Genomic DNA, 54,304 nt, shown 5'->3' on the forward strand with positions numbered 1-54,304 from the left:
CGATGAACGACGACAGCGCGTTGAGCGTCGTCGTCTTGCCCGAGCCCGTACCGCCCGAGACGATCACGTTCAGCCGGCAGGCGACGGCCGCCTGCAGGTAGACGGCCATTTCCTCGGTGAACGCGCCGAAGCGCACCAGGTCGTCGATGCCGAGCTTGTCCTTCTTGAACTTCCGGATCGACACGAGCGAGCCGTCGACGGCGATCGGCGGCACCATCGCGTTGAAGCGCGAGCCGTCCTGCAGGCGTGCGTCGACGTAGGGGTTCGATTCATCGACCCGCCGGCCGACCGCCGACACGATCTTGTCGATGATCCGCAGAAGGTGTCGCTCGTCCTTGAACGTCACGTCCGACAGCTTCAGCTTGCCGTTCTGTTCGATGAAGATCTGCTGAGGACCGTTCACGAGGATATCCGACACGGACTCGTCCTTGAGAAGCGGCTCGAGCGGACCAAGCCCCTTCACCTCGTCGTAGAGTTCCTGGTTGAGGGTCTGGCGTTCCTCGCGGTTGAGGACGATCGACTTCTCCTGCAGCGTCTCCTGCGCGATGGCCTGGATCTCGGTCTTGAGATCCGCTTCGGACGCCTGATCGAGCGCCGCGAGGTTCAGGTTGTCGAGCAGTGCGCGGTGCAGTTCCAGCTTGATGTCCTGCAGGCGCTCACGGCGCTTCTTGTCGCGATCCTGCGCGGCGGAGCGGGCCTCCACGATGGGGCCGGGCTTGCGCATCGCGACGGGTTTCGGCGGCTCGGCCACCCTGGTCTCGCCGGCCGGCGCCGGCTTCGTCGCGGTCTTTGCGGCAGCGGCAGCTGCGACAGGCTGCGGGCTGGCGTCCTTGGTCTTCTTGTAGCGCGAAAACATGGGTCAGCGTCTCCGTCAGGCGGCGTCGGCATCGGCGTCGGACTGGCCGACGGCGTAGAGCGACTGCGCGAGCTTGGCGATCTCGCGCCGGAGGGGGTTCTTTGCGGCCTGGCTGGCCAATGGCAGGCCGTGATCGCAGGCCTGCCCGACCACGCGACCGCCATCGGGCAGGTGCAGGTCGAGCGCGATGCCGAGGCTCTCGGCCATCCGCTTGGCGCGGCTCTTGCCCTGCAGGTCGGTGAACTTTGGTGCGCGGTTCAGCACGAAGCGCAGCTTCTCGAACGGCAAATCCTCGGATTGCAGCGCCCGCTTCAGCCGCAGCGTGTTCTGGGCGGAGCGCATGTCGAGCTCGACAAGTGCGAAGAACACCTGCGCCGCGTTCAACACGGTTTCGGACCATTGCAGCACGGCGCTCGGCAGGTCGATGACCACGAAGTCGAAGTGATTGCAGGCGATGTCGATCAGCTTTTGCACCTCGGCCGGCCCGATCATGTCGAGCGGCAGAAGATCCGGCGGTGCGGTGAAGACCTGCAGCCTGTCATCGAAGTTCACCAGCGCCTGCGCAAAGCTCTCGGCATCGAGCGAATCGATATCCGACAGGATTTCGAGCACCGGCTCCTTGCGCGGCAGGTCGAGGTAGGTGGCGACGGATCCGAACTGGAGGCCGAAATCGATCAGGCAGACACGCGGCGCGCGATCCTTGTCCTTCACGACCGTTGCGAGCTCCCATGCGAGGTTCACCGCGAAGGTCGTGGTGCCCACGCCGCCGGAGAGCCCATGCGCGGCGATCACGACGCCGTCGCCGCCCTCGGTCAGCTGAACTTTCTCGCCCTCCTGCGGCGCGGCCAGGACCGACGGCTCGGGGCGGTTCAGTCGCTCGACTGCGGCGGCAAGCTCGCCCTCGGGCAGGGGATAGGGCACGAACTCGTCGGCGCCATTCTTGAGGAGCCGGTGAAGGGCGGCCGGGGTCACGTCCTCCGCGATCAGCACGACCTTCACACCGCGCGCCTTGGCCGCAGCGATCAGGTGATCGAGGCGGTCGATATTCTCTTCGTCGGTGTCGTCGATGGCGAGCGCGATGAACTCGAGCGACGCAGCGTCCGGCTGACCGAGAAAGGTCATCGCTTCGGAAAATCCGAGGTCTCCCCAGGACTCGCCCAACAACTGCTCCATATCTTCGATCAGCAGGTCGAACAGCTGAACGTCGCGGCTCACCGTGCAGGCGCGCACGGGACCGATTTCGGCAGTCTGGGCTGTGGCAAGCGTCATGGGCCTCACATCCTTTGCAAATCGCGCCGATGCGCCCGGAACGGGGCACGGCTCCGGTGGCAAATCCGCCGGACCCGGGACGCAGGCGCATCGGTCCCTCGGGACGACGCGGCACGCACCGGTGCTATGCGAGGACCCTCGCAATCAATGGCGGCAACATTTGGACGAAATTATCGTGATTGTACGATGATCGGCCACGGTCGGACCCGGGCAGGCAGCATCGTTGCGCAGCGGAACGGTGCCGCGCGTTCTCGTGATATATCATACGGTTGGACTGTCGGAGCGCGCTGTTCCCGGCGCCCCGACGGGGCAGATCAGCCGTCGCCGCCGCCTCCGCCGCCGATCTGGCCGACGCCGCCGCCCGAAAGGGTCGAGGTGGGCTGCGCGCTCTGCACGTAATCGCGGTAGATGATCTCGGCATATTTGCCGTCGAGCACACTCGGATGGCCTTTGACGAAGCCCGATACCTCGGTCACCGTCCGGCGATTGCGGCGTTCGCGACCCTCCGTGACGACGAGCGGCTGCGTTTCGCCATAGGACACGACCGCTTCGAGCCGCGACAGGCTGATCCCCTGCTGTCCGAGGAAGGCCACGACAGCCTGCGCGCGGCGCAGGCCGAGCGCCTTGTTGTAAGCGTCGGAGCCCACAAGATCGGTGTGACCGTAGACCCGGAAATGAATCTCGGGAAACTGCCGGATGAAGTTCGCCTGCTGGAGCAGGGCAGAGCGTGCCGCGGCGCCGAGCGACGCGGAGTTGAACGCGAAGTTCACCGTCGTCGGGACCTCGGCGGCGAAGCGCTGTTGCAGATCGTAGGCGTAGTCAGACTGCCCCTTCATCCGGGCCAGGTTCGACTTGGTCGCGGTGCCGAACGCCCCGGTGTCGATCACGGCGCCACTTTCGCGGTGAAACTGGGTGAAGACGGGGTCGCGCCCGGCATCGCCGCAGGCCGACAGTGCCAGAAGACCGGCGGTGCTCAGGAGAAATGCGCGCATCGTGCGACCCCTCGTCATTCTCAGTCCATTACGTAGCCGTAGGACCCGTTGAAATCCTGCCGGGCGACCTCGCCGGCGGCGCCGGCCTTGGGACGACGGGTGCCGTCGCTCACCCGGCCGTACAGGAAGAGATCCTTTTCGGAGGGCGGGCGCACGCGATCGGTCGGCAGCGCCAGGGCTTCGCCCTTGGTGGGCGTCACGAGATGCGGCGTGATGATGATGACGAGCTCGGTCTGGCTGCGCTGGTATTCCGCGCTGCGAAAGAGCGCGCCGAGGACCGGCACGTCACCAAGCCACGGCACCTGCCCGTTGATGTCGCTGAAATCGTCCTGCAGAAGGCCGGCGATGGCGAAGCTCTCGCCGTCACGCAGTTCGACCGTGGTCGAGGCCTCGCGCCGGGTGAAGGCGTCGATCTGGAAGGCGTCGATCTGGACGCCGTTCGCGGGGTCGATGGCAGACACGGCGGTCTGCAGCTCGAGATTGATGAGATCGCCGTCGACGACGCGCGGCACGAAGTCGAGTTCGATACCGAACGGCTTGAACTCGACGCTGATCGAGCCTTCGTCCTGCGCGATCGGGATCGGGTATTCGCCACCGGCGAGGAAGCGCGCCTCCTGGCCCGAGAGGGCGGTGAGGTTCGGCTCGGCCAGCGTGCGCACGACACCCTTGGATTCGAGAGCTTCGAGCAGAATGCCGACCTCGAGCCCGCCGACATCGAAGCCGAGCAGCGCTGCTCCGGTCGATCCGGCCTGTGGCGAGACCGCGCCCACCGCGCCGGCGCCCACACCGGCACCCGCGCCGGCGCGCACGCCGAGATCGCCGCCGAATCCGTCGCCGATCACCGACAGCGAAGAGCGCAGGGCCTTGGAGACCGAGCGCTGCATTTCCGCGAAGCGGACCTTGAGCATGACCTGCTGGACGCCGCCGACCGTCATCAGGTTCGAGACCCGGTCGGGTGCGTAGCGCTGCGCCAGTTCCAGCGCGCGGTCGAGCTTCTGGACCGATGAGACCTGTCCCGACAGCACGATGCCGTCGTTGGCGGTGCGGACCTCGATGTCCTCGCCGGGCAGGATCTGCTGCAGCCGCTCCTTGAACTCCGAGACGTCGGCCGAAACGCGCACGTCGACGTTGGAGATCAGCCGGCCGTTCTCGTCGAGGATGGTCAGCGTGGTGGTGCCGGGCGCCTTGCCGAGGACGTAGATCGTGCTGTCCGACAGCGACGAGATGTCCGCGATGGCGGGGTTGGCGATGGAGAGCTCCGCGAAGGGCATCTCGCTTTCGACGACCACGGCGCGATTCATGGGCACGCTGAGCGTGCGTCCGACCGCGCCCTGAACGACGCGCAGCGTCTGTGCCTCGGGGGCGGGGACCGCCAGCGGTGCAGCGGCACAGGCCAGCCCAAGCGTGGCCGCCTTCAGGATCCTGTCGATGTGCATGTGACCTGCCTTTCCGATCACGCCTCAGGTGCAGGTCTTTTCCGCCCGCATTTTCGGCAAAGGTGCGGGACACTCGGAATTATTGCAAGAATCAAATGGTTCGCCGGCACAATGTATGTGGACAACTGGCAACAGGCACACATGCGAACGGGCGCCCTCACCGGGGCGCCCGCATCCCAAGCCGTTGATCCTGTTGTCAGTTCGTGCAGGGAATCGGGATCTCGACCACCTCGGCGCCGCGGCGGGTGCGGATGGTGCAGACCTCCTTGGTCTCCTGCTGGACCTGCTCGCGGCGCTCTTCGAGCCCGAGCAGCGACCTCTGATCGACCTCGATTGCCTCGGCGATGGTGTCGTCGTCGGGCGACATCAGCGACAGGGACAGGTTTCCGGTCGACTGCGCCTGGGCGAGTGCCGCGACCTGCTGGGGGCTCGCCGCCACGGTGACCGTACGGGCGATGATGGCGCTCGCCGCCGAATCCTCGACCGTCGAGGTCTGGTCGATGGCAATGAGTTCGATGCCGGTCTGGATCAGCTTGGTGACCTCGCCCGCCGATCCGCCGTTGCCGGCGCGGCCGGTCCAGTAGATGTCGACCCGGTCGCCCGGACGCAGGAAGCCCGACACGCCGGAGGCCACGTCAACCTTGATCGCGAAGGCGCGCTGGCCGCGCTCGAGCCGGTTGGTCAGGCTCGCCTCGCCACCGGGCTCGGAAACCTTGACCTCCATGAACGCCTCGTTCTTCTCGATCGGGCGCAGCGCGACGCGCGGACGCGACGGATCCACGTTGACCGGGTTGTCGGGACCGAAATGGCCTTCGGGCAGCGACTCGACCGGCCACAGGCTGAGGCGCACGTCCTCTTCGGTGATCGGCTCGCCGTAGCGGATCGACCGGTTGGCGACCCAGACCTTCGTGGTCGGCAGGGCCGATGCCTCGGCACTCTTGCGCCGCTCCTCGGCCAGCGCCGCCTCGTAGGCGCCGATATAGTTCTGAGCCATGTAGACCGCGAAGCCGGCGAGGCCGAGCCCGGCGATCAGGACAAGTCCGAAAATCATTCTCATGGGACAACCTCCTCAGGGGCGTGTCGGGCCGGAGCGGCCAATCGGGCAGACGCTGACACCGAAAGGCGCCGAAAGAATGGCGCCGTCGCGGAAATGGGGAATTCGTCTGGTCGCAGATGTGGCGCGAATGCGCGGAGCCGAGCTGTGTCGCAACCGCGGCCGGGCCGGTTCTCCGGCCCGGTGCGTGGTCCGCGTCACTTTAGTCGGGCTTATTGGCCCAAGCGTTGGAGATGGCGACGTCGCCAGCTCCAACCGCACTGGTCTGGATGCCCGTCGCGGCCATGTAGGCCAGCGTAACCACGGCAGCGGTCAGCACGACCCACTCGACGGTGACAGCGCCGGATTCATCTGAGGCAAAGCGCGAAAGAAAACGTGTCATCCGTACAGACTCACCCAAACAGAAACCCGCGCCATCCGTCTTGCCATGTCCAACCGGGCCTCTCGGAGGATCGACCGGCCGGAGTGGCTTGGGCTGACGCGGGTTTTATCGTGACCATCCGGAAGACGCAGGGGGCCGCGCCTTCCGGTCTGATCAGGCGTATCAGTCGTAGGAAACGCCCGAGCCGGTCAGCATGCCGGTGCCGGCGCGGCCGACGAGGTCGGTGGCGTTGGACTGGATGGTCGAGTAGGCTGCGATGGCGAGGCCAACGACTGCTGCGGTCAGCACGACCCAGTCAACGGTCACGGCGCCGGCTTCGTCCTTGCGGAAGTTCTTCAGAAACTTGATCATGATCTTACTCCGTAGATAAGGTTTGCTCTTGCTTTCCAACCGGTCCGGGGGTTCGTCGGGAGCTCTCTCATTCATCCCGTTCCCTTGCGGTATGGTGCTAAATAGCCGGGAGATTGGGGCACGAGTTTGGCTTGAACGGGCCCATTTTGTAGTTAACCACTTTTTTTGACGGGGCCTTTCGGCGGCGCTTTCAGGCATGCCCGGCGTGTGAAAAGACCAATATCTGTTGCGCCTGCGCCGCCATCCCACGCCGATCCGCCGGGGTCGCCTTGGGCCCGGACGGTCGCTCTGGCATTCTCGGCTCAACGCGGCAGAGACCGCCGATGCCCCGGAGGCGCAGCAGTACATGGCTTCTTTCGCGAAGTTCGCGGCGGTCGCGGCCGCCCTCGCCATCGCGACGCCGGCGATGGCGGAGTTCACCTTCAAGCGTGTCACGCCCCCCGCGGCCGGCACCAAGAAACGGATCACGGTCCAGGTCGCGCCGCGGGCCAACCCCGCGGTTCTGCCGCCGCCCGAACGGCGCGCGCCGGACGAATCCGACAAGACCACCGTGAGCACGGCAGCTGTCGCCCCGTCGCGGCCGGGTGCCGTCGGACGCTACGGCTGGTTCTGGGACGCGGTCGGCGCCGGGCTCGACGGGGCGGGACCGGGACGGCTCGAACCCGCGCTCTCGCAGCTCGCGCGTGCGCCGTCCGGAGAAACGGTCGCCACGCCTCGGCTGCAGGCGCTTCAGGACATGGCCCGCCGGCACGGACGCGACATCCTTGCCGCGACGATCGGCACGGAGGTGTCGCCGGCGCTCGCTCTGGCGGTCATGGCGGTCGAGTCGGGCGGACGCTCCGACGCGGTCAGCGGTGCGGGCGCACAGGGCCTCATGCAGCTGATGCCGGCGACCGCCGAGCGTTTCGGCGTGAAGAACAGCTTCGATCCCGCGCAGAACATTCGCGGCGGGATCACGTTCCTCGACTTCCTGATGAAGAAGTTCGACGGAGACCCGATGCTGGTCCTCGCGGGCTACAACGCCGGCGAGAACTCGATCGCGCCGCATGATGGCGTGCCGCCCTATGCCGAGACGCGGGACTACGTGCCCAAGGTCCTCGCCGCGTTCGAGACGGCGCGCGGGCTGTGCCTGACGCCGCCGATGTTCCTGTCGGACGGTTGCGTCTTTCACGGCATGTAGGGCCGCGCCCGCAGTCAGCCGGCAGAGCGGAGCACCGCGCCGGGATTCATGATGCCCTCCGGATCCAGCGCCGACTTGATCGCGCGCATGGCGGCGAGCTTGGCCGGATCCTGGTACCGCTCGAGATCCGCGACCTTGGCACGCCCGATTCCGTGTTCGGCACTGATCGAGCCGCCCATTTCGTGCACGAGGTCGTGGATCACGCGGGACACCTCATCGCGCTGGTGCGCGTGATCGGCCGCCTTGCGACCGTCGGCCGGGAACACGTTGTAGTGCAGGTTGCCGTCGCCCACATGGCCGAAGCAGTTGATCCGGAACGTGTCGATCTGCGCCAGGCGGGCCGCGCCTGCGCCGATCACTTCCGGCAGAGCGCCGAGCGGGACCGAGATGTCGTGCGAGGCGACCGCGCCCACGGCCCGGTTCGCGTCCGGAATCCGTTCTCTGACCTGCCAGAACTCCCGCGCCTGCGTCTCGGAGCGGGCGATCAGGCCGTCGCTCACCAGCCCGGCCTCGTGCGCTTCGGCAAAGATCGATTCGAGCGTGTCGGCGGGATCGAGGCCGGCCGGAAGCCCCAGTTCGACGAGGACGCTCCACTCGGGCGGGGTGTCGAAGGGCTGTCGCAGGTCCGGCGCGGTCTCGGCGAGGAAGTCGTAGCCGGTCCGCGACATGATCTCGAACGCGCTGACCGCCTCTCCCACGCGCGCGCGGGCGCGCGACAGCAGATCGAGCGCGGCGGCGGGGCCGTCGACGACCATGAGCGCGGTGCCCGTCGCGGCGGGGATCGGGAAAAGCCGCAGGCTCGCGGCGGTGATGAGCCCGAGCGTGCCCTCGGCGCCCACGAGCAGGTTGCGAAGGTCGTAGCCGGTGTTGTCCTTCCGCAGCCGCCGCAGGCCGTGCCAGACCTCGCCCGACGGCAGCACGGCCTCGAGCCCGAGGCAGAGCTCTCGCGCGTTGCCGTAGCGCAGCACGTTCACGCCGCCGGCATTCGTCGCCAGGAGACCGCCGATCCGCGCCGAGCCCTCGGAGGCGAGCGACAGCGCAAACAGCCGGTCGGCCTCTCGCGCGGCGCGCTGCACGTCGGCGAGAATCGCGCCGGCCTCCGCGACGATGACGTTCTCGTCGGAATAGGTGGCGCGGATCGCGGTCATCCGCTCCATCGACACGAGCAGCGGCGCCGGCGCGTCTCCGGGCATCACCTGTCCGCCGACGAGGCCGGTGCCACCACCATAGGGAACGAGCGCGACACGCGCCCGGGCCGCCGCGCGCACGATGATCGCGGCCTCCTCCGCGGTCCGGGGCAGCGCCACGCGCGCCGCGGCGCCGGGCCAGCGCCCGCGCGGCTCCTCGAGATAGCGCGGCGCGACCGGGCGGAGCGTGTCCGGCGGCAGCGCGTGCGACAACGCGTCGAGGAAGGCGGGATCGGCGGGCGCGAGGGTCATGCGGGCTCCGGTGCGGCTCGGAGGCAGGTCTAACCGTCCGTCGCCACGATGCCAAACCCGTCGCGCGGGCGGCCGCCCGTGCCGGGGGCTCTGCCCCCGTCGCGCCCGTGGCGCGACTCCCCCGGGGTTTTCGGCAAGATGAAGGATCGGCGCGGCACGCGGGGACCGGCGCCGGCGCTCACTCGTCGGTCAGCCATTGCGGGTCGAGCACCATGACCGTGCGCCGCGAGGGCAGGGTGCGCAGCGACAGGTCGACCGTGGAGCGGCCGGTCCGGTCGATCGCCCAGATCTCGGACACGCCGTCGAGAAAATCCTCGAGCGCGTAGGGAGTGAACCAGTGCATCGGGATCACAACCGAGCTCTTGAGCCGTTCGACGACCCGGATCATCGCCTCGCGCGACATCGTGTAGCCGCCATCGACCGGGACCATCAGGACATCGGCGCGCCCGAGCGCGGCGTATTGTGCGTCGTTGGGTTCGTGGTGCAGGTGACCCAGATGCGCGATACACAGGCCCCCGGTCTCGAACACGAAGATCGAGTTTCCGTCCTCCTCGCGCCCGCCGTACGAGGAACGGATGTCGGTCGAGACGTTGCGCACGAGCATCTCGCCCAGTTCGAGGTAATGATCGACGCCGGCGCCGTGCTCCTCGCCCCAGCCGCGCAGGACATGCGGGATCGCCGGGTCGGGGTTCGGTGTCCAGTGCGAGGAATGCGCATGGTTCATGGTGACGACGTCGGGGATCATCGTCGTGTTGCCGATGAAGCCGGTATAGTCCGTGACCGCGTTCACCCCGTCGGCCGTGCGGATCAGGAAGGAGGCGTGTGCGATGTAGCGGATGCGCACGCCGTAATCCTCGATCGGCGCCTGCCAGCTCGCCCTGTGCACGTGGTCGATCCCGGGATCTGCCTCGGCGATGGCGATGCAGTGGCTGGGTCGCCGCGCCTCCTGCGCCGCCGTCGGCGGCGGCGCGAAAAGGGCGAGCGCGAGAACGAGGATCAGGGATCGGATCATGCGGGCCTCCGGCTATGCCCGGACGCTAGCAACCGTGTGACGCGTGGGCCTCATCACAAGCGCGTGCGCGCAGCGGCGCCACAGGCCCGATCAGCCGACCTGCGTGCGGCCGCGCCGGTCCATCCGGAGCGCGGCGTAGAGAACATGCGTGCGCCAGCGGCCGTTGATCTGCAGGTAGCTCTGCGCGACGCCTTCGTACTTGAACCCCGAGCGTTCGAGCAGACCGCGCGAGGCCACGTTCTCGGGCAGGCAGGCGGCCTCCACGCGGGAGATGTCCATCCGTTCGAAGGCCTGGTGGACCATCGCGCCGATCGCCTCGCGCATGTAGCCCTGGCGTGCGAAGGGCTGGCCGATCCAGTAGCCGAGCGTCGCCGACTGCGCCGGGCCGCGGCGGATGTTGTCGAGAGTGATGGCGCCGAGCAGGCAGTCGTCGGCGCGGCGGATCAGGAAGACGGGCACGGCGGTGCCGCCGGCGATCGAGCGCCCGGCCCAGTAGACGCGGTTGGTGAAGGCCTTGCGGCTGAGGTGATCGCCGGCCCAAGTGGGCTCCCACGGCTTGAGGAACTCCGCGCTCTCGGCGCGCAGCCGCGACCACGGCGTGAAATCGGCATGCGCCGGCGGACGCAGGGTGAGACGCTCGGTCTCGATCCGGAACCGCCGTCGCAATCCGATCATCAAGCGGCCCGACGCGCGGTGAGGCTGGCGAAATCGGGCGCGCCCGAGACCGGGCCGTAAAGCGCCATCGCCGCCGGGGCGGCGCTTGCCTGCGCCTCGGCGAAGGCGCGCACGTCGGCATCGGTCACGGCATCGAGCCGCGCGACCGTGTCCTCGATCGAGGGCACCTTGCCCCAGATCTGGATCATCCGCGCGGCGCGCTCGGCCCGGGCCGAGGGGCTTTCGAGCCCCATCAAGAGGCCGGCCTTCATCTGCGCGCGGGCGCGCGCGATCTCGTCGGCGCCGAGGTCGTCGGCGGCGCGCTTCATCTCGTCGATGGTGATCGACGTCAACTCGCCGATCTCCTCGGCGGAGGTGCCGGCATAGATCGTGGTGGTGCCGGTATCGGCATAGGCGCCGGACTGGGCGAAGATCGTGTAGCACAGGCCGCGGGTCTCGCGGATTTCCTGGAACAGGCGCGACGACATGCCACCGCCGAGCGCCGTCGAGTAGATCTGCGCGGTGTAGAAATCCGGCGCGCGGTAGCCCGGCGCTTCGAAGGCAAGCGCGAGATGCGCCTGTTCGAGCCGCTTCTCGCGGCGGACCTCGCCGCCGCGGAAGGTCGCGGGCAGCGCCTCGGCATGGCCGCGCGGGCGCATGTCGCCGAAGAGCGCCTCGGCCTGCGCGACGAGGCGGTCGTAATCGACCGCTCCGGCCGCCGACAGGATCAGCTGGTCCGGGCCGTAATGCTCCTCGACAAACGCGGCGAGATCGGTGCGGCCGAAGCCCCCGACGCGGCCCGCCTCGCCGAGGATGGCGCGGCCGATCGGCTGCTCGGGATAGCAGGTCTCCTGCAGCCAGTCGAAGATGATGTCGTCGGGCGTGTCGAGCGCCTGGCCGATCTCCTGCAGGATCACGTGGCGCTCGGTCTCGATCTCCCGCTCGTCGAAGAGCGGGTTGCGCAGGATGTCGGCGATGACCTCGAGCGCGAGGCCGGTATCGGCCTCCAGCACGCGCGCGTAGTAGGCGGTGACTTCTCGGCTCGTGTAGGCGTTGATGTAGCCGCCCACATCCTCGATCTCTTCGGCGATGCGGAGCGCCGAGCGGGTCGCCGTGCCCTTGAAGGCCATGTGCTCCAGGAAATGCGCCACGCCGTTCTGCTCGGGGCGCTCGTGGCGGCCGCCGGCGGACACCCAGATGCCGAGTGCCGCGGATTTCAGGCCGGGCATGTGTTCGGTGACGACGCGGAAGCCGTTCGGAAGGGTCGCGGTCTGTACGGTCAAGTGCGGATACGCTCCTGAATCAGTGTCTCGAGGGCGGCGAGGTCGTTGGGTGCGCGGGTGATGCGCTCCTCGCGGTCGAACAGGTCGGCCATGCGCTCTGGCAGGGCCGGGCGAACGCCGGTCGCGGCCTCGACCGCGTCCGGGAACTTCGCCGGATGGGCTGTGGCCAGCGTGACCATCGGCACGGCGGGATCGCGGATGTCCTCGGCGACCTTCACGCCGACGGCGGAATGAGGGCAGAGAAGCTCGCCCATCGTGGCGTGGGCGCGGGCGATCCACTCGGAGGTCTCCGCCTCGGAGGCGCGGCCCGAGTCGAAATGCTCGCGCAGCGCCTGCAATGCGCCCTGGCTCACGTGGAAGCCGCCGCCGGACTTCAGCTCGTCCATCAGCTGGCCCACCGCCGCGCCGTCACGGTCGTAGGCATCGAAGAGCGCGCGCTCGAAGTTGGAGCTGACCTGAATGTCCATGGACGGCGAGATCGACGGTGCCACGGCATCGGTGCGGTAGTCACCCGAGGACATCGCGCGGTGAAGGATGTCGTTCTGGTTCGTGGCGATCACCAGCCGGTCGATCGGCAGGCCCATGCGCTTGGCGATGTAGCCGGCGAAGATGTCGCCGAAATTGCCCGTGGGCACGGTGAAGCTGACGGCCCGGTCGGGCGCGCCGAGCGATACCGCGGCGGAGAAATAGTAGACCACCTGCGCCAGCACGCGCGCCCAGTTGATCGAGTTCACGCCGGCGAGGCGCACGCCGTCGCGGAACGCGAAATCGTTGAACATGTCCTTCAGACGCGCCTGCGCGTCGTCGAAATGCCCGTCGATGGCCACCGCGTGCACGTTCGCCTCGGCCGGCGTGGTCATCTGACGGCGCTGGACCTCGGAGACGCGGCCATGCGGGTAGAGGATGAAGACGTCCGCTGCATCGAGACCGCGGAACGCCTCGATCGCCGCGCTTCCGGTGTCGCCCGAGGTTGCTCCGACGATGGTCACGCGCTCGCCGCGCCGGGTCAGCGCCTCCTCGAAGAGCTGTCCGATCAGCTGCATCGCGAAGTCCTTGAACGCGAGCGTCGGCCCGTGGAACAGCTCGAGCAGGAAGTGCCCGGGCGCGAGCTGGACGAGCGGCGCGCGCGCGCCGTGGCCGAACCCGGCATAGGCCTTCTCGATCAACTCGCCGAACGTGTCGTCGGAGAACGTGTCGCCGACGAAGGGCCGCATCACCCGAAAGGCAGTGTCCTCATAGCTCGCGCCGTGCAGGGCGCGAATGTCGGCGGCGGACATCTGAGGCACCGTTTCGGGGACATAGAGCCCGCCGTCGCGCGCGAGCCCGGAGAGCATCGCCGCCTCGAAATCCAGCACCGGGGCCGTGCCGCGGGTCGAGACATAGTTCATCGCAGAGGTTCCTCGGACTGCCGGGCGAAGGTATCGCGGCGGATCCAGATCACGGTCATGCCGATCCAGATTGCGGCCAGCGAAAACCAGGTGATGGCGTATTGCAGGTGGTCGTTCGGGATACCGGCGGTCGACACCGGCAGCGGCTGGATGCCGGGCGTCGCCGGCGTTTCGGACCGTACCACCACGAGCACCGGATCGGTATCGAGCGTGTCGGCCAGGGCCGCGATGTCCCGCGCGAACCAGGTGTTGCCGCCCATGTCGTTCTCTGGCGTCGACGGATTGCGGTCATCGGGCCAGTGCAGGTTGCCGCGGAGCGCGGTCTCTCCGATCCGGCGCGGCGCGTCCTTCTCGGTCACCGGCACGAAGCCGCGATCGACGAGGACGCGGCGGCCGTCCTCCGTCGCGAATGGCGCGATGACGCGGTAGCCGGCCCCCTGCCGTTTCTGGCTGACCAGCACGTGCACCTCGCCGGGGCCGATCGAGCCGTCGAGAGTCACCGGTGCGTACAGATGGGCCTCCGGGTCGGGATCGGCCGGCAACGCGATCGGATCGCCGCCGATCGTGCTCTCGATCTCGCGCAGGATGCCCTGCTTCCACTCGAGCCGCTGCACCTGCCACACCCCGAGCGCAACGAGGATGGCGGCGCCGACGAGGCCGATCAGAATAGGAGCAGCTAGGCGTTTCACGGGGCAGTCGCGTCCGGTCCGTGGCAAGTCGCCCCGTGCCGGGGGCAGCCCGGACTTACTCCCCGCGCAGGGGAAGGTTCAACCGCAATCGCGCGCGCAACGACGCCCGGGGCGATCCGTCGCTCCGGTGGTGGCCGCGGTCGCGTTTCCGAAGGACGAACAACCGGGTTCCAAAACCGGTCCAATGGTGGCCAAATTTGAACCACAAACGGGGGCTAGTCCGGACTGCAACGAAGACACGCCCGGAGTCCGGTCATGCACCTGTCCATCGTCGTTCCCTGCATGAACGAGGAAGCCTCGATTCCCGCGCTCGTCGAGCGGTTGTCGCAGGTCGTGGCGCCGTGGCGGACCCAGGCCGAAATCATCCTGGTCGATGACGGCTCAACCGATGCCACGTGGGAGGAGATCGAGCGCGCCCGCGCCACTTGTCCGAACCTCGTCGGACTGCGCCTGTCGGCCAATCGCGGGCACCAGGTCGCGCTGACGGCCGGGCTGGAGGCGGCCCGGGGCGAGCGGATCTTCATGCTCGACGCCGATCTTCAGGACCCGCCCGAGCTCTTGCCCGACATGATGTCGATGATGGATCGCGGCTATGACGTAGTCTATGGCCAGCGTGCCCGCCGCGAGGGCGAGACCGCGTTCAAGCGAGCGACGGCCCACGTGTTCTACCGTGCGCTGAATGCCATGTCGGACGTCGACATCCCGCGCGACACCGGCGATTTCCGCCTTGTCAGCCGCCGGGCCCTCGACGCGGTGCTGGCGATGCCCGAGCGCGCCCGCTTCGTGCGCGGGATGTTCGCCTGGGCCGGCTTCCGGCAGATCGGCCTCGCCTACACCCGTTCCGCGCGCGAAGCCGGCGAGACCAAGTACCCCCTGCGCAAGATGGTGCGGCTCGCGACCGACGCGATGACCGCCTTCTCGACCAAGCCCCTGCGGCTCGCCACCCGGCTGTCGTTTCTCAGCCTCGCGGTCGCGGGGCTGATGATGGTCTACGTCCTCTATTCGCTGGTCGTCTACCAGACCGCGCCGGGCTGGGCCTCGATCGTGCTGGCGATCGCCGCGTTCTCGGGGGTGCAGCTTCTGACCCTCGGCATTCTCGGGGAGTATGTCGGGCGCCTCTACCTCGAGGCCAAGGGCCGCCCGCTGTACTTCGTCGACGAGGACACGCGCGCCGGTGCGGAGCGCGCCGCGGCCGATCTCGTTCCGTTGCGCCAGCGGGCCTGATCCGATGCCGCGAACGGCTCGCCTCCTGCGCTTCGGGATCGTCGGCGCCGGCGTCGCGGCGCTCTACGTACTGCTCTACGTCGCGTTCCTCCGCGCCGGCATTCCGCAGGGCGTCGCCAACGTCGCGGCGTTCCTGATCGCCGTCGCGGTGCAATATGCCGGCCAGGGGGCCTTCACCTTCGGGCGTCCGCTCGCCGATCCCGCGCAGGCGCTGCGCTTTGCGGTGATGATCGGGCTCGGCCTTTTGACGTCCGCCGTCGTCACCGGCGCGATCGGCCCCGCCGCGGGCCTGCCGGATTGGGCGTCTGCCGCCCTCGTCGCAGTCGTGCTGCCGCTGCAGAACTTCGTCCTCATGTCGCTCTGGGTCTTCACCGGGGGCGCGCAGCTCAGGGATCACACGCAATGAGCCATCTCTACTCCGATACGTTCTTCGACTACATCGAGCGCGGCGCCCGGAGCTCCGCCCGGACGCTCGTCGGGCTTCTGAACCCCTGCCTGGCGCCGCGAAGCGTGCTCGACCTCGGCAGTGGCCGCGGAGTTTGGCTCGACGCCTGGAAACATGCCGGCGCGACGGACATCCTCGGTGTGGACGGCGACTACGTGGAGCGTGACCGGCTCGCGATCCCGGCGGAGAGCTTTCTCGCGGCGGATCTCACGCAGCCTGTGGAAACCGGCCGCCGGTTCGACCTCGCCCAGAGCCTCGAGGTGGGAGAGCACCTGCCGACCGAAGCGTCCGAGACGCTGGTCGACAGCCTGACCCGGGCGTCCGATCGCGTGCTCTTCTCGGCCGCAGTGACGGGGCAGGGTGGCGAGTTCCACGTCAACGAGCAGCCGCTGGCATTCTGGCAGGAGCTCTTCGCCGCGCGCGGCTACCGCGCCTACGACTGCCTGCGTCCACACCTGACCCGCGCGCGCGAGGTCGAGCCGTGGTATCGCTACAATGCCGTGCTTTACGTCAACGAAGCCGGAGCCGAAGGACTGCCCGACGCCGTGCGTGCCCACGCCGTGCCGGACGGAAAGGCGGTGCCGAACGGGGGCGACGCGCTCTGGCGCCTGCGCCGCGGCATCGTCTCGCACCTGCCGCGCGGTGCCGTCACCGGCATCGCGCAAGGCCGCGCCCGCCTGATCGCGGCGCGCGCCCGGCGCGAGGCCCAGACGGCATGACCTATACCGCAACGGATGCATCGATGATGCCGCGACACGTCGCGGTCGCGACGCTGGGCGACCGACTGGTTCCGGTTTTCGCGGCGACGCTGCTCGGCGTATTCGCGATGTCGCTGCCGAACCTGGCCGACCCGATGATCCGGCACGACGACTACCCCGCCTTTTTCGGCGACGCCGACGCGTTCTGGAACAAGACCCTGCACGAGGGCCGCTGGCTCAGCTACGTCTGGCACTTGCGGGGCTTCGAGACGCCGGCGTGGCTGAATTTTTCGGTCTACCAAGGGTTCTGGGCGCTTTTCTGCGCGGGCCTGGCCACCGCCGCGATCGGCCGCGACGGTCCGCGCTGGCTCGCGATCCTCCTCGCGCTGTTCATCGCGGCGGCGCCGACGGCTCTGCGCATCTCGCTCTGGTTCAACACGCTGGTCCCAGGGGTCGCGCTGATCGGGGTCTATGCCTGGCTAGGGTGCCTGTTGCCGCAGCGCCAGCTAAGGCTCTGCCTGCCGGTGTTCACCGTGGTCGCGTTCATGTCGTACACGATGTACCCGGTCCTCTTGCTGGCGATTTGTCTCGTCCGGACCGCAAACCGGTCGATGCGCGACCTCGCCGGTTTGATGGCGCTGTTCGTGGTCAGTTTCGCCGCGGCCGTCTTCGTGACCTACGCGATCAACTGGCAGGTTCACGGCGTGTTCGGCGTGCCGCTCGCCGACTGGCGCGGCGCGACACCAGCCGGCGATCTTGCCGGGCTCGTGGCGAACCTCCCCGAGATCACCAAGTCGGTCATCAACTATGCCTACACGGTCGCCTACAAGTTCGAGCCTGCGATCGTCTTTCATGTCTTGCTGTTCGTGGCCGGTTTCGCCATTCTTCGGCGGCGCGCACCCGTCGAGGCGTTGTACCTGACCGCCGGTCTTCTCGTCGGGCTGGGTCTCGTGGCGCTTCAGGCCATGAAGCTCGGCGTTTTCGTTCCGGCGCGTGCCTACGCGTTCGCATGGACCTTTCACGGTCTGGTCCTGTGCCGTGCCCTGACGCTGATGGCCGGCGACAGTGCACTGCGGATCGCCGTCGCGCGCGTGTCGGTTCTGCTGGTCGTCGGCGGCTGCATGACGATGAACGCTGTGATCTACGGCATGTATCAGCCCTGGCGGACCGAGACGGTCGCGCTCGCGTCGGTCGTGGCGGAGGCCGAGGCGCCAATTTTCGTGCGCGGTGATGTCGTCGAGTGGCCCGCAGCGGTGGCCGCAGGCGTCCAGTTCGACACCGCGATGGAGCGGCGGATGCGTCAGCTGACGGGCCGCAATGTCGAGATCTGCGCGCATGCGCCGGACGAATGTGCCGCGGCGGAGGCGGGGCGCGGCACGGTCATCGATCTGCCCTGACCGGCGGCCGCGCCGCGCGCCTCAGGCGTTGCGGCGCGGATCCTCCCACCGGCCGGAGAACCCCTCGGGCACCAGCAGGATCTCACGGTCGATGTCGGTCACATGCCGACGCCCGCAGAGCGCCATCGAGATATCGAGCTCGTTGCGGATGATCTCCAGCGATTTCGTCACGCCCTGCTGTCCCATCGCGCCGAGGCCATAAATATAAGCGCGGCCGATATGGACGCCCTTCGCGCCCATGGCGAGCGCCTTCAACACGTCCTGACCCGAGCGGATGCCGGAATCGAGGTGCACCTCGATCTTGTCGCCCACGGCGTCGAGCACAGGGGTCAGCGCCCGGATCGAGGACAGCGCGCCGTCGAGCTGGCGGCCACCGTGGTTCGACACGATGATCGCGTCGGCACCGACATTGACGGCCTGCCGCGCGTCCTCGGGATCCATGATGCCCTTGATGATGAGTGGGCCGTTCCACATGTCGCGGAACTGCCGGATGCGATCCCAGTTCAGCGACTGATCGAATTTGGCAGCCGTCCACGCCATCAGCGAAGAGGGATCGTCGATCCCCTCGACATGCCCGACGATGTTCCCGAACTGCCGCCTCTTGGTCGACAGCATGCCCATGCCCCAAGACCATTTCGTCGACAGGTCGATCATGTTGCGCAGCGTCGGTTTCGGTGGCGCGGACAGCCCGTTCTTGTGGTCCTTGTGCCGCTGCCCGAGGAGTTGCAGATCGACGGTGATGACCGCGGCGGAGCATTTCGCCTCCTTCGCGCGATCGAACAGGCGCTGCATGTAGTCGTCGTCGGTCAAGGTGTAGACCTGCAGCCAGAACGGCTTGGACGTCGCAGCGGCCACATCCTCGATCGAGCAGATCGACATCGTGGAGAGCGTGTAGGGCACGCCGAACTTCTCGGCGGCCTTGGCGGCTTTGATCTCGCCGTCCCAGTGCTGCATCCCCGTCATGCCGACCGGCGCGAGGGCGACCGGCATTGATACGTCTTCGCCCAGCATTGTGGAGCTCGTCGTGCGGTTGGCCATGTCCACGGCGACGCGCTGACGCAGGTAGAGCTCGTCAAAGTCAGAGCTGTTCTCGCGGAAGGTCTGTTCCGTCCAGCTGCCCGACTCGCAGTAATCGTAAAACATCTTCGGGACGCGACGCTTGTAGATGCGCCTGAGGTCCTCGATCTCGGTAATCACGGGCATTCCGGTTCTCCTCCGCGGCAGTGCCCGGAGGAGTAGCAAGGCCGGCCGTCACCGGCAATGTCGGCTCTGTCGCAGTGCCTCGGTGACGAGGTGTACGCCGGTTGATCGCGATCAAGGCGGGCTGGTGGGCGGTGCCCCAAGATGCAGGCGATCGGTGGGCATGCGGCTGACGGGAGGCAGGGATGAAGATCTTGGTGGGATATGGAACGGGCGAGGGGCACACGCGGCGCATCGCGCGGCACGTGGCCGACCTGACCGTCGCCGAAGGTCATTCGGTCGAGCTTCTGAACCTCGCCGATGCGGAGGGCCTCGACCTGGCGCGGTTCGACCGGGCGCTTCTGGCCGCGTCCGTCCATGTGAACCACTACCAGCGCGCGCTCGGCACATTCGCGGCAAGGGAGGCGTCACGCCTCAACGCCATGCCGACGCTGTTTCTGTCGGTGTCGCTGGCCGCGGCCGGTCACGACGACGAGGACTGGAAGGGGCTTGAACGGATCCTCGCGGACCTCGAAGCGGCCACAGGCTGGACCCCGGGGCGCGTGTCGCAGATCGCCGGGGCGTTCCGGCCGGAGCGCTACGACGTGTTCCGACGCTTCGTGATGCGCCGGATCATCGCCGTGAAGGACCCGAAGGCGGACCTCGACGCGGGCAAGGACTACACCGACTGGCCCGCGCTCGACGCGCTGGTGCACGACTGGTTGCAAAGCTGAGGCGCGGCACCGGCCAGTCGAGCGGTCCGGGGGCAGGGGCCGGGCGAGTTCGTCGCCCGGCCGGGCGGATCAGGCGTTCCAGGGCCGGTCGTCGTTACCGATTTGGACCCGGGTCGGCAGACCGATGCGATCGAGAACGGTAAAGAACGGCTTGGGGTCGAGTTCCTCGACGTTCTTCATGGTCTTCGTGTCCCAGTCGCCCTGCGCGATCAGGATCGCGGCGGCCACCGGCGGCACGCCCGCCGTGTAGGAAATGCCCTGGCTGCCGACTTCCTCGTAGGCATCCTTGTGATCGGCGACGTTGTACACGAAGGCTTCGACATCCGAGCCGTTCTTGGTCCCTTTCACGAGATCGCCGATGCAGGTCTTGCCCGTGTAGTTCGGCGCGAGGCTCGACGGATCGGGAAGGCACGCCTTCACGACCTTGAGCGGCACGACCTCCTGCCCCTCGGCGAGGCGGACCGGGTGCTCGGACAGCAGGCCGATATTCTTCAGCACGGTAAACACGTTGATGTAGTGCTCGCCGAACCCCATCCAGAAGCGCACGTCGGCCTGCGGATAGTTGGTGGCGAGCGAGTGCACCTCGTCGTGCCCGGATTGGTAGGCCGTCTGCTTGCCCACGACCGGCAGATCCCACTCTCGGCCGGTTTCGAACATCGACTTTTCCTTCCACTTGCCGTCTTCCCAGTAGTAGACGACGCCGGTGAACTCGCGGAAGTTGATCTCGGGATCGAAATTGGTGGCGAAATACTTGCCGTGCGAGCCCGCGTTCACGTCGACGATGTCGATGCTCTTCACCTCGTCCATGAATTCGTCGATCGCGTAGCGCGCGTAGGCGTTCACCACGCCCGGGTCGAAGCCCGCGCCTAGGATCGCGGTCACGCCCTTCTCGGCGCAGGCGTCGCGCTTTTTCCACTCGTAGTTGGCGTACCACGGCGGGGTCTCGCAAATCTTGTCGGGCTCTTCGTGGATGGCCGTGTCGATATAGGCCGCGCCGGTGGCGAGGCAGCCGTCGAGGACGTGCATGTTCACGAAGGCGGTGCCGACGTTGATGACGATCTCTGCGCCGGTCTTGCGGATGAGGTCGGCGACCTGATCGGATTGGGTCGCGTCCACCTGGTGGGTCTCGAAAACGCCGTCCTGCTTCATCGCGCCCTTGGCGTGAACGCTCTCGACGATCGCGTCGCATTTCGCCTTGGTTCGCGAGGCGATGTGAAGGTCGCCGAGGATGTCGTTGTTCTGCGCGCACTTGTGCGCAACGACCTGGGCGACGCCGCCGGCGCCGATGATGAGAACGGTCTGCTTCATGGGTGCGAGACCCCCTTTTGTCTCCTGAGTGGGTTCCGGGGCGAAAGGGCCGGAGCTCAGCCGAGCGCCGCCTTGAAATCGTCGTAGCCGAAATCGCGCACGAGACGTTCCGTCCCGTCGGTCTCGCGGATGGCGATGGCCGGCATCTTGACGCCGTTGAACCAGTTCTTCTTGACCATCGTGTAACCGCCAGCGTCCTGAACGGACAGCCGGTCCCCGGCGGTCAAAGGCTGGGGAAAGCGGAACTCGCCGAAGATGTCCCCGGCAAGACAGGATTTGCCGCAGATCATCCATTCCTCCGGCCCGTCGTCGGGCGTCATCTTGCCGCTCTCGCGGTAGATCAGCAGGTCGAGCATGTGCGCCTCGACGGAGCTGTCGACGATGGCGAGGTTCTTGCCGTTGTGGAGGGTGTCGAGAACCGTGACCTCGAGCGTGGTCGAATTGGTGATCGCGGCCTCTCCGGGCTCGAGATAGACCTGCACCTCGTTCTGCCCGCCGAACCGCTTGAGACGCTCGGCAAGCTTGTCGAGAGGGTAGCCATCGCCGGTGAAGTGGATGCCGCCACCGAGGCTGATCCAGTCCATCCGGCGGATCAGGTGGCCGAAGCGCTGCTCGATCATGCCGAGCATGGCGTCGAAACGCTCGAAATCCGCATTCTCGCAGTTGTTGTGGAACATGAAGCCCGAAATCATGTCCGCCACCGGCTCGATGTCCTCGGGCGCGTGCTCGCCAAGACGCGAAAACGGGCGGGCCGGATCGGCGAGGTCGAAATCCGAGGTGGAGACGCCCGGATTGACACGCAGGCCGCGCGTGTGATCCCGGCTCGGCGCTTCGAACCGGCGCAACTGGTTGGCGGTGTTGAAGATGACCTTGTCCGAGACGCGGATCACCTCGTCGATCTCGTGATCGGCCCATGCGACGGAGTAGGCGTGTGTCTCGCCGCCGAACTCCTCCGCGCCGAGCTTGACCTCGAACAGCGACGAGGAAGTCGTGCCGTCCATGTATTGCCGCATCAGGTCGAACACGCCCCACGTGGCAAAGCACTTGAGCGCGAGAAGGGACTTCGCGCCGGATTCCTCGCGCAGCCAAGCGATCTTCTCGAGGTTCGGAAGAAGTCGCGACTTGTCGATGAGGTAATAGGGCGTGTCAGGCATGGCGCTGGACCTTTCCTCTCGCTGTCAGGCCTAGAGCAAGGCACGGGCACGCGGGATCACGCCCGCGGAGTGGGAGATAGAGGCTCTGCGCGGGTGGGACAAGGCGGGGGCCGTGTCACCTGCCTTCTGTCGCTCGCGCGAGAGCCGTGCGGGGGACGCCCGGAAGTCAGCACAAGAGGTCCCTCAGGGACGGGGCGCAAACGCGGCGGTCTAGGCGGAGTGCGCGCCGTCGGCGAGCGACTTGACGAAGGCCAGCACGTCCTCGGTCTTTCGCCCGGACGCCATCTCGCTGACGATGGCCGAACCGACGACGCAGCCATCGGCCGTGCCGGCGATCTCGCGCGCGGTGTCCGGCGTGCGGATGCCGAAGCCCACGATCACGGGCAGGTCTGTCTGCGCCTTGATCCGCGCGACCTCCGGTCCGACCTCGGCGGCCTGAGCGGCGGCCGCACCTGTGATGCCGGTGATCGAAACGTAGTAGACGAAGCCCGACGTGTTCTCGAGCACCTTCGGCAGCCGCTTGTCGTCGGTCGTGGGCGTGGCAAGGCGGATGAAGTTCAATCCTGCCTTTTGCGCGGGAATGCAGAGCTCGTCATCCTCCTCGGGCGGCAGGTCGACGATGATCAATCCGTCGATGCCGGCCTCCCGCGCCTGCGACAGGAACCGGTCCACGCCGCGCGAATAGATCGGGTTGTAGTAGCCCATCAGCACGATCGGCGTCTCGTCGTCGTCCTCGCGGAACGCGCGCACCATGCCGAGCGTCTGGTCGAGCGTCATGTGTCCGGCGAGCGCACGCTGCCCGGCCTCCTGGATCGTCGGGCCGTCGGCCATGGGGTCGGTGAAGGGCAGGCCGAGTTCGATCACGTCGACGCCGGCGCCGGGAAGACCCTTCATCAAGGCGAGCGACGTGTCGACGTTCGGATCGCCCGCCATGATGTAGGCGACGAACGCCTTGCGACCCTCGGCGCGCAGCGCGGCGAATGTGTTCTCGATCCGGGTCATGGTCTCTGTCCGTCCTCCGTCCACTCAGTGGGATCCCCTGCCAGCGCAGCCGTGGGAAATCAATGGCGTTCGGCGCCGAGGCCGTGTCACCCTGCGCGGGCGCGCCGCCGGATGCCCCCGGGAACCCCGGTCGGGACCCGGCGTTGACCGCCGATCAGAGGAGACAGACTTTCGATGCGACCCATAGCGTTCCTGGCCCTGCCGCTCGTCGTTGCCGCCTGCGCGGCGCCAATTGCCCCGTCCTCGGGGCCGATGGCACAAGGGGGCATGGCTGCCAACTGGACGCTTGGCCCGGACGGCCGCCGCGCCGTCCTGCCCGCCACCGGCGACAGCCCGCAGGTCAGCATAGCTTGTGAAACCTCGGCCACCGGCAGCCCGGCCCCGGTCTGGACCGTCGCGTCGCCGGCGCCGGACGGGGCCGGAGAGATCCTGCGCATCGCCTCGAGCGGGTTCAGTTCGGCGCTGGGCATGACCGGGGTCGGCGGCGTGTGGCGCGGCGCGGTTGCGCTCGACGATGCCAGCCGGCAGGTCCTGCGCGATGGCAGCGGGCCGGTAACATTCACCCTGCGCTCCGGCGTGTCGGCCACCGCCGCCAATGCCGGCCCGGCGCTCGACATCTACGCCAGCTGTTCCTGACGGGGTCTACATGCGCATTCTCTTCACCGGGGGCTCCGGCAAGGCCGGCCGCCACGTCGTGCCGTATCTTCGCGATCTGGGGCATACGATCGTCAATGCCGACCTGCAGCCGCTCGGGGCGAGCGGGGTCGACGACCTGCGGGTCGATCTGACCGACAGCGGGCAGGTCTGGGCTGCGCTCACGCAATTCGGCGATATCGGCGAGCTCGACGATCCCGCGGCGACAGACCGGTTCGACGCGGTGGTCCACTTCGCCGCGATCCCGCGGATCCTGATCGCCTCGGACGGCGAGACCTACCGCACCAATGTCATGGGCACCTACAACGTGATCGAGGCCGCGGTGAAGCTCGGCATCCGCAAGGTCGTCTTCGCCTCTAGCGAGACCACCTACGGCATCTGCTTTGCCCGCGGAGAGATGGTGCCGGACTACGTTCCCGTCGACGAGGCGCACCCGACGATCCCGCACGACAGCTATGCCATGTCGAAGGTCGCCAACGAGGTGACGGCGCGCAGCTTTCAGGCGCGCTCGGGCGTCGACATCTACGGCCTGCGGATAAACAACGTCATTGAACCTCATGAATACAAATCGGATTTTCCCGCCTACCTGCAGGATCCGGACCTGAGGCGGCGCAATATCTTCGCCTATATCGACGCACGCGACCTGGGGCACATGGTGGAATGCTGCCTGAACACCGACGGGCTCGGCTACGAGGTGTTCAACGTCGCCAACCCCGACACATCTGTCGGCATCCCCTCGGCGGAGGTCGCGCAACGGTTCTATCCGGGCGTGCCCGTGGCCCGCGAGATGGGCGAATGGGAGACGTTCTATTCGATCGAAAAGGCGCAGCGGCTTCTGGGCTACGCGCCGAAGCATTCGTGGCGCGACGCCCTCGGGATGGAACGGCCCTGACGCCCGGACGGTGATGCGGGTGGCCCCGGGCGCCGGACACCCCGGAAAAAATGCGCGGCGATCCGCGCGTCCCGCCGCGCACGCCTGCAATGCCCGCCGACGCCGCTTGCCGAGATGCCGTCCGGCACGTTATGCGACACGCATGTTGCGCACTGCTATAATTGCCGGCCTTGCCGCGTTGCCCACGACGCTGGGTGCTCATCCGCACGTCTTCGTGGACACGGTTTTGAACGTCGTCGTCGACGATCAGGGCCGGATCACCCAGACCGAGATGACGTGGAGCTACGACGAGCTCTTCACGCTGCTCATCCTCGAGGACGAGGGCCTCGATTCCGACGCGGACGGACAGCTGACGGACGCCGAGCGCAAAGAGCTTCTGGGTTTCGACTTCGAGGTCTGGCCCGAGGGTTTCGAGGGCGATCTGTACCTCGAGGCGCAAGGGGAGAAGGTCGAACTCGGGCACCCGGTCTCGACCGAGATCGACGTCATCGAGGGCCGGATCGTGGCGACACACACGCGCACGGTCCCCGACGTGCCCGCCGAGGGCGCCGTCTTTCGCCAGTACGACCCGACCTACTACGTCGCCTACACGCTCGACGAGGTGACGGTCAGCGGAGAGTGCAGCGCAGACGTCGCCGCGCCGGATCCCGACGCCGGTGAAGAGGCGCTCGCGCAGGCGCTCACAGAGGCGTCGGAGGACCAGTTCGAGGTGCTCGAGCTCGGGGTACATTACGCCGACACGATCATGGTGACATGCGCGCCATCCTCCTGAGCTTCGCCGCGCTGATCGCGGTCCTCGCGATCTGGCTATGGGGCTTCGGCGGTGCCGCGCACGTGGCGGCCTGGGCCGCCGCAGGGCAGGCCGAGGCGCAGCGGTCCATGGCGCTTGCGCTCCGCGCGCTGCGGGCCGGCGAGCCCGGCGCGCTCGCCACGCTTTGCGGGCTTGCCTTCACGTACGGGGTCTTTCACGCGGCTGGGCCCGGCCACGGCAAGGTGCTGATCGGCGGCTACGGGATAGGGCGCCGTGTCGCCGTGCTGAAGCTGAGCGCGCTCGCCCTTCTGTCGAGCCTCGCACAGGCCGCGACGGCGGTGATCCTCGTCTACGGGGGGCTATGGCTACTCGGCTGGGGCCGGACCGAGATGACGGGCGCGGCCGAGAGGGTCTTCGCCCCGGTCAGCTACGGTGCGATCGGTCTGATCGGTCTCTACCTTCTCGTGCGTGGCGGCCGCCGGCTCTGGCCCGCCCGCGCGCTGCAGCTGCAGGGTGCGGCGGCGCCGGCGGGGGCCGCCGCAGGCCACCACCATCACCATGATCATCACCATCATTCGGTCGCAGAGACCGGGGCCGAGTGTCCCGGCTGCGGCCACGCGCACGGGCCGACTCCCGAAGAGGCCGCGCGCGTGGGATCGGTGCGCGAGGCGCTGGCCCTGATCGGGGCCGTGGCGATCCGCCCCTGCACCGGCGCGCTGTTCGTTCTCATCCTGACGTGGCGCATGGACATCGCGGGCGCGGGCATCCTCGCGACCTTCGCAATGGGGCTCGGAACCGCTGCGATCACCGTCGGCGTCGCCGTGGCCGCGATCACGCTGCGGGAAGGCGCGCTGACGCGACTCTCGGCCGGACCGGGCAGTGCGCGCATCCTCGCCGGCATCGAGGCATTGGCCGGCGGCGTGATCGCGCTTCTTGCGCTGGAGTTGATGATGCGGGCGCTCTGAGCAGCCTTGCGGGGCGCAGGCGCCGGGCGTAGAGCCCCGGCATGACCGCCCGTCACCTGTCCTATCCCGACCACGCCCGCGCGGTGATGGCGTTGGGCCTGCCGCTCGTCGGTGGGCATCTGGCGCAGTTCCTGATCGGCCTGACGGACACGATGATGATCGGCTGGTACGGGGCCGAGGAACTGGCGGCGCTCACGCTCGCGCATTCGGCCTTCTTCACGCTGTTCCTGCTGGGGGCCGGCGTCGCATGGGCGGTCATGCCGCTGGTGGCGAGCTATGCCGCACGCGACGACCAGGTGATGATCCGCCGCGCGACCCGGATGGCGCTGTGGCTGTCGCTGATCTTCTGCGCGCTCTCCGCGCCGGTCCTGTGGTTCTCGGGACCGCTGCTGCGCCTGCTCGGGCAGACCGAGGGCGTTGCCGCGAACGCGCAGATCTACCTGCGGATCGCGCTCTTCGGGATGGCCCCGGCGCTCGGCATGCTGGTCATCAAGAGCTACCTTGCCGGGCTGGAGCACACCCGGATCGTGTTCTGGGTCACGTGCCTCGCGGCCGCTCTGAACGTCGGGTTCAACTGGGTGCTGATCTTCGGCAATCTCGGGTTTCCCGCGCTCGGGATCCGCGGCGCGGCTATCGCATCGGTGTTGACCCACGGCGTCAGCCTCGCCGGGTGCATCGCCTATGCCCGGGCGCGTCTGCCGGAGCACAACCTGTTCGTCCGGTTCTGGCGCCCGGACTGGGAGGTTTTCGTGCAGGTCTTCCGGCTGGGCTGGCCGATCGGATTGACCAATCTGTCCGAGGTCGCCTTGTTCGCCGGCTCGGCGGTACTGATGGGATGGCTCGGGACGGTGCCGCTGGCCGCGCACGGGATCTCGGTCCAGTTGGCGACGGCAGCCTTCATGGTGCACATGGGCCTGTCGAACGCGGCAACGATCCGGGCCGGCAACGCCTTCGGTCGCGGCGATGCCGATCACCTGGCGCGCGGCGCCTGGACGGTGCTGGCGCTGTCGGCGATCGCGTCGCTGCTTACCGTCGCGCTGTTCCTGCTGGCGCCGGCGCCGCTCGTGGGCGCGTTTCTCGATCCGGACGATCCGGACCGGGCGGCCATCGTCGCCTCGGGTGTCACGCTCCTGGCCGTCGCGGCCCTGTTCCAGCTCGTCGACGGGGCGCAGGTCGTGGCGCTCGGCGTGCTGCGCGGGGTGCAGGACACGCGGGTGCCCATGTGGATGGCGGCGTTCGCCTACTGGGGCGTCGGCATGCCTGCGGCGCTCGGGTTCGGCTTCTGGCTCGGTTGGGGCGGGCCCGGCGTCTGGCTCGGCCTCGTGCTCGGGCTCGCGGCCGCGGCGGTGCTGCTGCTGGCACGGTTCTGGGGCCGGACGTTGCCGCGGTTCCACAACACGGCCGCCACGGCCTGAGCCGCGTCCTTTCCCCACTCCCCATCGGGTCGCGGGTCGTGCTAGGGCTTCGCGCGATAGTCGTGGCCGAAGGGAAGGGCGGGGCGATGGAGTGGTATTACGCCAACGGTGACGAGCGCGACGGACCGGTGCCGGAGCACGCGCTCGACGAACTTGCGGCCGAGGGCACGATCCGCGCCGATACGCTCGTCTGGCGGTCCGGGATGAAAGAGTGGGAGCCCGCGTGGAAGCACGTCCCCCGCCTGGCGCCCGAGGGATCCGAGACCGGCACGGGCGTGCCGGCATCCGGCCAGCGTCGCGCCGGCGGCCCGCAGCGCGACTATCACCGCAAGTCCGACCCGGTCGACGCCGCGCGCGAGTTCTTCCGCCGCTACCTCGACTTTCAGGGGCGCAGCAATCGCGGCGAGTTCTGGTACTGGATCCTCGACAACCTCGTGCTGTCGATCATCGCCTACGCGATCGGCGGCGACACGTTGCAGTCGCTGTGGGGTCTCGCCACGCTGATTCCGGGCATCGCCCTTGCGGTCCGGCGGCTGCACGACATCGGCAAGTCCGGCTGGTGGGTGCTGTTGTGGCTGATCCCGGTGATCGGCTGGATCATCCTGATCTACTGGTACGCGCAGCGTCCCGAGGCGGGGCCGAACGCCTACGGCTGAGCCCGCGTCGCCCGCTTGCACCTGCGCCGCCCCGCGCCTAGAAGCGCGGGCGCTGCATCAGGGTCGGGAGATCGGAACATGGGCTTTCGCATGGGCATCGTCGGCCTGCCGAACGTGGGCAAATCGACGCTCTTCAACGCGCTGACGAAAACGGCCGCGGCGCAGGCGGCGAACTTTCCGTTCTGCACGATCGAGCCCAACGTCGGCGAGGTCGCGGTTCCGGACCGTCGGCTCGACCAGCTGGCCGAGATCGCGAAATCGCGCGCGGTGATCCCCGCGCGGCTGACCTTCGTGGACATCGCCGGCCTCGTGAAGGGCGCGTCGAAGGGCGAGGGGCTGGGCAACCAGTTCCTGGCCAATATTCGCGAGGTCGACGCCATTGCGCACGTGCTGCGCTGTTTCGAGGACGAGGACGTCACCCACGTCGACGGTCGCGTCGATCCCGTGGCCGATGCCGAGACCATCGAGACCGAGCTGATGATCGCCGACATGGAATCGATCGAGAAGCGGCTCCAGAACATCGTGCGAAAGGTCCGTGGCGGCGACAAGGAAGCGGTCCAGCAGGAACGTCTTCTCAAGTTGGCGATGGAGGCGCTCGAGAACGGCCAGCCCGCGCGGACTGTCGAAGTTTCCGACGACGACCGCAAGGCGTGGCGGATGCTGCAGCTGCTGACCCAGAAGCCCGTCCTCTACGTGTGCAACGTGGACGAGGCGGAGGCCGGCACCGGCAACGCCCAGTCCGAACGCGTCGCCGCCATGGCCGCGGACCAGGGCAACGCGCATGTCGTCATCTCGGCCAAGATCGAGGAGGAGATCAGCCAGCTCGATGCCGAAGAAGCCGAGATGTTCCTGTCGGAGATGGGTCTCGAAGAGGCCGGTCTCGACCGCCTGATCAAGGCAGGCTACGGCCTGCTCCATCTCGAGACCTACTTCACCGTGGGTCCGAAGGAGGCGCGCGCCTGGACGATCCCGGTGGGCACGCTGGCGCCGCAGGCGGCTGGCGTGATCCACGGCGACTTCGAAAAGGGCTTCATCCGCGCCGAGACCATCTCGTACGACGACTACATCGCGCTCGGCGGCGAGCAGGGGGCGAAGGACGCGGGCAAGATGCGGGCCGAAGGCAAGGCCTATCGCGTCCGCGACGGCGACGTCCTGCACTTCCTCTTCAACACCTGATCGAAGGGCACCGGCCGCGGCGCTACCGGGCCCGCCACCCGGATGGTCACTCGTCCTCGGGGCCGGAGTCGCCGAGCCGGACCGTATCGCCCGTCGCGGCACGATCGGCGGCGCTGAATTCGATCACATGGGTCAGCGTGTACCACGCGCCGACCGTGATGACCGCGGTGGCGACAAAGGCGAGCATCATCGCTTTCATTCTTCTTGCTCCCAGGCCGTGCGCGGCACGGCGATCTTCAATTTCACGTGCCGGCATGCGGCACATCGGGTCTCGTCCGACGGAGGTGCGGGCTCTGGCCCGTTCCGTCGTTTGCGCGCGAGGTCGGGCGGCTCATTCCGTCGCGCGCCTCAGGAACGCCACGAGGTCGGCGCGGTCCTCCGGCCGCGCGATCCTCTGCATCGGCATCTTCGTACCCGGAACATAGTGATCCGGCCCTTCGTCGAACAGCGCATCAATGCTTTCGGCGGTCCAGACGACGTCACTTTCGGCCAACGCGTCGGAGTAGCGATATCCCTCGACACTGCCCGCCGGGCGGCCGAACAGCCCGCCCAACGGCGGCCCCGCCCTGCGCCCGCCATCGGCCGACAGCGTGTGACAGATCGAGCACTTGCGCTGAAACTGTCGCTCGCCGTTCGACATGGTGTCGGGGTCGCGCAGAAAGCTCTCTGCGCCCGTCGGCATCGCTTCGGCGTCGCCGAGATTTGCCAGGGGCCAGATATGCACCGCGCTGTCGAGCCCCGCGGCGTAAAGCGTGGCGCCAGAGGGCGCGAAGCCGAGCGCCCAGATCGGCCCGTGGTCCGTCGCTCGGAAATCGTGGCGCACCGACCAGTCGGCGGCATCCGCGACGAGGATGTAGCCCTCACCGTCGCCGACCGCGAGGACGCTGCGGTCGGGCGCACGTTCGAGCGCGAGGATGGGCCTGCGCCCGGCCGAGAGGTCGGCGATTTCTTCGCCGCTCTGCAGATCGACGACCCGGACCGCGCCGTCGACGGCGCCGTAGGCAAGCCATCCGGCCTCCTGCGCGAGCACGATCTCGTTCACGCCGAAGCCGTGATCGACGAGCGTGCGCCGTTCGGCGCCGCTGGCGGGATCCCATTCGCGGATCGTGCCGTCGGCGGAAGCCGAGTAGAGGGCCCCGCCGTCCGGCGTGAAGGCCACAGCGTTCACCGGCCCGTCATGACCATCGAGAAAGCGCGGCGCGCCGTCTGCGGGCCAGAGACCGATCGTGCCGTCCCAACTGGCCGACGCGAGGAGGGACCCGGCGGCGGCGAGGCCCATGACCTTGCCCTCGTGCCCGTCGAGGCGTTCGGGATCTTCGGCATCCAGACGCCAGCGCAGCACGTCGAAATCGTCCGCCGCCGAGGCGAGGGTCTCGGGCCCGGTGAAGAGGACGGCGTTCACCGCCGCGGCGTGGCCCTCGAGCCAGCGCGGCGACCCATTGGCCCACAGGCCGACGGAATTGTCGAAGCTCGCGGTGGCGACGCGACCGTCCGGCGCGACGTCGAGGCCCATGACCGGACCGCCGTGGCCGGTCAGGGTCTCGGCGCTTGCGACGCTGCAAAGCGCCAGCGCGAGGATCGTGGCAGCCGTGCGCTGCATCACTCGGCCGGCGTCGCGCCCGGGTTCGTGCCTTGGGGGGCGATTTCGCCCTCCTTGCGCTTTTCCTCGTACCAGATCGAATGGTGCTCGGCCGCCCATTGCTCTTCGACGTCGCCGCGGCCCATCGCGTCGAACGCGCCCTCCATGCCGATCGAGCCGATGTAGATGTGCGCCAGCACGATCGCCATCAGCACGAACGACACGATGGCGTGCCAGAGCTGCGAATACTGCATCTCGGCATGCGGCGAGAGCTGCGTCGGAAGCGGATCGAACCCGAACCACATCGGGACGCCGACGGCGTTGATCTTCTCGAAGGTGGCCGCGAACATCGGCAGCTCGAACGGGAAAAGCAGCGCCAGGCCCGACGCCGAGATCGACGCCCCGAGAACGATCACCGACCAGAAGATCAGCTTTTGCCCGGCGTTGAACTTCTTGGCCGGGGGGTGGCCCTTGACCAGGAGACCGCCGCCCTTGGCGAGCCACTTGATGTCCGTGCGGTCCGGCAGGTTGTGCCAGACCCAGGCTACGAAGATCCAGACGAGCGCGAGCATGAAGGCCCACGACACGTTGTTGTGGATCCATTTCGACGCCGTCGCCATCGTTGCGAAGGCCTCGTGTCCGAAGGCCGGGATCAGGAACTTTCGCCCCATCAGTGTCAGCAGACCGGTGATGCCCAGCAGGATAAACGACCCGGCCAGAAGCCAGTGACCGAAGCGTTCGACCCCGGTGAACCGCAGAATTCGGCGGCCGGTCTTGGTGCCGTCGATGCGGATCCGGCCTTTGAGCAGGTAGAACACGGCAAGCAGGATGATCGTGCCGAGCAGCAGCCAACCGCCGTACGTGATCAGCGGACCTTCGCGGAACTGCAGCCACGCCATGCCGCGATCCTGCATGATGACGTCGGCCGCGGGGCCCCGGACCTGGGTCGTGATCTCGCGGTTGTCGAAGCGGAAGGCACGCCAGAGATCGGCATCCGAGGCGCCGCCGAGCGTGCCGAGCGGGCTGTCCGCGCCCGGCGCGACGTCTTCGCCGACTTCGGCCGCGCGGCCGCTCTGATCGACCTCGAGCCCCTCCTGGCGCCGGAGAATGTCTTCGAGCGTGGGCGTGTTGCCCTCGGTTGCCGGTTCGACGCTGTCCGGCGTTTCGACCGCCTGGGCCGAGGCGGGTGCCACGGCGCCCTGCATCAGGACGAGGAGGAGCAGAAGCGACAGGATGCGGGTCATCGTGGAACCTTCCGAAATGGCGGATACGGCGCCGGCGCGATCACTCGCGCTCGGCCTCGAGCAAGGTGACAAGCCTCTTGTAGGCTTGCAAGGCGGCGGCGGCGTCGTCCAGCACTTCGTGCAGGTCGGCGGCCCGGCGCAGGAGACGGTGTTCGAGCAGGACGTGGCCGAGGCCGCGCGCGTGCCGGAGGCCCGTCTCGACCGCGCGTAGCGCCGCGCGCGGCTGGCCGTCATCGATCTCGATGTCGGCCATGTGCAGGAAGACGAGGGACAGCGCCTGCGGGTCGTCGTCGGCCTCCGCCACCACGCGCGCCTCGGCAAGGTACGCGCGGGCGCGATCGCGGCCGCCGCGCAGCCGATGCCCGCGGGCCAGGGCCGTCATCGCGTAGGGCAGGAGCACGCGGTTGCGCGAGGCCTGCGCGCTGGTGACGGCCCGCATGGCGTGACTCATCGCGGCATCGTTGTTGCCGTCGGCTTCCTCGAGGCAGGACAACTCGCCATGCAGCGCCACGGAATCCTGTGCCTCGCCCAGAACCATCGCGAGGCGCAGGCTCTCGCGCGCCTCGTCGAAGTGCCGGCCGAGGCGCTGCACGCAGGCCTGGGCACAGAGAAGCGCCGCCCGGGTGCCGGGCGCATTCGCCCCGCCAAGCGCCGCGAACCCGTCCTCCAGCGCGACGCGGGACAGGTCGCGCCGGCCGCGGATCGCGTAGAGGCGTGCGAAGACGCTGTGCACGTCCGCGATGGCGACCGCGCCGCGCGTGCCGCCGCCGGCCAGCATGTCGAGCGCGAGGGCGCCGTGATCGGCGGCCGCCCCGAGATCCCCGCGCCACAGCGCCTGCCACGCAAGGGTGCGGTGGGCGAGCCCGTAGCTCAGCCCCGACTCCACCAGCCGGAAAACCTCGAACGCCATCTCGACGCTCTGCGCGCGATCCTGCCAGCGGATCGCCCATGCCTGACGGTTGATGAAGCCGTCATCGATGCGCCGTGCCGCATCTGTTCCGCCGATGCGCGGGCGGTCCGGATGATGCGGCGTCGTGGCCATGATCAGGTACGGGGACGGTAGCGGTCGAGCGGAACCGCATTGTCTGGAAGCTCGTCGTCCGTGTCTTCGGTCGGCGGCATGAGGATATCGCGATACTTTTCGATCAGCATGTCGATGTCGTTTGCCATGTCCGGGCGTTCGCCCTCGCGCAGAAATTCGCGGATGTCCTCGAGTACGGGACGGATCCATTCAATGCGCAAGCTCTCTTTCATGTCTACCCCGTCGTCACCCGACGCAGCGCGTCGGAGGGGCCGAATCACGTCCCCCGGTCAGACCGGGAGACGTGGGGATTACGGCACTATTAACGTATTGAACCCCAACGGGTCCGGCGATGCGTCTGATACGTGCCGACAGGCGATGCGGATCAGCGTCATCGTTATACAATAAAATGATACTGCGTCACCCGCCTTTTTGATCGTAGGCCGTGCCCCAGCCCCACGCGCCGGACCCGAAGCCGCGCGCCACCACGCGCTCGCGGTAGATGTTGGCGACCACGTCGCCATCGCCTGCGAGCAGTGCCTTGGTGGAGCACATCTCGGCACAGATGGGCAGCTTGCCCTCTGCGATCCGGTTGCGCCCGTATTTCTGGAACTCCGCCTGGGAGGTGTCCTCTTCGGGGCCGCCGGCGCAGAAGGTGCACTTGTCCATCTTGCCGCGGCTGCCGAAGTTGCCCGCCTGCGGATATTGCGGCGCGCCGAAGGGGCACGCGTAGAAGCAGTATCCGCAGCCGATGCACAGGTCCTTGGAGTGCAGCACCACGCCGTCGGCGGTCTGATAGAAGCAATCCACCGGGCAAACCGCCATGCAGGGCGCATCCGAGCAGTGCATGCAGGCGACCGAGATCGAACGCTCGCCCGGCTGACCGTCCTGGATGGTCACCACGCGGCGCCGGTTGATGCCCCACGGCACTTCGTGCTCGTTCTTGCAGGCGGTGACGCAGGCGTTGCACTCGATGCAGCGCTCGGCGTCGCAGAGAAACTTCGCTCTTGCCATTGTCTTAACTCCTTACGCCGCCACGATCTTGCACAGGGTGGCCTTGGTTTCCTGCATCTGCGTGACGCTGTCGTATCCGTAGGTCTGGGCGGTGTTGCAGCTCTCGCCGAGCACGTAGGGATCGGCGCCCTCGGGGTATTTCGAGCGCAGATCCTCGCCCTGCCAGAACCCGCCGAAGTGGAAGGGCATGAAGGCGACGCCGGGCGCCACGCGCTCGGTGACCATCGCCATGACGCGCACGCGCCCGCCTTCCGGACCCTCGACCCAGACCATCGACCCGTCGCGGACGCCGAGGTTGTTGGCATCGCGGGTGTTCACCTCGACGAACATGTCCTGCTGCAGCTCCGCGAGCCACGGGTTGGACCGGGTCTCGTCGCCGCCGCCCTCGTACTCCACAAGCCGGCCGGAGGTCAGAGTGATCGGGAAATCGGACGAAAAGTCCGTATCCTGGATCGATTTGTACATCGTCGGCACGCGCCAGAACTTCTTGTCCTCGTAGGTCGGGTAGTCGGCCACGAGGTCGTAGCGCGGGGTGTAGAGCGGCTCGCGGTGGACCGGTACCGGGTCGGGGAAGGTCCAGACCACGGCGCGCGCCTTGGCGTTGCCGTAGGGCGCGCAGCCATGCGCGATCGCGACCCGCTGGATGCCGCCCGAGAGGTCGGTCTTCCAGTTCACGCCGCCGAGTTGCGAGTTGTAGTCGCTCTCGATCGGACCGGTCTGCGACTGCTCGCCCACGGGCTGCTCGCCGTTGCCGGCTTCCGCCGCCTGCTGGGTCGCCGCCGCATCGTCGCCCTGGTCGCGCTGGAAGCTCGGGCGTTCGCCCGTCCAGCCGGCGACGCGCTCGATCGCGCTGCGCTCATCGTCGGTCAGATCCTGATCCCAGCCGAGGTCCACCAGCATCTGGTAGGTGAACTCCGGATAGCCGTCCTGGATCTCCGAGCCCACGGGCGCGACGCCCTCGGCGAGGAGGTTGTCGCCGTCGCGTTCCACGCCGAAGCGGGCGCGGAAGCCCATGCCGCCATCCGCAACCGGTTTCGAGATGTCGTAGAGGTTGGGCGAGCCGGGATGGCGCATCTCCGCCGTGCCCCACGACGGCCACGGCAGGCCGTAGTAGTCACCGTCGGCGGGTCCACCGAGCGCCTTGAGCGTCGTGCGGTCGAAGGTGTGCTGGTTCTGCATGTGCGTGCGCATCCGCTCCGGCGACTGGCCGGTATATCCGATGGTCCACATGCCGCGGTTGAATTCGCGCGTGATGTCCTCGATCAGAGGCTCGTCGCCGTTCACCTCGATGTTGCGGAAGATCCTGTCGGTGAAGCCGAACTTGTCCGCGAACATCTTCATGATGACGTGGTCGGCCTTGGATTCGAAGATCGGGTCCACCACCTTCTCGCGCCATTGCAGCGACCGGTTGGACGCGGTGACGGAGCCGTAGGTCTCGAACTGCGTGGCCGCCGGCAGCAGGTAGAGCCCGTCGGTCCGATCCTGCATCACGGCCGTCACGGTCGGGTAGGGATCCACAACGACCAGCAGGTCGAGCTTCTCCATCGCCGTCTTCATCTCGGGCAGGCGCGTCTGGCTGTTGGGCGCGTGGCCCCAGAAGACCATCGCCCGGGTCGAGTTCGGCTGATCGAGGTTCTCTGCATCCTCCAGAACGCCGTCGATCCAGCGCGACACCGGGATGCCGGTGACGTTCATCATCGGCACGTCGTCCTTGCCGCCGTCCGACGCGGTTTCCTGGCTGAAGCGGCCCTTGAGCCAGTCGAGATCCTCTTCCCAGACCCGCGCCCAGTGGGCATAGGCACCCTCGGACAGGCCGTAGTAGCCCGGCAGCGTGTCGGCGAGAACGCCGAGGTCGGTCGCGCCCTGAACGTTGTCGTGGCCGCGGAAGATGTTGGTGCCGCCGCCGGCGGCGCCCATGTTGCCGAGCGCCAGCTGCAGGATGCAGTAGGCCCGGGTGTTGTTGTTGCCGTTGGTGTGCTGCGTGCCGCCCATGCACCAGATCACGGTGCCGGGACGGTTGTTGGCCAGCGTGCGGGCCACGCGCTCGAGCTGGCTGCCCGGCGTGCCGGTCACGCGCTCGACCTCCTCGGGCGTCCAGCGGGCGACCTCCTCGCGGATCTGGTCCATCCCCCAGACGCGGGTGCGGATGAATTCCTCATCCTCCCACTTGTTCTCGAAGATATGCCACAGGATGCCCCAGACGAGCGCAACGTCGGTGCCCGGACGGAAGCGCACGTACTCGTCCGCATGCGCCGCGGTGCGCGTGAAGCGCGGGTCGCACACGATCATGGGCGCATTGTTCTGCTCTTTCGCCCGCAACAGGTGCAGGAGCGAGACGGGGTGCGCCTCGGCCGGGTTGCCGCCGATGACGAAGATCGCGCGGCTGTTGTGGATGTCGTTGTAGGAGTTGGTCATGGCGCCGTAGCCCCATGTGTTCGCAACGCCCGCAACGGTGGTCGAGTGACAGATCCGCGCCTGGTGGTCGACGTTGTTCGTGCCCCAGTAGGCCGCGAACTTGCGGAAGAGGTAGGCCTGCTCGTTGTTGTGCTTGGCCGAGCCGAGCCAGTAGACCGAATCCGGGCCGCTCTCCTCGCGGATGGTCATCATCTGGTCGCCGATCTCGTCGATCGCCTGCTCCCAGGAGATGCGGACCCACTCTCCGCCTTCCTTCTTCATCGGATACTTGAGGCGCCGCTCGCCGTGCGTGTGCTCGCGCACCGACGCACCCTTGGCGCAGTGCGCGCCGAGGTTGAACGGGCTGTCCCAACCGGGTTCCTGCCCGGTCCAGACGCCGTCCTGCACCTCTGCGATGACGGTGCAGCCGACCGAGCAGTGCGTGCAGACGGATTTCACGGTTTCGACGGCGCCCTGCGCGGCGGTTTGCGCGGTCGCCTGGGTCACCGACCCGCCGGTTGCGGCGATGGCGGTCAGGCCGCCGATGGCAAGGCCCGAGCCGCGCAGGAAGGCGCGGCGGTCGACGGCCGTGTCGCCCACCTGCGCCAGGATCCCCGCGGGGCGGGTCCGGCGCGCGACACCGTTAGATTTCTTGCGAAGCATGGGTCCCTCCATGGCTGGCCCGTAACGCGGGCGCTGGCGGCCGGGTGTGTCGACGCGTGGCTGTCACGCCGCCCGGCTTGGTCGGATCGGCGCCGCCGCTCAGAAGCGGGCGGAGTCGAAGTAGGCGCGGGTATGCGCGGTATCGGCGAGCCCCTTGTGCGGGCCCTCGGCCTCGGCCGCCTCGGCGTCACCGGGGCGCGCGACCGCAGCGGCGGCGAGCGCCGCCGGCGCGGCCGTCGTGGCGAGCTTGAGGAAGCTGCGGCGGCCGGTGTCTGTCTCGGTCTTGTCGGACATGGCTCGTCCTCCCTTGTGTGGCTTCGGGCGGGCGGCGGGCACGGCCCCGCGCGTCGCCCCTTGGCTGCAGGTCCGCGCGGGCCGAGGGCCGGCGCGGGGGTCGGTGCGGCGGGCGCGGGCGCCCGTCGCGGGTGCCGGTCTCAGCCCGGCGTCAGTCGGAACGCCTCGCGCTCGATCTCCATGAAGGCGCGACCGGCCGAGCCGAGTGGCGCGTAGAGATCTGCGGACTTCGCCGTTTCGAGATCGGCGAAGAAGTGGCCCGCCCAGGGGGCCACGTGGCGATTGAAGAAGGTGCGTTGATCGTCGATCGGAGACGGGGTGCCGAAACGTCCGACGATCAGTCCTCCCATCACCTCCATCAGGGTGGCGATATTGTCCTCGGGCTCATAGACGTTCGGCGCCCGCGCGATCGTCCGCGCGCGCAGGTCGCGCCGGAGAGTCGCGAGCGGCTTCTCGTTGAGAAAACCGGTGAGATAATAGCTCGCGTACGGCAGAAGCTCGCCCCGTCCAAGCCCGATGAACAGCGCGTTGAATTCGCGGCGCGCATCGCGGGGGGATTTCGCGCCCGCGCGCTCGGAGAGCGCGGCGATCGCGCGTCCGAGATCGGTCTCGGCATCTCCGGACAACGCCGCGGTCTGCGCGAGGAGCGTCTCGTCCGGCGGTCCGGACAGCATCAGCCCGAAGTAGTTGTAGAGGTCGGCGCGCAGCCGGTCCTCGTCGGACACCCGGATCTGCGCTGCGGTCTCTGTCATGATGTCCCCGTATCGAAACGGAAGCGCATCCGCCGTGGCGGCAGCGGATCCTCCCCTGTATCTTCTTGCGTGGCCTGCGGAAACGGCTCCATTGCGACCTTGGTCGTAGATGCAGGCGCGGCATCGTCCGCCGGCTGCAGATCGCTGTATGCCGTTGCATCCTTTCCGTCATCCTGCGGATTTTCCGCGAGTGCGGTGTCCGCCGGCTGCGTCTTTTCGGCCGCCGCCGGAGCGTCGTCTTGCGCCGCATCGGACCGGGCCAGCGCCTCCACGTGCCGGCGCAGGCCGCGGCCGACCTCGTAGGCGGTGCGCACACCGGGCGCGTCCGTCACCGCGCCGGTATAGTCTCCGTCGTAATCGTTGAGCCCGTCGACGCAGGCGAGGACGGGGTTCGACGTCCAGAGCTTTCGCAACGCACGGCGGCGCAGCCGTTCGGGGATCTCGCGGCGCATGAAGCCCGCGACTGCATCGCCGGGGCGCAGCGTGTCGGGATCGGGCAGGCCGAAGCGTTCGAGGATGGCCGCGTCGCTCTCCTCGGCGATCTCGGCGGCGCGCGCCTCGGTCGCTTCGGTCTCGGCCCGCGTGGCGGCCGCGGCTTCCTCTGCGGCGACGGCGGCGCGCCGGCGCGACCAGAAATCGGCGGACCGGCTCACGACCCGTCTCCGGCGGCGTGGCGATCGGCGGTGGGCGCGCGATAGACGTTGCCCGCCTGCGCGGCGCGCGGCGTCTCGGCGCCGTGGTCGCGGTCGCGATGCGGGCGGCGCTTGCGCTTCACGAACGGTTCCTCGACGTGATGCGCGGCGATCCAGTTGCCGACCCAGCCGGCGAGGGCGGTCGGCATCTCGAGCTTTTCGACGATTTCCTCGCCACTCGTCTCGAACAGCGCGGCCTCGTGCGGCGAGGCCGTCACGAGGTGGACCTGCCAGGGCATCGCGGCGTCGGCCGGCGCCTTGCGCAGGATCACGAACAGGCAGGGGCGCGACTCCGAAAGGGCGACGCGGTACGCCTCGGTCTCGCCCCGGTAAAGCGTCAGCGGGACAGTGGCGGCGTGATAGTCGACGGTCTGGCCCTCGCGGCGAAGCTCGCGCCAGTCGGCCACGCCCGCCCCGGGCAGAAGCGCGATCGGCCGCCACGACCAGCGCGCCCAGCGGGTCACGCCCGGCCGACGGCGCACCACCACGCCTACAGGCATCGAGACCGCGCGCCGCGCGGCGAGATCGGGCGCGTCGGGCTGGGGGGCGTCGTTGTCGGTATCGGTCGTTCTGGCCATGTCGGCGCGTGGTTGCGGCCAGCGGCCGCTCCTCCCGGGATCGTGCTTATTTCTTTGATCTCTACTGTAGCGACGGGATCTTGCGACAGGCAACCCGAGCAGATACGAAAATGCGACTAATTCTCGAAACGTGATCGGATGCGAGCCGCGCCGCCGGACGGAGCGCGCATCCGCGGGAGAGGTCCCATGCCCCAGCGAATTCTTCTGTGCGACTGCCTCGGCAGCCAGTCGGTCGATCCCGACCGCATCGCCGCGGCGACCGGGCTCGAGACCAGCCGCGTCTACACCGCGCTCTGCACGCGGGAGGCCGAGGCCGCGGCGCGCGAGATCGCCGACGGCGAGACGCTGGTCGCCTGCGGCCAGGAGGGCGCGTTCTTCGACATGCTGGCCGAGGAGATCGGCGCCACGGAGCCCGCCCGCGTCGATCTGCGCGACCGCGCCGGCTGGTCCGACGAGGGTCGAACGGCCGGGCCGAAACAGGCGGCGCTGGCGGCCGAGGCGCTGCTGACCGTGCCGGCGACCCGCACCCGCGACATCACGAGCGAGGGCACCTGCCTGATCCTCGGACCGGGCGAGGCGGCGTTCGAGGCCGCCGCGCGGCTGTGCGACGCGCTCGCGGTCACGGTTCTGCTGACCGACGCAGAGACGCCACCGCCCGACCGCCGGTTCGACGTCGTGCGCGGCCGGCTCGCGCGCGCCGAAGGCGCACTCGGTGGCTTCACGCTGCGGATCGATGGCTTCCAGGCACTGGAACCCGGGGGCCGCGGCGCGTTCGGTTTCACCGAGCCGCGCGACGGCGCGGCCTCCGAGTGCGATATCCTGCTCGATCTCACCGGCGACGCCGCGCTCTTTCCCGCCCCCCACAAGCGCGAGGGCTACCTGCGCGCGGATCCGAGGAAGCCCGGCGCTCTGATCGAGGTCTGCGCGACCGCGCGCGAACTTGTCGGCACGTTCGAAAAGCCGCTTTACGTCAGGACCGAAGCCGCGCTCTGCGCGCATTCGCGGGCGCGTCAAACCGGGTGCACCCGCTGTCTCGACGTGTGTCCGACCGGCGCGATCCAGCCTGACGGCGACCACGTGCGCGTCGATCCGATGATCTGCGCGGGATGCGGCGCCTGCGCGGCGCTCTGCCCGTCGGCGGCCATCGCCTACGACGCGCCCTCCGCCGCGACCATGTTCCGGCGGATCGAAACGCTCGCGCGCAGCTACCGCGAGGCATCGGGCGGCGCGGCGCCCCGCCTGCTGGTCCACGATGACGACCACGGCGCAGAGATGATCCGCCTCTCGGCCCGGTTCGGCCGCGGGCTGCCCGCCGACGTGATCCCGCTGGACCTTCCGGCGCTTGCCGCCTTCGGCCATGCCGAGATGACCGCCGCACTTTCGGCCGGCTTCGCAGGCGTCGATGTTCTTCTGTCGCCGCGAACCGAACGCGCCACGCCCGAATACGAGACCGCGCTCGCCAATGCGATCGCCGGCGGGCCGCGCGTGCGGCTGCTCGACCTCGCGGATCCAGACGCCCTGCCTGAGGCGCTCTACGATGCCGACGTCGCCCCGGCCGTGGCAGAGCCGTCCCTGCCGCTCGGCACGCGCCGGCAGGTCACCCGTCTGGCGGCGCAGAAGCTCAATCCCGAAGGCGGCGTGATCGCGTTGCCGGACGGCGCGCCCTACGGCGCCGTCCTGTGCGACACCGACGCCTGCACGCTCTGCCTCGCCTGCGTGTCGCTCTGTCCGTCGGGCGCGCTCGGCGACAATCCGGACCGGCCGGAACTGCTGTTCCAGGAAGATGCCTGCCTGCAATGCGGGATCTGCGCCTCTGCCTGTCCGGAGGACGCGATCACCCTCGCGCCGCGGCTCGACCTGTCGCCCGATGCGCTGTCGCAGCGCGTCCTGAACGAGGAGGAGCCGGCGGCGTGCGTCGAGTGTGGCGCGCTCTTCGGCGTGCAGTCGACGATCGACCGAATCGCCGATCAGCTGGCCGGCAAGCATGCGATGTTCGCGAATTCCGATGCCGCGCGGATGATTCGCATGTGCGACGATTGTCGCGTCCGCGCGCAATACCACTCGGCCAACAATCCCTTCGCCGCGGGCGATCGCCCGCGCGTTCGCACGACCGAGGATTACCTTTCCGAGAGCCCGTCGAAGCGGCGCGACCACTGACGGCCGGGCGGGGGTCGCCTCAGCGCGCCTCGACCGGCGCGCCGAGATCCGCCGGCGGGATGCGCTCCACGAAGGCGACGATGTCGTCGAGCTCGTCGAGCGTGATCTCGACCGGCACGATGGGCGACGGGGCGTGCGCGGCGAAGGGCGTGGTCACCTCGGCCACCTGCGTGAAGGCCGGGTGCGGGTTCAGCGCATAGAAGCCCTGGAACCGCGCGATCCAGTCGGGAAACGTGCGCAGGACGGCGAAGGACGGGGTGGAACCGATCGCGTCCATGCGGTTCTCCTCGCTCACCACGTGGCAGCGCCCGCAGGCGGCCAGCGCGACGCGCTGCCCTTCGGCCGCGTCGCCGTCGAACGTCGGGCGCGCCGCCGTCTCGGGCTCCGCCGCGACCGGCCGGAACGGCGTGGCGCCGTCGCGCTCGAACCGCGCCACGGTGCCGCGGCCGACGTCCGACGCCAGCCAGTCGGCGAAGGTGGCGGCGTCGGGATCCGCCCCGGGCGCAAGATGCCAGGTTTGATCAGGGCCCTCGAAGACGGGCGTGCCCTCCGTGCCGAAACGCGCATCCGCCTCGGCATCGGGGCCGACGCGCTCGATCCGCGTCGCGGTCTTCAGCGAAAAGCGCGGCAGCACGTGGTCGAGAAGACCGCTCCGCGCGAGCTCTGCCGGCACGGCGAGGCGGAACCGGCCGTCGGCCTCCGCCCGGGCGGGGCCGGGCGCCAGCGCCGCGGCCAGGACCGCCGGCAGTGCCAGCGCGACGAGACGGGACACGCTCGGCATGTCTGCTCCTCTCTCCCTCGTGGCTTGCAAGCCTATGGGGGCTGTCCTAAACCCGTCAACGCTTCCAGACAGCGGCCCGAAGGAGGGGTGCGATGAGCGACGACTTCAACATGTCGATGCGCAAGTTCCTGAAACAGGTGGGCGTGACCTCGCAGCAGGCGATCGAGGAGGCGGTGCGCGACGCCGGCGGCCCCGAGGGCCGGGTCTACGAGGCCAAGGCCGTCATCACGGTCGACGGGCTGGACCTCGAGCATGTCGTCACCGGAACGATCAAGGGGTGAGCGTGACCCTGACCCGTGACGCGGTTCTCGCCGCAATGAAAGACATCACCGATCCCGTGTCCGGCAGCGATATCGTCGCCGCCGGCCTCGTCCGCGCGCTGTCGGTCGAGGGCGGCGCCGTGCGCTTCGTGCTCGAGATCGATCCCGCAAAGGCCGACACCTACGGGCCGGTCCGCGATTCCTGCGAGGCGGCGGTCAAGGCGCTCGACGGCGCCGGGCCGGTGTCGGTCGTGCTGACCGGTCACTCCGCGCCCAAGCCGCCGCCCGACCTCAAGGCCCAGAAAGCCAAGCCGCAGGGACCCCAGAGCGTGCCCGGGATCGACCGCATCGTCGCGATCGCCTCCGGCAAGGGCGGTGTCGGGAAATCCACCGTATCGGCGAATCTCGCCTGCGCGCTGGCGGCCGAGGGTCGCCGCGTCGGCCTGCTCGACGCCGACGTCTACGGCCCGTCGCAGCCGCGCATGCTCGGGGTCTCCGGTCGCCCGGCGAGCCCGGACGGCAAGACCATCCTGCCGCTGCGGAACTTCGGCGTCACGATGATGTCGATCGGGCTGATGACCAACGAGCGCGAGGCCGTCGTCTGGCGCGGCCCGATGCTCATGGGCGCGCTGCAGCAGATGATGAACCAGGTGCAGTGGGGCGCGCTCGACGTGCTGATCGTCGACCTTCCGCCCGGCACCGGCGACGTGGCCATGACGCTGGCGCAGAAGTTCACCCTCGACGGCGCGATCGTGGTGTCGACACCGCAGGACGTGGCGCTCCTCGACGCGCGCAAGGGGATCGACATGTTCGCCAAGCTCGGCACGCCGATCCACGGCCTGATCGAGAACATGTCGACCCATGTCTGCTCGAACTGCGGTCACGAGGAGCACATCTTCGGACATGGTGGCGTCGCCCGCGAGGCCGATGCGATGGGCGTCCCGCTCCTGGCGGAGATCCCGCTCCATCTCGACATCCGCACTGCCGCGGATGGCGGGGCGCCGATCGTGGTGTCGAAACCCGACAGCGCGCAGGCGCGGGCCTTCCGGGATCTCGCGCGCCAGCTCGTCGGCGCGGGACAGGCATGAGCCTCGCCGCCACGCCCGCCTTCCCGCCGCTCCTCGACGGGCGGGCGGTGGCGGGCGATCCGTTCGCCGCGGCGCGCGACGCCGCGCGCGTCGGCGCGGATCCGGGCCTCGTGCTCTTCGACCCGAGCGCCGAGGACATGGACGTGGCGCTCCTTCTCGCCCCCGAGGTGCCGCTCGAGGAGGCGGCAGCGATGCTGCCGCTGGCCGGCGTCGCGCTGCAGAACGCGCTCGGTGCGCTCGGACCGTCCGAGCTTCCGGTCCATCTCGACTGGGATGGCACCGTGCGGGTGAACGGCGGCCGCTGCGGCCGCGTGCGCGCCGCCATCCCGGCAACACGCCCCGGCGCGGTGCCGGACTGGCTGGTGATCGGCGCGGCCCTCCGGGTCCGCCCGCGCTCCGACGACGGCGGCGCGACGCCCGAGGACACCGCGCTTCATGCCGAGGGCTGCGGCGACATCGCCCCGCTCGATCTCGTCGAGACCTGGGCACGGCACGCGCTCCTCTGGATCCACCGATGGGAGGAAGAGGGAATTGCGCCGCTTCACCGCGACTGGACGGCGCTGGCCCACGGCCTCGGCGGCCCGATCCGCGCCGGCGGCCACGAGGGCACCTTCCTCGGCCTCGACGAGCGGCTCGGCTGCCTCGTCAAGACCGGCTCGGGCACACGGCTCGTGCCCCTGACAACGCTCCTGGAGGAGACATGAAACTCGCCCGAGCGATCCATTTCGACGAAAGCGACATGCGCGTCTTCGCGCGGCCGGCGCGCACCGGCGAATGGTGCATCGCCGGCGGCTTCGAGTTCTCGGACTGGAGCGAGGCCGATCTCGCCGGCAAGGCGCGGCAGGCCTTTGCCAACGGCTGGCTCGGAGTCGAGACATTCGGCCGGGTCACCTTCGTCGCCGTGACCTCCATCGAGCCCGCCGAACGCGACGCCTGCATCGAGGCGCTCGCCACGCACTTCGTCGAGATCTACGGCGCGCCCTCTCTCGAGGCCGCACACGGCGTCGCCGAGCGCGAGATCGACGACATGGCCGATCTCTGCGACGAGCATCCGGCCAACACGCTCCTGACCGTCTCGCGCGAGCTGACAGAGGCCGGCGTGCGCGAAGCCTACCGCGTCATCGACGTCACCGAGGCGGATCTCGATCAGGTCGCGATTCACGGCAGCCTCGACGACGAGTGACCGCGCCGCCCCTGCACCGCGCCGTCATGCGCGACAGCGCCGCACGATAGGCGGGCCCGGCAGCCACCCGGCCGCTCTGCCGGTACGCAGGGACGCGTGGCCCGTTCTTCTTGGCCGAAATACTCCGGGGAGCGCGAGGGGCCGGCCCCTCGCTCCCGCCGGTTCAGCCGCCGCGCCGGTCGGGTCCGGCGCGCCGCATCCTCACAGGAGCGCGCGCACCGGCTCAAGCATTCCCTTCGAGCGCAGCGTCCGCACCGGGTAGCTCTCGTCGTTGACGAAGCGGTCGAGCGAGAAGCCCGGCTCGATCCGGGTCAGCCGCTGGGACGCGGCGAGGGCGCGGTCGTACTGACCGTCGAGCGCGTAGAGCGCGATCAGGTGGCGATGCGCCGGGCGGAAGGACGGCGCGGCGCGTGCCGCGGCCTCGCCCGCCTCGATGGCGAGGTGCGGGCGGTCGCAGGCGACGCAGACGATGCAGTGGTAGAGGTCCCACCATTGTCGGAACGGCGAGAAGCGGGCGATCTCGCGCGCGCGCTGCGACAGGTCGATCGCCTCGCGCGCGTCGCCCGCCAGCATCCGGCTCACCGACAGCGACAGCCAGCCGAACCCGCTGGTGGGATTGCGCTCGACCGATTGCTGCGCGAGGTCGAGCCCGCCATTGGCGTCGCCGAGCGCCATCACCCGCACCTGGCTCAGCAAGGCGTGGACAAGCGCGTTGTCGGCGCCTTCCTCGAGTGCGCGGTGATTGAGCTCGATCATCTCGTCGCGCAGCGCCTGCGCGTCGGGTTCGAACAGCTCGATCATCTGGATGGTCCGGATCAGGCTGCGCCACGCGGTGTAGACGCCGTTCTGGTCGGCCGCGTAGGCCTGCGACAGGAGTGTGTCGGCCTCGCGCAGGGCGTCTGGCTCGAAACTGAACATGCGGTAGAGTGCCAGCCGCGACAGCATCGTCGCGCGCGCCTCGGGGCGGGCGCGCTCGATCGTCTCGGGCAATTTCGACAGCGCACGGTCCGCGGCTTCGAACACCACGGCCGACACGGCGGCCTGCGAGGTCAGGATGTCGTTGACGTCCTGCACGACGTGCAGCTTGGTGAACAGCAGGCGGGCCGAGGGCACGTGTTCGACGCGGATATAGACCCGCGTGCCCTCATCGGCGCCCAGAAGGTCGCAAGAGATCTCTAGGTCGCCGACGATGTCCTCCGGCGCATCGATGGCGCGGCCCGACCGGCGCCACGCGCGCACCTGCTCGGAGATGTTCTCGCCGATCTGGTTGGCCAGCACCTCGCCGATGAGCGCGATCGTCGCGTCGTCGTGCACGGTGGTCCTGCAGCGCATCATCAGGCCGCCCGGCGCGCCGGGGCGCGCGGCCTCGATCCGCGCGGCGAAGCGCGATCGCTCGGCACGCAGCCAGTCCTCGAACTCGGAGTCGCGCACGTCGAGCCCCTCGAGCAGCTCGTGCGCGGCCTCGTAATCGATTTCGTGCTCGAGGAGGTCCACCGTGATCCGCCCGGCATCGAGCCCGACCGACGCACGGTCGGCCGACAGGATGTCCGCCGCGTCACCGAAGCCGGACCTGAGCTTCGCCAACGCCTGCCGCAGGTTGGCGCTAGCCTGTTCCGGCGCGAAGCCGGACCACAACTTGTCCTCGATCCAGCGGCGCGGCCGGCGCATGCCGGGGCTGAGCGCGAGGAGGGCCAGAAGTCCTTGGTTCTTCGCGCCTTTCGGCGTGATGTCGCGGCCGTCGGCATCGCTGACCTGAAGCGGACCGATCAGCCGGACGCGGATCGTGCCTTGGGTGTCGGTCACGTCTCGGAATCTCCCCTGTGCCACGGCGTCCGCCGCCAGCGATGTTTCCGCAAAGCGTAGCAGCCTCTTGTGTAGCGGGCAATCTGCGTGAAACATTCGTGAATGTTGCGGGGGTTGCGCGCAAACACGCTTCCGCACTGCCGCGGCTTCTGGCACGTCTTGTGATATTTCAACCGGAGATTGCGCATGACGATTTTTGGCGGACAAGGCGGCCAGGGTGGCCAAGGTGGTCAGGGCGGCCAAGGGGGCCAGGGTGGCCAAGGCGGCCAGGGAGGCCAGGGCGGTCAGGGAGGCCAAGGCGGTCAGGGCGGCCAGGGTGGACAAGCCCATGCCGGCGGTCCGGCCTCGCCTTATCTCAGCGTCGCGCTGGCCGGCGCGCGCGATGGAACCATGCATTACTGGGACGGCAGCGCCTCGCGTGTGCCCACGCAGACCGGCCGCGATTCGTGGGAGGCATTCCGGCGGCTCGACGCGTTCCCGCGGCGCGCGGTACTCGACCAGGCGCTCGGCGCGCTGTTTGCGGTCGAGATCGCCGATCCCGCGGCGCCGAACGACAGCGCGGGCCTGAGCGTTGGCGGGACGTCTCTTGTCACACTGGAGAAGCCGTCGGACGCCTTTCTCGCAGAGCACCAGCTGTCCTACCTGCGCAGCTACGCCGATCTGCGGCTCGACCGTTTGGCCGAGATCCAGGTGCAGACCTCGGACATCATGTCGTTCTACGGCACGGTCGGCTACATGCATCCCGACGCGACGAAGTGGTCGCACTGGATTTCGGCGGCGGTCCTGCGGCTCTGCACGGCGCTCGAGATGCCGCTGAAGATGGCCTTCGACGTCGCCCGGCCGATCGCGATGTCCTACGAGGTTCAGCCCGTCATCCAGACGCCGGGGCACGGCGCGTGGCCCTCGGGGCATGCGACCGAGGCCTTCGCGACGGCGACGGTGCTGTCGCGGCTCTTCGTGCCGGATGATTTCGATCCGTCGGCTTCGATCAAGGCGGCGACGCCGCTCTATCGCCACGCGGCGCGCATCGCCGCAAACCGCACGGTGGCCGGGGTGCATTTCCCGACCGACAGCATGGCCGGCGCGGTGCTCGGCACGACGCTGGCCGAGGCGTTGGTGAACCTTCTCGAGGGAGAGAAGACGACGCCGGCACGCACGTATCACGGCGCCGCCTACGCGGGCGACTTCACGCCGGACGATTTGGCGCGTGCGCTGGACAATCCGAAGGTGATCTCGACCACCAAGCTCGAGCTGAAGGGTGTGACAGTGCCGCCCTGGCTCAAGACCCTCTGGGCCGAGGCCAGAGCCGAGAACTGACGCTCGTCAGTCCGGAACGGGGTCCCGGCGGCGGCGCGCACCGGCGCCGGGATCGATCGTCACCGTGCCGAGCCGGGCGCTGTCCGACGGGATGGCCTGCCGCGCCGCGCGCACCTCTTTCTGGATTCGTCCGTCGGCATCGTCGCGCGCGGCTGCGCCGACATGGGTGGCCGAACGCGCGAGCGCGCGGCTGACCCGTGCCGCGGCGGCGCTCGTCCCGTTCAGGGCGGCTGCGCTCTCGGACAGGGTCCCGCTGGCAATGACGCCTTGAAGGGCGGTGCCCTCCTCGGCGATGGCCGACAGGGTCGGGCCGGGCACGCTCCAATCCGACCCCGCGGCGGTATAGCGGGCGGGGTAGGGCGTGCCGGTCTCGGCCGATTGGCGCGCGGCGCCCACGCTCAGGATCTGCCGGCTCGATGCCGTGACGAGGGACGAATGGGTGCCGTTTCGCGTGATCGCGCTGTCGGGCCCGGGGGCCGAGTTGTCGCGTGTTTCCGCGTCCCAGCCATAGGCGTCCGTCGCATCGAAGTAGGATTGCCGCCCGAGCGGGCGGTATCCCGGCAAGCTGTCGTCCCGCTGCACCTGAAGGTGAACGGACGCGGCCGCACCGTCGCGGTAGCGGGTCGTGATCGACCAGCCGCCCGATGGGCAGGCCGGTTCGCCCGCCTTCATGCCCTCGGTCGGCGCGAGGGCGAGGACATAGCGGCTGTGCCGCATGGTGCCATCCGGATAGCTCCGGGTCGGAACGTGGTAGATCCGCGCGATTTCGGCGCCGTCGCGCCGCAGCGTGCGCCACGCGCCCTGCGGCACCGGCGCGATGTCGGGCGCCGTTCCCGGGGCGGAGAGCGCCACCTCCAGCCCGTCGCAATCCGCGCCCTCGCACGAGATCTCCACGAAGCTCGGCGTCAGGTCGCCGGGCTGCGCGCGCCAGAGGATCGTACGGTCGGTGTCGCTGCGCGCCTTTTCTGCCGGGTAGCCGATTTCGGCGACCTGGCGCGTGCGGTAGGCGTTGCCGAAGGAGTGGACCACGCGCACGGGCTGGCCCGTCGCGCGCTCCCATGCTGCCACCTCGCTGGCGATCTGGTATTCCGCGAAGCCTGTGCCGTCCTTCGGCCCGGCGAGCATTCCAAGCGACACGTTGATGATCACCGGGCGCTCGGACCCGAGTTCGTGCGCCCGCGCGAGACACCAGCGCACGGCGCGGACGAGGTAGCTCTCGAAATGCGTGCCGGACGTGTCCTCGATGGCCTCGGGCGGCAGCTGGACGGCGAGAAGCGGCCAGTCACGGGCGGGATCGCCGGCATCATGAGGGTCCGCGCCGGCGGCGAGGTCGAGGATCAGGGTGCCGTGGCTGGCCGACATCTCGACCGAGCGATGGGCGCCGCGTCCGCACAGATCCGCGTTGAGCCGGCCGTAACAGGTGGATTCGTCGAGCGCGTCGCGGTCGAGAAGCGCGTCGATGTCGGCGCGGGTGAGCACGCGGCCGGTGCTGGCGCGTCTGGAATCGGCCGCGTCGGTCTGCATCCGTTCATCCGATTGCAGCCAGACCGCATGAAACCGGGTGCGTTCACGGGTGCCGTCAGTGCGGCGAAAGCGGCGGTTGAGGAAGCCGATACCGTCGTCGATGACCGCCACGATCGGCGCGCGGCCCGCCGGAGCAGGCGCGGACGCGGCCGCCTCGGGCGTGGGCGCGGGCGCGGGCGCCGGGTCGAGGTCGACGGCCGGGCCGCGGTCGAGCATCGACCAGAGACCGCCTTCGGCGCCGTCGGGCGTGCCGAGCGCGCGAAAGAGCGCGTAGTCGTCGGGCAGATCGACCCACGGTGCGGTGCCCTCGATCCGGTGGGCGAGGCGCGCATACTCCTCGGGGTCCATGACGAAGGGCTGGTCGGGATCGTCGACGAGATCACGCAGCCGCGTCCGGGTGTCCGCCGTCGCCGGGTCGAGCCGCACGAAGATCGGCTCGTACCAGTTGCGGGTCCGGGCGTCCGCCGGCGCCAGCGCGCGGCGCCGTGCTTGCACGAGGCGCGTGAAATCGACGTAGCCATCCCAGAAATCGGCGGCCTCTGCGTCGGACCATGTCAGAGCCATGAATATCCGCTCCCGTTCCGTGATCGAAAATACTCGACGAATAACTGAAGTGAACGTTGGAGTGGTCGGTTGGTCAAGCCTTTCGCCCTTTGGTTGCTGGGATAGCGCGCGCGTTGGTCGGTCCGATTTGTGCCAGCATGAAAGAGTCACGCTCTTCTTGCGCAGGAATCACGGAAAGATAACGCGACTGCCTCAAGAAGGTCGTTAATAAGTCTTTACGCAACGTCACCCTAACGCCTGCCTGACCGCCAGTTTTGTCGGTACTCCGTCGTGCTGCTCGCCACGGAAGTGCCGCCCGCGTTCCAAGGAGTTCGACATGTCCCGTACCGACCGTTTCGACTCGCCTCACTCCACCGTCGCGCCGCCCCGCGCGAAAACGCGGTCGTCCGCCGCCTCCGCAATGCCGCGGACCGCGGCACCGGACGGCGCGCGGCGCGCCGCCCCGGTCCGGGCGGCGGAGCTCGCGGCGCTCTACGCGCTGGCGCTGTTGCGTGACACGGATTTCGCGACCTTGTCGCATGTCCGGGCGCCGATCCTGACGGACGGCGCGCCGCCGCTTCTGCCCACGACGCTGTGCGCCGGGCTCAGGGCGCTCGGCCCCAGCGACACGGTCGTCCCGGCGGACATGACCGAGATCCTGTCGCTGGCGGCGGGCCTGCCGGTGATCCATGGCGCCGACTGGTCCGGTGGCGTTCCCACCGACGCGATCGAAACCGCGGAGGCGGTGATGCGCCCGGCGGTCGATGCGCCTCTGTCGGCATGGCTGCGCTGGTGTGCGGCGCGCCACGCGGCGGCGCTGCCCCGGCCGGGGCGGGCACGGGCGACGGCGCCAGCGACGCCTGCGGCCCTCTCGCGGCGGCTCGCCGACCAGAGCGCGGTGCCGATCTTCTTCGTCGCCGCGTTGCGCATCCTCGGAGACAACGCGCTCTTGCGGCTCGACACGCCACAGCGGCTATTGCTGACGATGAGCGATCTGGCGGCGCGTGCCGCCGCGCGCATCGAGCGTGCCGTGCCGTCGGACATACGTCCGGGGATCGTGACGGGACGACTGTCGCTCCTGCGGGCGGGCGAGCCGCCGGCCGCCTTTGCCGGGGGCGACATGGCCGCCGAGATCCTGTCCGAGATCGACATCGCGCTGCCGCAGCTTCTGGTGCACGTCGCGCAGCGCAACGCGGCGCGGCCGCTCGGGGCGACGCTGGCACAGCGCGACCACGAACCCTGCGATGGCTGGTGCCCGCTGATGCTGCACGACAATCTCGAACTTTCGCCAGTGACGGATGTGTCCGGTCGGCGGATCCATCCCGAACGGCTGCGCGGTCAGGTGTTCGTCGCGGCGAGCCTCGCCGCCGTCATCGAAGCCTGCATCGACCTGAAACCCGAGGACCGCCGGGCACTCGACGCGCTCGTGGGGGATGTCGCGCTCGGTTGTGCGACGCTCGGCGGCGTGTGGCCGTCCGAATTGGCCGAGCAGGCGCGGCGCGGCGCGGCGTTCGGGGCAGAGGCCGCGGCGGTGGCGCTCGGTCGCCATGCCGCCCGCGTACCGACGCCGGCGCGGGCCGCCGGCCTCGCCCGGCTCAGCGTGATTTGACCTGCTCGCGCGCCGCTGCCCGCGGCGCGCCCGACAGCCCCGAGATCTCGAGTATGAGCTTGCGCCGGACCGCTTCGGCAAAGCTCGCGCGGTTCTCGGCGGTGACCACGAACGCGCCCATGCCGCCGATGATCCGCTCTTCGTAAAGTGCCTCGAGACCGCCCTGTGCGCGCCCCGGATCGTCGGGGCGCAGGATCGGCAGCGCGTTGATCGTCACACCCGCGGCCACGACCTCGTCCCGCGCCGTCGCGATCGACGGACCGGAATACGAGTTCGCGGAATCGCCGGAGAAGTCGATCACCCGGCGCCAGCCGTCTATGTCGTTGGTCTCGATCAGGCGCAGCGCGTCGAGCAAGGCGCCGCCGATGGCGTTGCGGCCATAGGCCTGGCGCGGCGGCGCGAGCAGGGCCTCGGCGAAGGCCCCGGCACTGTCGCGCCCGTCGATCATTGTCCAATCGACGACCTGAGCGGTATTCGCGGCCCACTCGACGTAGGTGACGGCGATCGAGCCATACGCGGTGTTGGCGATCGCCGAGAGCACGTCGGGATCTGTGATTGCGGTCGCGTAGCCCTCGCGCTGGAACCGGATCTCGCCGGCGTCGATCGATCCGGACGCATCGGCGAGCAGGACGAGTTCGAGGTCGGTCTCCTGCGCGGCAGCTTGCATCGGGGTCGCCGCCGTCATCCAGGCGAGCGCCACGCCACACAGCCCGTTCATCCACTGTCCCATCGTCATCCTCCGGTTCCGGTGTCCGCGACGAGGCTAACGCGCCATATGCGAGACTCCGGGCAACCTTTCGTGAGGCGCCTGCGTTTCGATGACAGACCATGCTCAAGGAGGCATCGAGATGAACTGGGATCAGATCAAGGGCAACTGGGAACAGCTAAAGGGCTCCGCCCGCCAGCAATGGGGCAAGCTGACCGACGACGACCTCGCCGAAGCCAAGGGCGACCGTGAGGCGATGATCGGCAAGATCCAGGCCCGCTACGGCAAGAGCAAGGAAGAGGCCACGCAGGAGCTCGATTCCTGGATGGCCTCGCAGAAATGACCCACGCTCCGGCGTGACGGGGACGGGCGGGCGGCTTCGGCCGCCCGTTTCAGTTCCGGCAGATGCCCTCGATCTCCGCGCCCGCCCAAGGGATGCGGACATCCACCCCCGACAATGTCTCGTCGAGCCGCGACAGGTCCATCTCGGCCGAGATCATCCGGCGCAACCGCTCGGTCCGCGGCGCCTCTGCGTCGAGAAGGCGGCAACAGACCCACTCCTCGACGATCGCGCCCTGCTGCTCGAACCCGTGGTCGAGAAAGGCCGCGTCGCTGTCTGGCTCGAACAGGTATGGATCGGCGCTGGCGGTGTGCTCGAACGCGGCGCGAAGCGGATGATACCCGGTGCGACGCCGGTTCTGCCATTGCCAGACATGCGTCATCTCGTGCGCGAACAGCATCGCCGACACGAGGTCGACCTGGTCGGGAAATCCGGCGAGGAAGTCGTCGCGATAGAGGTCCTCGCGGTAGAGGACGCGGTTGAAAAAGGTCGTCGCGCCGGGAGAGACGGTGACCGTCTCGCCGTTCGACGGCGGCCAGATCCGTTCCTGGCACGTGCGGCGGGGACGGACCGGACGTTGGTATGTGATGGATCCGGCGAAATGACCGTCGTGAAAGCGCACGCGATCGGTCGCGATGGCGCCGTTCTCCATCGCCGCCGCAAAGGCGCTTTCGTTCGAGGTGAGGGGCCGGCCGCAGGCCGCAAGCATCGACAGGACGAGAAGTAGGGACAGGGCGCGCATGCGGTGCAGGGAACGGGATGTGCGCCGCGCTGGCAAGCGGCTTCGTTGCCGCAGCACATTGAACTTTTCGTGCCGAATGGGCATGTTCCCAGGCTGAACGCGGCCGGCACGGCGGTCCGGTCGCGAAGGAGACGTTTCCGCATGATCGCGCACGACGACACGCTTCTGGCCGCAGAGGCCGCGCTCGGGTTGCTGAGCGCGGACGAGCGGCGCGTGGCCGATCGTCGCATCGCGGACGAGCCGGAATTGCGTGCCGAGCACGCGCTCTGGCAGCGCTACTTTGCCGGGATGCTGGCGCCGCTGCCCGAGGTCACGCCCCCCGCGCGGGTCAAGTCGGCGCTCGAGGCACGACTCTTCGATGCGCCGGCGCGGTCGTTCTGGGCCG

Annotated in this window: 55 protein-coding genes (2 of these 55 only partly in view); 22 read left to right on the plus strand and 33 right to left on the minus strand. The window is 68.8% G+C overall.

The genetic code is table 11. From position 1 onward, the window contains the following. The 7 genes from ROJ8625_RS18885 to ROJ8625_RS18915 form a co-directional block, all read right to left on the minus strand. Positions 1 to 856: the 5' portion of a TadA family conjugal transfer-associated ATPase gene (locus tag ROJ8625_RS18885; protein WP_085793483.1), read on the minus strand. The gene continues 611 nt to the left of window position 1, outside the view; 856 of the gene's 1,467 nt are visible here — the first part of the coding sequence; it begins with the start codon at positions 854 to 856; its stop codon lies beyond the left edge, outside the window. 15 nt (positions 857 to 871) lie between these two features. Then, the gene (locus ROJ8625_RS18890; protein ID WP_085793484.1) at positions 872 to 2,125 is read right to left on the minus strand and encodes a CpaE/TadZ family protein; all 1,254 of its coding nucleotides are present in this window, start codon (positions 2,123 to 2,125) and stop codon (positions 872 to 874) included. Positions 2,126 to 2,439: 314 nt separating this feature from the next. After that, a complete protein-coding gene (locus ROJ8625_RS18895; RefSeq protein WP_200813344.1) occupies positions 2,440 to 3,117 on the minus strand; it encodes an OmpA family protein in 678 nt (225 codons plus the stop codon). Positions 3,118 to 3,137: 20 nt separating this feature from the next. After that, entirely contained in the window at positions 3,138 to 4,553 is a 1,416-nt protein-coding gene (locus ROJ8625_RS18900; RefSeq protein WP_085793486.1) for a type II and III secretion system protein family protein, read from the minus strand. A 196-nt stretch (positions 4,554 to 4,749) separates the two neighbouring features. Then, positions 4,750 to 5,610, minus strand: a complete 861-nt coding sequence (gene cpaB / locus ROJ8625_RS18905; protein ID WP_085793487.1) for a Flp pilus assembly protein CpaB — start codon at positions 5,608 to 5,610, stop codon at positions 4,750 to 4,752. 199 nt (positions 5,611 to 5,809) lie between these two features. After that, the gene (locus ROJ8625_RS18910) at positions 5,810 to 5,989 is read right to left on the minus strand and encodes a Flp family type IVb pilin (RefSeq protein ID WP_085793488.1); all 180 of its coding nucleotides are present in this window, start codon (positions 5,987 to 5,989) and stop codon (positions 5,810 to 5,812) included. Between the two features lie 162 nt (positions 5,990 to 6,151). Further along, the gene (locus ROJ8625_RS18915; RefSeq protein ID WP_085793489.1) at positions 6,152 to 6,340 is read right to left on the minus strand and encodes a Flp family type IVb pilin; all 189 of its coding nucleotides are present in this window, start codon (positions 6,338 to 6,340) and stop codon (positions 6,152 to 6,154) included. A gap of 346 nt (positions 6,341 to 6,686) precedes the next feature. On the opposite strand from ROJ8625_RS18915, the gene ROJ8625_RS18920 reads away from it, so the two are divergent. Beyond that, positions 6,687 to 7,520: a lytic transglycosylase domain-containing protein gene (locus ROJ8625_RS18920; RefSeq protein WP_085793547.1), complete on the plus strand. Its 834-nt coding sequence runs from the start codon at positions 6,687 to 6,689 to the stop codon at positions 7,518 to 7,520. A gap of 14 nt (positions 7,521 to 7,534) precedes the next feature. On the opposite strand, the gene ROJ8625_RS18925 is transcribed toward ROJ8625_RS18920, so the two are convergent. From ROJ8625_RS18925 to ROJ8625_RS18950, 6 genes are all read right to left on the minus strand, one after another. Continuing rightward, positions 7,535 to 8,959 carry an FAD-binding oxidoreductase gene (locus ROJ8625_RS18925; protein WP_085793490.1) on the minus strand — a complete coding sequence of 475 codons (1,425 nt, stop codon included), beginning with the start codon at positions 8,957 to 8,959 and terminating at the stop codon, positions 7,535 to 7,537. A 178-nt stretch (positions 8,960 to 9,137) separates the two neighbouring features. Next, positions 9,138 to 9,971: an MBL fold metallo-hydrolase gene (locus ROJ8625_RS18930; RefSeq protein WP_085793491.1), complete on the minus strand. Its 834-nt coding sequence runs from the start codon at positions 9,969 to 9,971 to the stop codon at positions 9,138 to 9,140. Between the two features lie 90 nt (positions 9,972 to 10,061). Then, positions 10,062 to 10,646 carry a GNAT family N-acetyltransferase gene (locus ROJ8625_RS18935; RefSeq protein ID WP_085793492.1) on the minus strand — a complete coding sequence of 195 codons (585 nt, stop codon included), beginning with the start codon at positions 10,644 to 10,646 and terminating at the stop codon, positions 10,062 to 10,064. Then, the gene (locus tag ROJ8625_RS18940; RefSeq protein WP_085793493.1) at positions 10,646 to 11,908 is read right to left on the minus strand and encodes a M16 family metallopeptidase; all 1,263 of its coding nucleotides are present in this window, start codon (positions 11,906 to 11,908) and stop codon (positions 10,646 to 10,648) included. The genes ROJ8625_RS18935 and ROJ8625_RS18940 overlap by 1 nt, the downstream gene beginning before the upstream one ends. Continuing rightward, a complete protein-coding gene (thrC, locus tag ROJ8625_RS18945) occupies positions 11,905 to 13,296 on the minus strand; it encodes a threonine synthase (RefSeq protein ID WP_085793494.1) in 1,392 nt (463 codons plus the stop codon). Before thrC ends, ROJ8625_RS18940 begins: the two co-directional genes overlap by 4 nt. Then, complete coding sequence (locus ROJ8625_RS18950) at positions 13,293 to 13,985, minus strand: SURF1 family protein (protein ID WP_085793495.1); 693 nt, start codon at positions 13,983 to 13,985, stop codon at positions 13,293 to 13,295. The genes thrC and ROJ8625_RS18950 overlap by 4 nt, the downstream gene beginning before the upstream one ends. A 255-nt stretch (positions 13,986 to 14,240) precedes the next feature. On the opposite strand from ROJ8625_RS18950, the gene ROJ8625_RS18955 reads away from it, so the two are divergent. From ROJ8625_RS18955 to ROJ8625_RS18970, 4 genes are read left to right on the plus strand one after another with little or no spacing between them, the layout of a single operon-like run. Continuing rightward, a complete protein-coding gene (locus tag ROJ8625_RS18955) occupies positions 14,241 to 15,209 on the plus strand; it encodes a glycosyltransferase family 2 protein (protein WP_085793496.1) in 969 nt (322 codons plus the stop codon). Positions 15,210 to 15,213: 4 nt separating this feature from the next. After that, the gene (locus ROJ8625_RS18960; RefSeq protein WP_085793548.1) at positions 15,214 to 15,615 is read left to right on the plus strand and encodes a GtrA family protein; all 402 of its coding nucleotides are present in this window, start codon (positions 15,214 to 15,216) and stop codon (positions 15,613 to 15,615) included. Then, positions 15,612 to 16,373 carry a methyltransferase domain-containing protein gene (locus ROJ8625_RS18965; RefSeq protein WP_085793497.1) on the plus strand — a complete coding sequence of 254 codons (762 nt, stop codon included), beginning with the start codon at positions 15,612 to 15,614 and terminating at the stop codon, positions 16,371 to 16,373. Before ROJ8625_RS18960 ends, ROJ8625_RS18965 begins: the two co-directional genes overlap by 4 nt. Next, complete coding sequence (locus tag ROJ8625_RS18970; RefSeq protein WP_143535200.1) at positions 16,370 to 17,749, plus strand: hypothetical protein; 1,380 nt, start codon at positions 16,370 to 16,372, stop codon at positions 17,747 to 17,749. The genes ROJ8625_RS18965 and ROJ8625_RS18970 overlap by 4 nt, the downstream gene beginning before the upstream one ends. Positions 17,750 to 17,770: 21 nt before the next feature. Here ROJ8625_RS18970 and ROJ8625_RS18975 read toward each other — a convergent pair whose 3' ends face one another. Then, positions 17,771 to 18,952 carry an alpha-hydroxy acid oxidase gene (locus ROJ8625_RS18975; RefSeq protein WP_085793499.1) on the minus strand — a complete coding sequence of 394 codons (1,182 nt, stop codon included), beginning with the start codon at positions 18,950 to 18,952 and terminating at the stop codon, positions 17,771 to 17,773. A gap of 182 nt (positions 18,953 to 19,134) precedes the next feature. On the opposite strand from ROJ8625_RS18975, the gene ROJ8625_RS18980 reads away from it, so the two are divergent. Further along, positions 19,135 to 19,662, plus strand: a complete 528-nt coding sequence (locus tag ROJ8625_RS18980) for a flavodoxin domain-containing protein (RefSeq protein WP_085793500.1) — start codon at positions 19,135 to 19,137, stop codon at positions 19,660 to 19,662. 69 nt (positions 19,663 to 19,731) lie between these two features. Here the strand turns inward: ROJ8625_RS18980 and ROJ8625_RS18985 are convergent, their stop codons facing one another. From ROJ8625_RS18985 to trpA, 3 genes are all read right to left on the minus strand, one after another. After that, a complete protein-coding gene (locus ROJ8625_RS18985) occupies positions 19,732 to 20,970 on the minus strand; it encodes a saccharopine dehydrogenase family protein (protein ID WP_085793501.1) in 1,239 nt (412 codons plus the stop codon). 56 nt (positions 20,971 to 21,026) lie between these two features. Next, positions 21,027 to 22,124, minus strand: a complete 1,098-nt coding sequence (locus ROJ8625_RS18990; RefSeq protein WP_085793502.1) for a carboxynorspermidine decarboxylase — start codon at positions 22,122 to 22,124, stop codon at positions 21,027 to 21,029. Positions 22,125 to 22,334: 210 nt separating this feature from the next. Further along, a complete protein-coding gene (gene trpA, locus ROJ8625_RS18995; RefSeq protein ID WP_085793503.1) occupies positions 22,335 to 23,126 on the minus strand; it encodes a tryptophan synthase subunit alpha in 792 nt (263 codons plus the stop codon). 174 nt (positions 23,127 to 23,300) lie between these two features. Between trpA and ROJ8625_RS19000 the strand changes: the two genes are divergently transcribed. From ROJ8625_RS19000 to ychF, 7 genes are all read left to right on the plus strand, one after another. Continuing rightward, positions 23,301 to 23,762, plus strand: a complete 462-nt coding sequence (locus tag ROJ8625_RS19000; protein WP_143535201.1) for a hypothetical protein — start codon at positions 23,301 to 23,303, stop codon at positions 23,760 to 23,762. Positions 23,763 to 23,772: 10 nt separating this feature from the next. Further along, positions 23,773 to 24,672, plus strand: a complete 900-nt coding sequence (locus ROJ8625_RS19005; protein WP_085793505.1) for an NAD-dependent epimerase/dehydratase family protein — start codon at positions 23,773 to 23,775, stop codon at positions 24,670 to 24,672. A gap of 142 nt (positions 24,673 to 24,814) precedes the next feature. Then, positions 24,815 to 25,444: a DUF1007 family protein gene (locus tag ROJ8625_RS19010; RefSeq protein WP_085793506.1), complete on the plus strand. Its 630-nt coding sequence runs from the start codon at positions 24,815 to 24,817 to the stop codon at positions 25,442 to 25,444. After that, a complete protein-coding gene (locus tag ROJ8625_RS19015; protein ID WP_085793507.1) occupies positions 25,426 to 26,388 on the plus strand; it encodes a nickel/cobalt transporter in 963 nt (320 codons plus the stop codon). The genes ROJ8625_RS19010 and ROJ8625_RS19015 overlap by 19 nt, the downstream gene beginning before the upstream one ends. Before the next feature lie 41 nt (positions 26,389 to 26,429). Continuing rightward, on the plus strand, positions 26,430 to 27,803 hold the full coding sequence (locus ROJ8625_RS19020) for an MATE family efflux transporter (RefSeq protein WP_085793508.1): 1,374 nt from the start codon (positions 26,430 to 26,432) through the stop codon (positions 27,801 to 27,803). Positions 27,804 to 27,865: 62 nt separating this feature from the next. After that, entirely contained in the window at positions 27,866 to 28,459 is a 594-nt protein-coding gene (locus ROJ8625_RS19025; protein WP_143535202.1) for a DUF805 domain-containing protein, read from the plus strand. Between the two features lie 78 nt (positions 28,460 to 28,537). Then, positions 28,538 to 29,635, plus strand: coding sequence for a redox-regulated ATPase YchF (gene ychF / locus ROJ8625_RS19030; protein WP_085793510.1), 1,098 nt, complete (start codon positions 28,538 to 28,540; stop codon positions 29,633 to 29,635). A gap of 46 nt (positions 29,636 to 29,681) precedes the next feature. Here the strand turns inward: ychF and ROJ8625_RS21105 are convergent, their stop codons facing one another. From ROJ8625_RS21105 to ROJ8625_RS19080, 11 genes are all read right to left on the minus strand, one after another. Then, on the minus strand, positions 29,682 to 29,834 hold the full coding sequence (locus tag ROJ8625_RS21105) for a hypothetical protein (RefSeq protein WP_159456822.1): 153 nt from the start codon (positions 29,832 to 29,834) through the stop codon (positions 29,682 to 29,684). 132 nt (positions 29,835 to 29,966) lie between these two features. Continuing rightward, positions 29,967 to 31,235: a c-type cytochrome gene (locus ROJ8625_RS19035; protein ID WP_085793511.1), complete on the minus strand. Its 1,269-nt coding sequence runs from the start codon at positions 31,233 to 31,235 to the stop codon at positions 29,967 to 29,969. Next, on the minus strand, positions 31,235 to 32,458 hold the full coding sequence (locus tag ROJ8625_RS19040) for a formate dehydrogenase subunit gamma (RefSeq protein ID WP_085793512.1): 1,224 nt from the start codon (positions 32,456 to 32,458) through the stop codon (positions 31,235 to 31,237). The genes ROJ8625_RS19035 and ROJ8625_RS19040 overlap by 1 nt, the downstream gene beginning before the upstream one ends. Positions 32,459 to 32,498: 40 nt before the next feature. After that, positions 32,499 to 33,500, minus strand: coding sequence for a hypothetical protein (locus ROJ8625_RS19045; protein ID WP_085793513.1), 1,002 nt, complete (start codon positions 33,498 to 33,500; stop codon positions 32,499 to 32,501). Between the two features lie 2 nt (positions 33,501 to 33,502). Further along, the gene (locus tag ROJ8625_RS19050) at positions 33,503 to 33,712 is read right to left on the minus strand and encodes a hypothetical protein (protein WP_085793514.1); all 210 of its coding nucleotides are present in this window, start codon (positions 33,710 to 33,712) and stop codon (positions 33,503 to 33,505) included. Between the two features lie 187 nt (positions 33,713 to 33,899). Next, positions 33,900 to 34,493, minus strand: coding sequence for a formate dehydrogenase FDH3 subunit beta (gene fdh3B, locus ROJ8625_RS19055; RefSeq protein ID WP_085793515.1), 594 nt, complete (start codon positions 34,491 to 34,493; stop codon positions 33,900 to 33,902). Between the two features lie 12 nt (positions 34,494 to 34,505). Further along, complete coding sequence (locus ROJ8625_RS19060; RefSeq protein ID WP_085793516.1) at positions 34,506 to 37,550, minus strand: formate dehydrogenase subunit alpha; 3,045 nt, start codon at positions 37,548 to 37,550, stop codon at positions 34,506 to 34,508. 99 nt (positions 37,551 to 37,649) lie between these two features. After that, the gene (locus ROJ8625_RS19065) at positions 37,650 to 37,844 is read right to left on the minus strand and encodes a twin-arginine translocation signal domain-containing protein (protein WP_085793517.1); all 195 of its coding nucleotides are present in this window, start codon (positions 37,842 to 37,844) and stop codon (positions 37,650 to 37,652) included. A 140-nt stretch (positions 37,845 to 37,984) separates the two neighbouring features. Next, the gene (locus tag ROJ8625_RS19070; protein WP_085793518.1) at positions 37,985 to 38,596 is read right to left on the minus strand and encodes a TorD/DmsD family molecular chaperone; all 612 of its coding nucleotides are present in this window, start codon (positions 38,594 to 38,596) and stop codon (positions 37,985 to 37,987) included. Beyond that, on the minus strand, positions 38,593 to 39,249 hold the full coding sequence (locus ROJ8625_RS19075) for a DUF3306 domain-containing protein (RefSeq protein WP_085793519.1): 657 nt from the start codon (positions 39,247 to 39,249) through the stop codon (positions 38,593 to 38,595). Before ROJ8625_RS19075 ends, ROJ8625_RS19070 begins: the two co-directional genes overlap by 4 nt. Continuing rightward, complete coding sequence (locus tag ROJ8625_RS19080; RefSeq protein ID WP_234984321.1) at positions 39,246 to 39,866, minus strand: DUF3305 domain-containing protein; 621 nt, start codon at positions 39,864 to 39,866, stop codon at positions 39,246 to 39,248. The genes ROJ8625_RS19075 and ROJ8625_RS19080 overlap by 4 nt, the downstream gene beginning before the upstream one ends. 186 nt (positions 39,867 to 40,052) lie before the next feature. Here ROJ8625_RS19080 and ROJ8625_RS19085 point away from each other — a divergent pair, with 186 nt between their 5' ends. Then, positions 40,053 to 42,023 carry a 4Fe-4S binding protein gene (locus tag ROJ8625_RS19085; RefSeq protein WP_085793520.1) on the plus strand — a complete coding sequence of 657 codons (1,971 nt, stop codon included), beginning with the start codon at positions 40,053 to 40,055 and terminating at the stop codon, positions 42,021 to 42,023. Between the two features lie 19 nt (positions 42,024 to 42,042). Here ROJ8625_RS19085 and ROJ8625_RS19090 read toward each other — a convergent pair whose 3' ends face one another. Continuing rightward, positions 42,043 to 42,804 carry a cytochrome c family protein gene (locus ROJ8625_RS19090; protein ID WP_085793521.1) on the minus strand — a complete coding sequence of 254 codons (762 nt, stop codon included), beginning with the start codon at positions 42,802 to 42,804 and terminating at the stop codon, positions 42,043 to 42,045. 92 nt (positions 42,805 to 42,896) lie between these two features. On the opposite strand from ROJ8625_RS19090, the gene ROJ8625_RS19095 reads away from it, so the two are divergent. From ROJ8625_RS19095 to ROJ8625_RS19110, 4 genes are read left to right on the plus strand one after another with little or no spacing between them, the layout of a single operon-like run. Beyond that, entirely contained in the window at positions 42,897 to 43,085 is a 189-nt protein-coding gene (locus ROJ8625_RS19095) for a DUF6494 family protein (RefSeq protein WP_085793522.1), read from the plus strand. Positions 43,086 to 43,087: 2 nt separating this feature from the next. After that, a complete protein-coding gene (locus ROJ8625_RS19100; protein ID WP_085793550.1) occupies positions 43,088 to 44,152 on the plus strand; it encodes an Mrp/NBP35 family ATP-binding protein in 1,065 nt (354 codons plus the stop codon). Then, complete coding sequence (locus tag ROJ8625_RS19105) at positions 44,149 to 44,856, plus strand: biotin/lipoate--protein ligase family protein (RefSeq protein WP_085793523.1); 708 nt, start codon at positions 44,149 to 44,151, stop codon at positions 44,854 to 44,856. Before ROJ8625_RS19100 ends, ROJ8625_RS19105 begins: the two co-directional genes overlap by 4 nt. Further along, entirely contained in the window at positions 44,853 to 45,335 is a 483-nt protein-coding gene (locus tag ROJ8625_RS19110; RefSeq protein ID WP_085793524.1) for a DUF6505 family protein, read from the plus strand. The genes ROJ8625_RS19105 and ROJ8625_RS19110 overlap by 4 nt, the downstream gene beginning before the upstream one ends. Positions 45,336 to 45,536: 201 nt before the next feature. Here ROJ8625_RS19110 and ROJ8625_RS19115 read toward each other — a convergent pair whose 3' ends face one another. Beyond that, positions 45,537 to 47,138: an AfsR/SARP family transcriptional regulator gene (locus ROJ8625_RS19115; protein WP_085793525.1), complete on the minus strand. Its 1,602-nt coding sequence runs from the start codon at positions 47,136 to 47,138 to the stop codon at positions 45,537 to 45,539. Positions 47,139 to 47,324: 186 nt separating this feature from the next. Here ROJ8625_RS19115 and ROJ8625_RS19120 point away from each other — a divergent pair, with 186 nt between their 5' ends. Further along, a complete protein-coding gene (locus tag ROJ8625_RS19120; RefSeq protein ID WP_200813345.1) occupies positions 47,325 to 48,455 on the plus strand; it encodes a phosphatase PAP2 family protein in 1,131 nt (376 codons plus the stop codon). A gap of 6 nt (positions 48,456 to 48,461) precedes the next feature. Here ROJ8625_RS19120 and ROJ8625_RS19125 read toward each other — a convergent pair whose 3' ends face one another. After that, positions 48,462 to 50,543, minus strand: coding sequence for a S8/S53 family peptidase (locus ROJ8625_RS19125; protein ID WP_143535204.1), 2,082 nt, complete (start codon positions 50,541 to 50,543; stop codon positions 48,462 to 48,464). Between the two features lie 316 nt (positions 50,544 to 50,859). On the opposite strand from ROJ8625_RS19125, the gene ROJ8625_RS19130 reads away from it, so the two are divergent. Beyond that, positions 50,860 to 52,131, plus strand: coding sequence for a hypothetical protein (locus ROJ8625_RS19130; RefSeq protein ID WP_085793526.1), 1,272 nt, complete (start codon positions 50,860 to 50,862; stop codon positions 52,129 to 52,131). Here ROJ8625_RS19130 and ROJ8625_RS19135 read toward each other — a convergent pair. Then, a complete protein-coding gene (locus tag ROJ8625_RS19135; RefSeq protein ID WP_143535208.1) occupies positions 52,118 to 52,816 on the minus strand; it encodes a DUF1194 domain-containing protein in 699 nt (232 codons plus the stop codon). The two genes, ROJ8625_RS19130 and ROJ8625_RS19135, sit on opposite strands and share 14 nt — an antisense overlap. 163 nt (positions 52,817 to 52,979) lie before the next feature. Between ROJ8625_RS19135 and ROJ8625_RS19140 the strand changes: the two genes are divergently transcribed. Next, positions 52,980 to 53,180, plus strand: coding sequence for a CsbD family protein (locus ROJ8625_RS19140; protein ID WP_085793527.1), 201 nt, complete (start codon positions 52,980 to 52,982; stop codon positions 53,178 to 53,180). A 49-nt stretch (positions 53,181 to 53,229) separates the two neighbouring features. On the opposite strand, the gene ROJ8625_RS19145 is transcribed toward ROJ8625_RS19140, so the two are convergent. Next, on the minus strand, positions 53,230 to 53,919 hold the full coding sequence (locus ROJ8625_RS19145) for a hypothetical protein (RefSeq protein WP_085793528.1): 690 nt from the start codon (positions 53,917 to 53,919) through the stop codon (positions 53,230 to 53,232). A gap of 141 nt (positions 53,920 to 54,060) precedes the next feature. Between ROJ8625_RS19145 and ROJ8625_RS19150 the strand changes: the two genes are divergently transcribed. Then, positions 54,061 to 54,304, plus strand: the 5' portion of a protein-coding gene (locus ROJ8625_RS19150; protein ID WP_085793529.1) for a hypothetical protein. 92 nt of this gene lie beyond the right edge of the window; only the first 244 of its 336 coding nucleotides appear in the window; its start codon is at positions 54,061 to 54,063; its stop codon lies beyond the right edge, outside the window.

The organism is Roseivivax jejudonensis (assembly GCF_900172265.1).
Taxonomy (GTDB): Bacteria; Pseudomonadota; Alphaproteobacteria; order Rhodobacterales; family Rhodobacteraceae; genus Roseivivax; species Roseivivax jejudonensis.

Excerpts from the sequence above, each read along its gene's own strand:
- ROJ8625_RS18890 (WP_085793484.1), bottom strand. The coding sequence starts at position 2,125 with ATGACGCTTGCCACAGCCCAGACTGCCGAAATCGGTCCCGTGCGCGCC.
- ROJ8625_RS18895 (WP_200813344.1), bottom strand. The coding sequence starts at position 3,117 with ATGCGCGCATTTCTCCTGAGCACCGCCGGTCTTCTGGCACTGTCGGCC.
- ROJ8625_RS18900 (WP_085793486.1), bottom strand. The coding sequence starts at position 4,553 with ATGCACATCGACAGGATCCTGAAGGCGGCCACGCTTGGGCTGGCCTGT.
- cpaB (WP_085793487.1), bottom strand. The coding sequence starts at position 5,610 with ATGAGAATGATTTTCGGACTTGTCCTGATCGCCGGGCTCGGCCTCGCC.
- ROJ8625_RS18910 (WP_085793488.1), bottom strand. The coding sequence starts at position 5,989 with ATGACACGTTTTCTTTCGCGCTTTGCCTCAGATGAATCCGGCGCTGTC.
- ROJ8625_RS18915 (WP_085793489.1), bottom strand. The coding sequence starts at position 6,340 with ATGATCAAGTTTCTGAAGAACTTCCGCAAGGACGAAGCCGGCGCCGTG.
- ROJ8625_RS18920 (WP_085793547.1), top strand. The coding sequence starts at position 6,687 with ATGGCTTCTTTCGCGAAGTTCGCGGCGGTCGCGGCCGCCCTCGCCATC.
- ROJ8625_RS18925 (WP_085793490.1), bottom strand. The coding sequence starts at position 8,959 with ATGACCCTCGCGCCCGCCGATCCCGCCTTCCTCGACGCGTTGTCGCAC.
- ROJ8625_RS18930 (WP_085793491.1), bottom strand. The coding sequence starts at position 9,971 with ATGATCCGATCCCTGATCCTCGTTCTCGCGCTCGCCCTTTTCGCGCCG.
- ROJ8625_RS18935 (WP_085793492.1), bottom strand. The coding sequence starts at position 10,646 with ATGATCGGATTGCGACGGCGGTTCCGGATCGAGACCGAGCGTCTCACC.
- thrC (WP_085793494.1), bottom strand. The coding sequence starts at position 13,296 with ATGAACTATGTCTCGACCCGCGGCACGGCCCCGGTGCTGGATTTCGAG.
- ROJ8625_RS18955 (WP_085793496.1), top strand. The coding sequence starts at position 14,241 with ATGCACCTGTCCATCGTCGTTCCCTGCATGAACGAGGAAGCCTCGATT.
- ROJ8625_RS18960 (WP_085793548.1), top strand. The coding sequence starts at position 15,214 with ATGCCGCGAACGGCTCGCCTCCTGCGCTTCGGGATCGTCGGCGCCGGC.
- ROJ8625_RS18965 (WP_085793497.1), top strand. The coding sequence starts at position 15,612 with ATGAGCCATCTCTACTCCGATACGTTCTTCGACTACATCGAGCGCGGC.
- ROJ8625_RS18970 (WP_143535200.1), top strand. The coding sequence starts at position 16,370 with ATGACCTATACCGCAACGGATGCATCGATGATGCCGCGACACGTCGCG.
- ROJ8625_RS18975 (WP_085793499.1), bottom strand. The coding sequence starts at position 18,952 with ATGCCCGTGATTACCGAGATCGAGGACCTCAGGCGCATCTACAAGCGT.
- ROJ8625_RS18980 (WP_085793500.1), top strand. The coding sequence starts at position 19,135 with ATGAAGATCTTGGTGGGATATGGAACGGGCGAGGGGCACACGCGGCGC.
- ROJ8625_RS18985 (WP_085793501.1), bottom strand. The coding sequence starts at position 20,970 with ATGAAGCAGACCGTTCTCATCATCGGCGCCGGCGGCGTCGCCCAGGTC.
- ROJ8625_RS18990 (WP_085793502.1), bottom strand. The coding sequence starts at position 22,124 with ATGCCTGACACGCCCTATTACCTCATCGACAAGTCGCGACTTCTTCCG.
- trpA (WP_085793503.1), bottom strand. The coding sequence starts at position 23,126 with ATGACCCGGATCGAGAACACATTCGCCGCGCTGCGCGCCGAGGGTCGC.
- ROJ8625_RS19000 (WP_143535201.1), top strand. The coding sequence starts at position 23,301 with ATGCGACCCATAGCGTTCCTGGCCCTGCCGCTCGTCGTTGCCGCCTGC.
- ROJ8625_RS19005 (WP_085793505.1), top strand. The coding sequence starts at position 23,773 with ATGCGCATTCTCTTCACCGGGGGCTCCGGCAAGGCCGGCCGCCACGTC.
- ROJ8625_RS19010 (WP_085793506.1), top strand. The coding sequence starts at position 24,815 with ATGTTGCGCACTGCTATAATTGCCGGCCTTGCCGCGTTGCCCACGACG.
- ROJ8625_RS19015 (WP_085793507.1), top strand. The coding sequence starts at position 25,426 with ATGCGCGCCATCCTCCTGAGCTTCGCCGCGCTGATCGCGGTCCTCGCG.
- ROJ8625_RS19020 (WP_085793508.1), top strand. The coding sequence starts at position 26,430 with ATGACCGCCCGTCACCTGTCCTATCCCGACCACGCCCGCGCGGTGATG.
- ychF (WP_085793510.1), top strand. The coding sequence starts at position 28,538 with ATGGGCTTTCGCATGGGCATCGTCGGCCTGCCGAACGTGGGCAAATCG.
- ROJ8625_RS21105 (WP_159456822.1), bottom strand. The coding sequence starts at position 29,834 with ATGAAAGCGATGATGCTCGCCTTTGTCGCCACCGCGGTCATCACGGTC.
- ROJ8625_RS19035 (WP_085793511.1), bottom strand. The coding sequence starts at position 31,235 with ATGCAGCGCACGGCTGCCACGATCCTCGCGCTGGCGCTTTGCAGCGTC.
- ROJ8625_RS19040 (WP_085793512.1), bottom strand. The coding sequence starts at position 32,458 with ATGACCCGCATCCTGTCGCTTCTGCTCCTCCTCGTCCTGATGCAGGGC.
- ROJ8625_RS19045 (WP_085793513.1), bottom strand. The coding sequence starts at position 33,500 with ATGGCCACGACGCCGCATCATCCGGACCGCCCGCGCATCGGCGGAACA.
- ROJ8625_RS19050 (WP_085793514.1), bottom strand. The coding sequence starts at position 33,712 with ATGAAAGAGAGCTTGCGCATTGAATGGATCCGTCCCGTACTCGAGGAC.
- fdh3B (WP_085793515.1), bottom strand. The coding sequence starts at position 34,493 with ATGGCAAGAGCGAAGTTTCTCTGCGACGCCGAGCGCTGCATCGAGTGC.
- ROJ8625_RS19060 (WP_085793516.1), bottom strand. The coding sequence starts at position 37,550 with ATGCTTCGCAAGAAATCTAACGGTGTCGCGCGCCGGACCCGCCCCGCG.
- ROJ8625_RS19065 (WP_085793517.1), bottom strand. The coding sequence starts at position 37,844 with ATGTCCGACAAGACCGAGACAGACACCGGCCGCCGCAGCTTCCTCAAG.
- ROJ8625_RS19070 (WP_085793518.1), bottom strand. The coding sequence starts at position 38,596 with ATGACAGAGACCGCAGCGCAGATCCGGGTGTCCGACGAGGACCGGCTG.
- ROJ8625_RS19080 (WP_234984321.1), bottom strand. The coding sequence starts at position 39,866 with ATGGCCAGAACGACCGATACCGACAACGACGCCCCCCAGCCCGACGCG.
- ROJ8625_RS19085 (WP_085793520.1), top strand. The coding sequence starts at position 40,053 with ATGCCCCAGCGAATTCTTCTGTGCGACTGCCTCGGCAGCCAGTCGGTC.
- ROJ8625_RS19090 (WP_085793521.1), bottom strand. The coding sequence starts at position 42,804 with ATGCCGAGCGTGTCCCGTCTCGTCGCGCTGGCACTGCCGGCGGTCCTG.
- ROJ8625_RS19095 (WP_085793522.1), top strand. The coding sequence starts at position 42,897 with ATGAGCGACGACTTCAACATGTCGATGCGCAAGTTCCTGAAACAGGTG.
- ROJ8625_RS19105 (WP_085793523.1), top strand. The coding sequence starts at position 44,149 with ATGAGCCTCGCCGCCACGCCCGCCTTCCCGCCGCTCCTCGACGGGCGG.
- ROJ8625_RS19110 (WP_085793524.1), top strand. The coding sequence starts at position 44,853 with ATGAAACTCGCCCGAGCGATCCATTTCGACGAAAGCGACATGCGCGTC.
- ROJ8625_RS19120 (WP_200813345.1), top strand. The coding sequence starts at position 47,325 with ATGACGATTTTTGGCGGACAAGGCGGCCAGGGTGGCCAAGGTGGTCAG.
- ROJ8625_RS19125 (WP_143535204.1), bottom strand. The coding sequence starts at position 50,543 with ATGGCTCTGACATGGTCCGACGCAGAGGCCGCCGATTTCTGGGATGGC.
- ROJ8625_RS19130 (WP_085793526.1), top strand. The coding sequence starts at position 50,860 with ATGTCCCGTACCGACCGTTTCGACTCGCCTCACTCCACCGTCGCGCCG.
- ROJ8625_RS19135 (WP_143535208.1), bottom strand. The coding sequence starts at position 52,816 with ATGACGGCGGCGACCCCGATGCAAGCTGCCGCGCAGGAGACCGACCTC.
- ROJ8625_RS19140 (WP_085793527.1), top strand. The coding sequence starts at position 52,980 with ATGAACTGGGATCAGATCAAGGGCAACTGGGAACAGCTAAAGGGCTCC.
- ROJ8625_RS19145 (WP_085793528.1), bottom strand. The coding sequence starts at position 53,919 with ATGCGCGCCCTGTCCCTACTTCTCGTCCTGTCGATGCTTGCGGCCTGC.